The organism is Streptomyces sp. NPDC048211 (assembly GCF_043202315.1).
In the GTDB taxonomy this organism is placed as follows: Bacteria; Actinomycetota; Actinomycetes; order Streptomycetales; family Streptomycetaceae; genus Streptomyces.
In genome coordinates this window covers 1-42,528 of record NZ_JBIDAD010000027.1, presented here as the reverse complement: position 1 = coordinate 42,528, position 42,528 = coordinate 1, and the positions used below count along the sequence as shown (strand labels likewise).

At 72.2% G+C, this 42,528-nt stretch carries 31 protein-coding genes and 1 riboswitch; of the genes, 16 read left to right on the top strand and 15 right to left on the bottom strand.

Going from position 1 to position 42,528, the window contains the following annotated elements; translation table 11 throughout:
* Positions 1-211 precede the first annotated feature (211 nt).
* Complete coding sequence (locus ACGFZA_RS40965; protein WP_393686082.1) at positions 212-1,027, bottom strand: alpha/beta fold hydrolase; 816 nt, start codon at positions 1,025-1,027, stop codon at positions 212-214.
* A 142-nt stretch (positions 1,028-1,169) separates the two neighbouring features.
* Here ACGFZA_RS40965 and ACGFZA_RS40960 point away from each other — a divergent pair, with 142 nt between their 5' ends.
* The 4 genes from ACGFZA_RS40960 (at position 1,170) to ACGFZA_RS40945 (ending at position 3,779) form a co-directional block, all read left to right on the top strand.
* A complete protein-coding gene (locus tag ACGFZA_RS40960) occupies positions 1,170-1,628 on the top strand; it encodes a MarR family winged helix-turn-helix transcriptional regulator (RefSeq protein ID WP_393686086.1) in 459 nt (152 codons plus the stop codon).
* Positions 1,629-1,781: 153 nt separating this feature from the next.
* On the top strand, positions 1,782-2,186 hold the full coding sequence (locus ACGFZA_RS40955) for a VOC family protein (protein ID WP_393686080.1): 405 nt from the start codon (positions 1,782-1,784) through the stop codon (positions 2,184-2,186).
* 254 nt (positions 2,187-2,440) lie between these two features.
* Positions 2,441-3,010 carry a PadR family transcriptional regulator gene (locus ACGFZA_RS40950; RefSeq protein WP_385287074.1) on the top strand — a complete coding sequence of 190 codons (570 nt, stop codon included), beginning with the start codon at positions 2,441-2,443 and terminating at the stop codon, positions 3,008-3,010.
* The gene (locus tag ACGFZA_RS40945) at positions 2,997-3,779 is read left to right on the top strand and encodes an SGNH/GDSL hydrolase family protein (RefSeq protein WP_393686077.1); all 783 of its coding nucleotides are present in this window, start codon (positions 2,997-2,999) and stop codon (positions 3,777-3,779) included. Before ACGFZA_RS40950 ends, ACGFZA_RS40945 begins: the two co-directional genes overlap by 14 nt.
* Before the next feature lie 285 nt (positions 3,780-4,064).
* On the opposite strand, the gene ACGFZA_RS40940 is transcribed toward ACGFZA_RS40945, so the two are convergent.
* Positions 4,065-5,006 carry an NmrA family NAD(P)-binding protein gene (locus tag ACGFZA_RS40940; protein WP_393686075.1) on the bottom strand — a complete coding sequence of 314 codons (942 nt, stop codon included), beginning with the start codon at positions 5,004-5,006 and terminating at the stop codon, positions 4,065-4,067.
* A 122-nt stretch (positions 5,007-5,128) separates the two neighbouring features.
* Between ACGFZA_RS40940 and ACGFZA_RS40935 the strand changes: the two genes are divergently transcribed.
* A complete protein-coding gene (locus tag ACGFZA_RS40935; protein WP_393686073.1) occupies positions 5,129-5,860 on the top strand; it encodes a TetR/AcrR family transcriptional regulator in 732 nt (243 codons plus the stop codon).
* A 180-nt stretch (positions 5,861-6,040) separates the two neighbouring features.
* Here the strand turns inward: ACGFZA_RS40935 and ACGFZA_RS40930 are convergent, their stop codons facing one another.
* Together ACGFZA_RS40930 and ACGFZA_RS40925 are read right to left on the bottom strand one after the other, a co-directional pair.
* A complete protein-coding gene (locus ACGFZA_RS40930; RefSeq protein WP_393686071.1) occupies positions 6,041-7,102 on the bottom strand; it encodes a YncE family protein in 1,062 nt (353 codons plus the stop codon).
* A 137-nt stretch (positions 7,103-7,239) separates the two neighbouring features.
* Entirely contained in the window at positions 7,240-9,015 is a 1,776-nt protein-coding gene (locus tag ACGFZA_RS40925) for a hypothetical protein (protein WP_393686069.1), read from the bottom strand.
* Positions 9,016-9,259: 244 nt separating this feature from the next.
* Here ACGFZA_RS40925 and fes point away from each other — a divergent pair, with 244 nt between their 5' ends.
* A complete protein-coding gene (gene fes / locus ACGFZA_RS40920; RefSeq protein WP_393686067.1) occupies positions 9,260-10,558 on the top strand; it encodes an enterochelin esterase in 1,299 nt (432 codons plus the stop codon).
* Positions 10,559-10,660: 102 nt separating this feature from the next.
* Here fes and ACGFZA_RS40915 read toward each other — a convergent pair whose 3' ends face one another.
* From ACGFZA_RS40915 to ACGFZA_RS40885, 7 genes are all read right to left on the bottom strand, one after another.
* Complete coding sequence (locus ACGFZA_RS40915; protein ID WP_393686065.1) at positions 10,661-14,584, bottom strand: amino acid adenylation domain-containing protein; 3,924 nt, start codon at positions 14,582-14,584, stop codon at positions 10,661-10,663.
* A complete protein-coding gene (locus tag ACGFZA_RS40910) occupies positions 14,581-14,808 on the bottom strand; it encodes a phosphopantetheine-binding protein (protein ID WP_385287059.1) in 228 nt (75 codons plus the stop codon). Before ACGFZA_RS40910 ends, ACGFZA_RS40915 begins: the two co-directional genes overlap by 4 nt.
* A gap of 5 nt (positions 14,809-14,813) precedes the next feature.
* Positions 14,814-15,446, bottom strand: coding sequence for an isochorismatase family protein (locus ACGFZA_RS40905; protein ID WP_393686062.1), 633 nt, complete (start codon positions 15,444-15,446; stop codon positions 14,814-14,816).
* 11 nt (positions 15,447-15,457) lie between these two features.
* Entirely contained in the window at positions 15,458-17,161 is a 1,704-nt protein-coding gene (locus ACGFZA_RS40900) for a (2,3-dihydroxybenzoyl)adenylate synthase (RefSeq protein WP_393686060.1), read from the bottom strand.
* Positions 17,158-18,363, bottom strand: a complete 1,206-nt coding sequence (gene dhbC, locus ACGFZA_RS40895; protein ID WP_385287054.1) for an isochorismate synthase DhbC — start codon at positions 18,361-18,363, stop codon at positions 17,158-17,160. Before dhbC ends, ACGFZA_RS40900 begins: the two co-directional genes overlap by 4 nt.
* 317 nt (positions 18,364-18,680) lie before the next feature.
* Entirely contained in the window at positions 18,681-19,478 is a 798-nt protein-coding gene (locus ACGFZA_RS40890; protein WP_393686058.1) for a 2,3-dihydro-2,3-dihydroxybenzoate dehydrogenase, read from the bottom strand.
* A complete protein-coding gene (locus ACGFZA_RS40885; protein WP_393686056.1) occupies positions 19,475-20,470 on the bottom strand; it encodes an ABC transporter substrate-binding protein in 996 nt (331 codons plus the stop codon). The genes ACGFZA_RS40890 and ACGFZA_RS40885 overlap by 4 nt, the downstream gene beginning before the upstream one ends.
* A 161-nt stretch (positions 20,471-20,631) precedes the next feature.
* Here ACGFZA_RS40885 and ACGFZA_RS40880 point away from each other — a divergent pair, with 161 nt between their 5' ends.
* From ACGFZA_RS40880 to ACGFZA_RS40850, 7 genes are all read left to right on the top strand, one after another.
* Complete coding sequence (locus ACGFZA_RS40880) at positions 20,632-21,714, top strand: FecCD family ABC transporter permease (RefSeq protein ID WP_393686054.1); 1,083 nt, start codon at positions 20,632-20,634, stop codon at positions 21,712-21,714.
* Positions 21,711-22,760, top strand: a complete 1,050-nt coding sequence (locus ACGFZA_RS40875; RefSeq protein WP_393686052.1) for a FecCD family ABC transporter permease — start codon at positions 21,711-21,713, stop codon at positions 22,758-22,760. Before ACGFZA_RS40880 ends, ACGFZA_RS40875 begins: the two co-directional genes overlap by 4 nt.
* Positions 22,761-22,767: 7 nt before the next feature.
* Complete coding sequence (locus tag ACGFZA_RS40870) at positions 22,768-23,601, top strand: ABC transporter ATP-binding protein (RefSeq protein WP_393686050.1); 834 nt, start codon at positions 22,768-22,770, stop codon at positions 23,599-23,601.
* 296 nt (positions 23,602-23,897) lie between these two features.
* A riboswitch (cyclic di-AMP (ydaO/yuaA leader) is annotated at positions 23,898-24,081 on the top strand.
* Positions 24,082-24,086: 5 nt separating this feature from the next.
* Positions 24,087-24,965: a transglycosylase SLT domain-containing protein gene (locus tag ACGFZA_RS40865; protein WP_385287043.1), complete on the top strand. Its 879-nt coding sequence runs from the start codon at positions 24,087-24,089 to the stop codon at positions 24,963-24,965.
* A gap of 203 nt (positions 24,966-25,168) precedes the next feature.
* Positions 25,169-26,662, top strand: a complete 1,494-nt coding sequence (locus tag ACGFZA_RS40860; protein ID WP_393686047.1) for an FG-GAP repeat protein — start codon at positions 25,169-25,171, stop codon at positions 26,660-26,662.
* 99 nt (positions 26,663-26,761) lie between these two features.
* On the top strand, positions 26,762-27,841 hold the full coding sequence (locus tag ACGFZA_RS40855) for a dihydrodipicolinate reductase (protein ID WP_393686045.1): 1,080 nt from the start codon (positions 26,762-26,764) through the stop codon (positions 27,839-27,841).
* On the top strand, positions 27,838-28,317 hold the full coding sequence (locus tag ACGFZA_RS40850; RefSeq protein WP_385287038.1) for a carboxymuconolactone decarboxylase family protein: 480 nt from the start codon (positions 27,838-27,840) through the stop codon (positions 28,315-28,317). The genes ACGFZA_RS40855 and ACGFZA_RS40850 overlap by 4 nt, the downstream gene beginning before the upstream one ends.
* 278 nt (positions 28,318-28,595) lie before the next feature.
* Here ACGFZA_RS40850 and ACGFZA_RS40845 read toward each other — a convergent pair whose 3' ends face one another.
* Complete coding sequence (locus tag ACGFZA_RS40845; protein WP_385287036.1) at positions 28,596-30,239, bottom strand: GMC oxidoreductase; 1,644 nt, start codon at positions 30,237-30,239, stop codon at positions 28,596-28,598.
* Between the two features lie 192 nt (positions 30,240-30,431).
* Between ACGFZA_RS40845 and ACGFZA_RS40840 the strand changes: the two genes are divergently transcribed.
* The gene (locus ACGFZA_RS40840; RefSeq protein WP_393686042.1) at positions 30,432-30,620 is read left to right on the top strand and encodes an antitoxin; all 189 of its coding nucleotides are present in this window, start codon (positions 30,432-30,434) and stop codon (positions 30,618-30,620) included.
* 381 nt (positions 30,621-31,001) lie between these two features.
* On the opposite strand, the gene ACGFZA_RS40835 is transcribed toward ACGFZA_RS40840, so the two are convergent.
* The gene (locus tag ACGFZA_RS40835) at positions 31,002-31,172 is read right to left on the bottom strand and encodes a hypothetical protein (RefSeq protein WP_393686040.1); all 171 of its coding nucleotides are present in this window, start codon (positions 31,170-31,172) and stop codon (positions 31,002-31,004) included.
* A gap of 134 nt (positions 31,173-31,306) precedes the next feature.
* Here ACGFZA_RS40835 and ACGFZA_RS40830 point away from each other — a divergent pair, with 134 nt between their 5' ends.
* Both ACGFZA_RS40830 and ACGFZA_RS40825 read left to right on the top strand, forming a co-directional pair.
* A complete protein-coding gene (locus ACGFZA_RS40830) occupies positions 31,307-33,847 on the top strand; it encodes a SpoIIE family protein phosphatase (RefSeq protein WP_393686038.1) in 2,541 nt (846 codons plus the stop codon).
* Between the two features lie 77 nt (positions 33,848-33,924).
* Positions 33,925-35,139, top strand: coding sequence for a cytochrome P450 (locus ACGFZA_RS40825; protein WP_385287028.1), 1,215 nt, complete (start codon positions 33,925-33,927; stop codon positions 35,137-35,139).
* Between the two features lie 70 nt (positions 35,140-35,209).
* Here ACGFZA_RS40825 and ACGFZA_RS40820 read toward each other — a convergent pair whose 3' ends face one another.
* Entirely contained in the window at positions 35,210-38,317 is a 3,108-nt protein-coding gene (locus ACGFZA_RS40820) for a type I polyketide synthase (protein WP_393686084.1), read from the bottom strand.
* A 33-nt stretch (positions 38,318-38,350) separates the two neighbouring features.
* Positions 38,351-42,528: SDR family NAD(P)-dependent oxidoreductase (locus tag ACGFZA_RS40815; RefSeq protein ID WP_393686035.1), on the bottom strand; the 4,178-nt coding region annotated here is incomplete at its 5' end.

The following is a 42,528-nucleotide window of genomic DNA, read 5'->3' as shown; positions in this document are numbered from 1 at the left end:
GGGCCCATCGACGGAGTGATGGGCCCCAACTCCTGGCGAGGCTTCAGCCGCTTCATCAACCAGGACGCATGGGACTGAGACCCCACCCACACCACACCCGGCAAACCCGACAGACGCGCGTGCCGGGCGGTCGCCCGTGTTCCGCACGCTCCTGTCCCGCCGGCCGTGAACGAGGTGTCGGTTCAGGAGCCCGGTCCCCGCGAAGCCGCGGTCAGTCCCGGGTGAGTACGTCCTGAAGCCGTGCCGCGTACGCACGGGGGTGCGTGGTGTTGCCGTTGTGCCCGCCGGGAAAGGCCACGGCTTCCCGCCCCACCAGCCGGGCGAGTCGCTGTGCGCACTGTCCGACGAAGGCCGAGGGCGCGGTGGTGCTGCCGCAGGCGGCGATGATGCGTACGGGCGCTGCCCGCAGCGACTCCGGGGCGAGTTCGGCCTCGGCGACGGCGGTGAAGTCGCGGTCGATGAAGAAGTCGAAGTTGGCGAGTCGGCGCGGGGTGAGCGGCATGGGGGTGAGGCCGGGTTCGGTCTCCTGGTGTGCGGGGTCGATGCCGAGCACTCGGGCGATCTCGGGGAAGGCCGCCTTCAGTCCGCCGTCGCGGTAGGCCTTCTGCAGGTGTGCGAGCTCGGCCAGGTGGCGCTCGCGCTGCCCGGTGGGCAGCAGGGAGGGTGTGACGGGATCGTGCGCGACGAGCCGCTCCAGTTGCCCGGGGTGGGCGATCGCGAGGTGCAGCCCGATGGCGGCACCCATGCTGCATCCGAGCATCAGGGCGGGCTCGGCCGTCAGTTCGGCCAGGATCCGGTGCACGTCGTCGGCGTGCTGCGTCATGCTCACTCGTTGTCCGGCCTCGGCGAGTGTGCTGCGGGACAGGCCCCGACGGTCGTATGTGACCACCGTGTAGCGGTCGACGAGCAGACCGACCAGATCGGTACTGCGGTCGGCGTCGCCCTCACCGCTCTGGGAGACGAGCAGTAACGGGCCGGAGCCGCGGACTTCGTAGTGGAGTGTGGCGCCGTCGGTGGTGAGGAACATCGGACCCCCTGTGTCGGTGTGACAGGCGCGACGGTGCATGCGGCACCGCGCCTGCCACACCGTAGTTCATCTATTTCGATGCATCAATAGAGATGCATCGTTAGTGATGGAGTCGGGTACCATGCGGGGCATGAGTCCCTCGATGTCCCCGGTCCGGCTCTTCCTCCTCGGCCGGACGCTCATGAAGATCGGGGAGGAGGCCCTCCCGGAGCTGCCTGCCTCGGCCGACCAGCACCGCGTCGGCACCCGCGCAGCCCTCGTCGTGCTGAGTGATGTCCTCGGCCACCCGGACACCTCGGTGAGTGCGATCGCGCTGCGCACGGGGCTGCCTCAGAGCCAGGTCTCGGGTGCGGTGGCCCGCCTGAAGGATGCGGGTTCCGTCGTGACGGACCCCGATCCGGCGGACGGCAGGCGGCAGTTGATCCGCACGGCGCTCGACGTGTCCGAGCGGGTTGCCGAGGTGCGGGCGTCCCGGATCGACGACGCGCTGGCCGCCGCCCTCGGTACGGACGAGCCCGAGCGGCTGCGCGAGGTCGTCGAGGCTCTCGACGTGCTGGCCCGTCACCTCACCCCTGAGGCGGTGGGCCGCCTGCGGGGGTGAGGCGGGAGGGCGCGGGGCTCCGGGGGAGTGTCCACTGTCCGCTCGACAGGCCGATGGCGGCGCTCATAGGATCCGCGGGACGACATCGCGTGCCGGTCATCGGCTGGGTGAGGCATGGAGGTGTCCGTGAGATGCCTTCGGAGGCATTCCACCTTGTCTGTCGAGTTGAATCACACGATCGTCCACGCCCGGTCCAACCGGGAATCCGCCGAGTTCCTGGCCCGTCTCCTGGATCTCGACGTAGGCACGGAGTGGGGCCCGTTCATTCCGGTCCCGCTCGGCAACGGCGTCACGCTGGACTTCGCCACCATTGCGGCGGAGTCGATCACCCCGCAGCACTACGCCTTCCTCATCGGCGACGCCGAGTTCGACGCCGCGCTCGGGCGCCTCGAGGCGGCGGGGGTGGCGTACTACGCCGATCCGCACCTTGAGCAGCCGGGCCGGATCAACTTCCACCACGGCGGGCGCGGACTCTATTTCATGGATCCCGCGGGCCACGGTATGGAGATCATCACGCGCCCGTACGGAAGTCACGAAGTGACGCCCGCGGCGCCGTAGGCCGCCCCGCCCCCTTCGCCGCGTCCGCACCGGTCGTGCTGTACGCACCGGGGCTGCTGCGACTCCGCCGGAGCCGCGGCAGCACCGGTCGTTCTCAAGCGGCGGCCGTTCGTGAGAGGTGGCCGTTCCCGAAGGGCGGGACGCGCGAGCACGTACACAAGGAGTTGACTAGTCATATTCTTGAGTACGATGTGTGCTGCGGCCGGTGCCACCCGGCTGACGGGTGAGGGGCGACAGAGGGAGGAGCTGCTTCGATGGCCTTGCGACATGCCGTGCTGGCGGCGCTGATGGACGGCGAGTACAGCGGCTACCAGCTGGCGAAGGCGTTCGACGTCGGTGTGGCGAACTTCTGGCACGCCCTGCCTCAGCAGCTCTACACCGAGCTGGCCAGGCTGGAGAAGGAAGGGCTGGTCGCGGGGCGGCAGGTCGTTCAGGAGACCCGGCCCAACAAGCGGCTCTTCCACGTCACCGACGCCGGACGTGACGAGCTGGAGCGGTTCGCCGCCACTCCCTCGAAGCCGTCCTTCATCCGCGACGACCTTCTCGTCAAGGTCCAGTCCGCCGACCGTATCGGTACCGCGCAGGTGATCGAGCAGCTGGAGGAGCGCGTGTCCGCCGCCGAGGCGAAGATCGAGCTTCTCGACAAGCTGCTGAGGAAGATGCGCGGGGACGCGGACGAGGCGGAGTTCCTCCGGCACGGCGACCGGATCGGGCCGTATCTGACGTGTCTGCGCGGCGTGGCCTTCGAGCAGGGGCACCGCGACTGGTGCCTGCGGACCACCGCCGTGCTGCGCGAGAGGCAGGCGACCCATGCCGAACGGTGAGTACCTGAGGTACGTCGCGCTGGGTGACAGCCAGACCGAAGGGCTCGGTGACGGGGACGACACCGTGGGTCTGCGGGGCTGGGCGGATCGCCTCGCCGAGCATGCCGCGGCCGCCAACCCCGGCCTTCAGTACGCGAATCTGGCCGTTCGAGGACGTGTCGCCGGTCAGGTGCACAGGGAGCAGCTGGGGCCGGCCCTGGCTCTGCGTCCCGACCTGGCCACCGTCGTCGCCGGGGTCAACGACGTGCTCCGGCCGCGGTTCGACGCCGCGGAGGTGGTCGGTCACCTGGAGGAGATGTTCGCCGAGCTGACGGCCGCCGGGGCCCGTGTGGCGACTCTGACCTTCCCCGACGTGGGGAAGGTGGCGCCGGCCGCCCGGCCCCTCAGCTCCCGGGTGGTGGACCTCAACACCCATATCCGTGCTGCGGCGGCCCGTCACGGGGTCGCGGTCGCCGAGATCGACCTGCACCCGGTGGCCACCGATATGCGCCTGTGGAGCGTGGACCGGCTCCACACCAGTTCCCTCGGCCACGCACGGATCGCGGCTGCCGTCGCCCAGGCCCTCGGCCTGCCGGGAAGCGACGACGCCTGGACGCATCCCCTGCCGCCCCAGGCGCTCCCCGGAGGCCTGCGGTCAGCGGCGGCCGAACTGCGGTGGGCGGCCGCCTTCCTCGGCCCCTGGCTCGGGCGCCGGCTGCGGGGTCGTTCGTCCGGCGACGGGCGCACCGCCAAACGCCCGCAGCTTCTGCCCCTGGGCGTCGTTTCCTGAGTGTCGGGGTCGGGGAACATCCGTGTGAGATCGTGCGCTGAGCCTTCGCGGCCCTGATGGCGGCGGCCGAGTCCCTGCCGGATCGACAGGCGGCCCAGTACGGGGACCAGCCGCGGGCGGACGGTTTCGACGTCCGGAATGAGGCCGTCGCCCGGCTCTCCCCGTTCGTCCGGCGCCCCATCGACATGCACGGCCGGTCCTCGGTTCAACCGGGCGGCGGGCAACCAGGTCGTCGAAGCGATCAGATCGCTGACGGATCACCGGGCGGCCAGGCGCGGCCTGCTGCTACGGGGTGCCGAGCACTCCCTGGCGCAGCGCGGTGGCGCCGCCCTCCGAGAGCCAGTCCGCCAGGGTGCGCAGTCCGGGGTGGATGACCCGCAGAGCCTCGATGTCGGCGCGCCAGCGCTGCCCGGAGATCCATCGTTGCCGGGTCTCGGCGATCCCCGGGTTCAGCGCGGCGGCCTCGTCGTGGGTGAGCTGCTCGTAGCGCACAGCGATTCCGGTCGCAGCGCCGATAGCGGCGACCGCCTCGGCCGGGGTCGGGTTGTCACCGGCCAGCTCCAGCGTCCGTCCGGCGAACCGGTCCGGTTGCTCGAAGGCCAGAGCGGCGAACTCGGCGATGTCTTCGAGGGCGATGATCTGGGCAGGCTCGTCCGGCGGAAAGAAATGCCGGTGGACGCCGTCGACGAACCCGTCGAGCCCGATGCCTGGTGTCCCGAGGTAGTTCGTCATGAACCGAACGGGGCGCAGCACGGTCACGAGAGGGATCTGTGCGCGCAGGTACTGCTCGATCCGCCGTTTTCCCGGGGCCGCGAATGCGTCTCCGGAGGTCGAGGCGACACCGGTGAACACCACGTGGCGGACACCTGCGGCCGCTGCCGCGTCGGCCAGGGCCCGGCCGCGGGTGAACTCCAGTTCCGGGTTGCTGCCGGCCGGCCCGTAGGCAACCGGCGGCACGGCGAACAGAGCGGTGGTGCCCTCCAGTGCCGGCGCCAGGCCTGACGGCTCGTCGAAGTCGGCGAGGGCCAACTCGGCACCTGCGTCCGCGAGCGCTGCGGCGGCGGGCGTGCTCGTGTCCCGTACCAGCGCCCGCACCGGTCGGCCGCCGGCCAGCAGCCGTCGTGCTGTCGCGCCGCCCTGCCGGCCGGTCGCGCCGGTCACAGCGACGAGGCCGTCGGCGGAACGCCGGGCCGGGCCGGTGACTGAACGGACGGGTTCGGCAGTCATGTTGTCCCCACTCCTTTCCCCGGGGGCCCGCTTGCTGTGGGCGGGGTGGTGGACCCGGGGATATCTGGAATACTCCAACCCGGTTGAGCCGGGTACACAAGGGGTTTCGTGACATGACTGCAGTGATCAGCGGCGGCGACCGGGCAGACGCCCGCCGCAACCGGGCCAAGGTGCTGTCCGCCGCTGGTGAGGCGTTCGCCGAACAGGGACTCGACGTCCCGCTCGGCGAGATCGCGCGCCGGGCCGGTGTCGGCGCCGGCACCGTGTACCGGCACTTTCCGAACAAACAGGTTCTCCTTGAGGCGGTGTTCACCCGGCACCTGGACGAACTGGTCGCCTCGGGCGAGCGGAGAATGGCCCGATTCGCGCCCACCGAGGCGTTCTTCGGGTTCCTGCTCGACATCGTCGAGAAGTCCCACGGGCGGGGGTACGTATGCGATGTCGTGGCCGCCGACGCGAGCTGGCCGCGTCCGATGCTCGCGGCGTGCGTGCTGCGATTCCGCCGGGTCCTGACCGCGCTGCTCCACGCGGCGCAGCGCGCCGGTGGTGTCCGCGCCGACATCGGCCCCGACGATGTCGTCTCACTCACCGTCGGATGCGCCTCGACGCTCGCTGCCCGCCGCGATCGGCCGGCCGGCCTCAGGCTCGTCCAGCTGACCCTGGACGGTCTGCGCCCTTCCGCTACTGTCACGAAACGACAAGACTTTCGTGATGGCCTCGATATCCGCCAGGAAGCTGTCGCGTGCTGTGAGGAATGCGGAGCTGCGCTCACGGTCCGGCCCACCGGTCGGCCGGTACGTTACTGCGGGGCCACGTGTCGGCAGCGGGCCCGCCGTCGACGCCTCGCGGGCTGAACGGGCCGGAGTCGTGGTCCTCTTGTCGGCCCGCGCGGTGCGATCCGCTCCATGGCGCTGAGCGCCGGGCACCTGGCCGGCTCCGGCGGCGGAGGGCCGGGACGCTGTGCGATGGCGCCGAAGGGGTCCGGCCGGCCGTGCCGGGCGGCGGGCCGGACCCCTTCGGCGAGTGATGAGGGATCAGCGTGCCAGGCGGATGCGGTGCAGCTGGTCCTTGCCGTCGGCGCCCGCGCCGGACTTGTCGACGACGTAGGCGGAGCCTCCGGCGACCTCGACGTGGTTGGGGTTGGCGCCGGTGGCCACGGTCTCCACGACAGCGCCCTTGCGGGGGCTGACGACGGAAAGGGTGGCGTCCGTGCGGTTGACCACCAGCACGTTGCCCGTGCGGGTGTCCGTGGCGACGGACAGCGGACCCGCACCGGTGGCGACGGACTTGGTGACGAGCCCCTTGCGGAGGTCCACGACCGAGACGTCCCCGCCGGTCTGATTGGCGGTGTAGGCGGTGCGGCCGTCCTTGGACAGGGAGACGGAGATCGGTCCGTCACCGGTGGGGATCAGCCGCGGGGCGGCGGAGCGGGTGGTGACCTGGATGATCCGGTCGTTGGTGAGGTCGGCGGCGTAGACGGTGCCGGACTTCTCGTCCAGCGCCAGTCCGGCCGGGCCCGAACCCTCGACCGTGACGCGCTTCTTCTCCTTGAGGGTGCGGCTGTCGAAGGCGACGAGCGTGCCGTCCCCGTAGGAGCTGGCCCACACGGTGTCGTGGCGTTCGTCGACGATGATCTCCCGGGCGTGGGCCACGTTCGGGAGCGTGGCGAGGTGCGCGCCGGTGCGCTGGCTGTAGACGGCGACCGAGTTGTTGCGGGTGTTGGCGGTCCAGACGGTGTTGTGCTCGTCGTCGACCGCCACTCCGTAGACCGCCTCGACCGCGCCGGTGGCCGCGTCGGTGACCGGCGGCGTGTAGGTCGCCTTCACCTTGAGCGTCACCGGGTCCACCTTCGTCAGGGCGGAGTTCGTCACCGGCGGCCGTCCCACCGAAGAGGTGGTCCACAGGACGTGGTTCCGCTCCGAGTAGGAGGACTGGTAGAGGCCGGTGGCGACCGGTGCGGTGGTGACGGCCGAAGCGGCCGGCAGGTTCTGTGCGGTAGCGGTGCCCGTCAGTGCCGCGGTGCTGCCTGCGGCGAGCACGACGGCGATGGCCGCACTGGTTCCGGTGCGACGCAGGCCGCGGGTGGGTGAGGTCATGCTGGGGTCAACTCCCTGAGGGTGTTTCATGGTGATCTGTACTCCTGAAAGTTAACTTAGCCTTACCTAAGTAAGATATTTTCAGGCGTGTGATCTGGACAACAACTCGGCCGAGATGGGGGGTGGTTCGGGAAACGTCAGCCCTGGTCGGGGGCGGGACGCCGGCGACGGACGACGAACAGCGTCGTTCCCGCGGCGCCTGCGGCTCCGCCCACCGCCGCGGCCGCGGCCGACCAGGCGATGGTCGCGTACGAGACGGGGCTCTCCAGCGACGCGGCCGTGGTGGTGAGCGGGGCGGTGTCCGGCGCGGCTTCTGCCGACACCGGGGTGCCGTCCGCTCCGGTCACCTGGAAGTCGACCCTGAGGGTGGTGGCCGGCTCCGGTGCGAGGAAGCGGAGCCAGTGCGCCCCGGTGGGGGTGCCGGCGGGGACGGTCACGTCACCCTCGTACGAACCCTTCGCATCGGCATTCCACTGGCCCAGGATCGCATCGTCGTCGAGCTTGACGGTGACCGTGTGGCCGGCCGGGAACTTCGTCACCGCGAAATGCAGCGTTCCGCCCGCCTGTACCTGATCTGCGGTGATCTCGGCCTTGGCGCCGCGGGAGTCGGAGGCGGCCGCCGGTGCGCCCGACGCCGCCGGTACCGGGGTGGAGGTGCTGCCGGATGTGCCGGCGCCGGTGGCGTAGGCGTCCGCGGAAGTGCCGGTGGTGACGGTGAAGTCCGCCCGGAGGCTCGTCGACGGATTCGGGGCGAGGAAGCGCAGCCAGTGGCCGCCCTTCGTCGCCGAGGCGGGGATCGTCACGGTGCCGGAGAGGGCGCCGGAGGCGTCGATGCCGTCCGGCCACTGCCCGATGATCTCCGAGTCGTCGAGCTTGACGGTGAGTTGCCGGCCGGCCGGGAAGCCGGTCACCCGGAAGGAGACCTTGCCGCCCGCGGCGACCTGCGAGCCCGCCGTGATCGAGGCGGACGCCGCGCCGATGCCCCCGGATCCGCCCGTGGCACCGGAGTCGCCGGCGGCTCCTGTGCCGCCCGTCGTGCCACCGCCGCCCGCCATTCCGCCGGATGCGCCGCCGCTGCCCGCACCGCCGGTGCCGCCCGCGGTTCTCACCGAGAGGTCGGCGCGCAGGCTCGTGGACGGGTTCGGGGCGAGGAAGCGCAGCCAATGCGCCCCCGCCGACGTCGACTTCGGCAGGGTGACGGTGCCGGAGAACGTGCCTGCGGCACTCACTGCGCCCGTCCACTGCCCGATGATCTCGTCGTCGTCCAGCTTGACCGTGACGTTCTGGCCCTTGGCGAAACCGGAGAGGGTGAACGAGACCTTGGCGCCCGCCGTGGCTTCCGGACTGCCCAGCCGGACCGTGGGCTGCGCGGCCGGCGGAGTCACGGTCGCCGTGGGCTTCGGTGTGGGCTTCGTCGTCGCCGTGGCGGTCGGCGTCGGTGTGGGGGATGACGTATCGCCCGTCACCGACAGGTTCTCGCTTCTGACGCTCGTCTGCGGCGCCAGGAACCGTAGCCAGTGCTCGCCGCCCACCGCGGCGTCGGCCGGCACGGTCACGGCGCCCGTGACGCTGCCGTCGTCGCCGACGGGGAACTGCTTGAGGAGCGACGTGTCGTCGAACTTGACGCTGAGGGTGGCGCCGGCGGGGAATCCGGAGGCGGTGAACGGTACTTCGCCACCCGGCTTCACGGTCGCCGTGCCCAGGACGACCGTGGGCGCGGTCGTATCGGCCACGAGGGCGAGTGTGCTCCCGCTCTGCGTGCCACCGCTGCTCGCGGTGGCGAGGGGGACGGCCATGGCGCCGAGGCCGAGCGTCGCACCGGCGGCCAGTGCGGCCATGCGGCTGATTCTGGCGCGGGAAGCGCGCGGGGCCGCTGCGGGGGCGGGGGTGGGGGTGGGTCTGTCGGGGTTCATGGCGGGCTGCTCCAGGCAGGCGGAAGGTGAGGTGGGGACGGGGTGGCTGAGAGCTGCGGAGGCAACGACGGCAGGGCGAAACCTCGTTGAGCAAGAAGTTAGGTGAGCCTAACCTAATGAAATGAGAAAACGATCGAGGGGTGCGCATGAGGTCGCGCAGCGAGGTCTCCCTGCCGCGCTTCCATGGCGTCGGAAAGGTAAGGTGACCCTAAGTTGAACGCCTCGTCATTCGGAGCCTCCTTTCATGATCACGTCTGTGCCGCCCCGGGACGCCCCGGAGCGACCGCCCAGGACGGTGCGACCGGACTCGCTGACCCGGCTCGTGGACCCCGTGTGCGCGCTGCCGGGCCCGGACGGTGCCGAGGAGTTCTGGGCCCGGGTGGAGGAGGCCGGTACACCGCTCGTCGGGCCGGACCCCAGGGGCGGCGACGAGCACGTCGCCGTGACGTTCCTCTGGCGCGGCACCCCCGGAACCCGCGCCGTGCAGGTGCTGCCCAACAAGCTGGGCGACCCGCGGGCCCCCGAGGGCAACCTGATGGAGCACGTACCCGGCACGGATGTCTGGCACTGGACGCTGCGCCTGCGGCGCGACTGGCGGGGCACCTACGACTTCTACGTCGACGAGGGCGAGGGCCCCGGACCCGAGGCGGCCGACTACTGGCAGCGGCTGCGCACCCGGCGGCGGCACGATCCGCTGAACCACCGTTCGCTTCCCCGCCGTTGGGGTGGTGACCCGGTCTCCTACGCCGAGCTCCCCGCCGCCCCGAGCGCCCGGGACTGGCGGCCGCGACCGGGTGTCGCGCAGGGCGAGGTGTCTGTGCACGAGGTCCCCTCCGAGCGTCTCGGCGGCAGTCGGCGCGTATGGACGTACAGGCCCGCCGACACGCACGGGGCGACGGAACTGCCGGTGCTGGTCCTCCTGGACGGGGAGCACTGGCAGCCGCAACTCGGCCTCGCCCACCTCCTGGACAATCTCATCGCCGACGGACGTATCCCCCCGCTCGTGGCTCTCCTTCCGGAGTCCGTCGACGCGGCCACCCGCTGGTCGGACCTTGCCTGCAGCCCCGACTTCGTCGCCTTCCTCGACGAGGAACTGCTGCCCTGGACGGCTGCGCGCCTGCCGGTCACGGACGACCCCGCGCGCACCGTGGTCGCCGGACAGAGCCTGGGCGGACTCACGGCCGCCTACGCTGCGCTCGCCGCGCCCGGCCGGTTCGGCAACGTGCTCGCGCAGTCGGGTTCGTTCTGGTGGCCGGACGGCCCGGAAGCCGAGTGGCTCACCGCGCGCATCGCTGAATCCCCGCGCCTGCCCGTCCGGTTCTGGCTCTCCTTCGGCGAGCAGGAGTGGGTGGCCCTTCCCGCTGCGCGCCGGCTGCGTGACACGCTCGCGTGCGCCGGCTACGAGGACGTGTCCTACCGGGAGTTCAACGGCGGCCACGACTACCTCTGCTGGCGTACGGAACTCGCGGACGGCCTGGTGGACCTGCTGACCCGGGGCGCCACGGCCCCGCTGGCCGGGGCACCGCGCCACCCTGACCGCTGACCCGGGGCACCGCGCCACCCTGACCGCTGACCCGTGCGCCGCGGCATCCTGACCCCGGGCGCTGCGGCCCCCTGATCCAGGGGGCCGCAGCGCCCGCAGCGGTCATGCGTCCAGCGCCTCCAGCCGCGCGGCCAGCACTTCACCGATCGAGTCCAGGAACCGGTCCCGCATCAACTGCGGGTGCGTGCAGTCCAGATCGTGGTTGACGATGTCACCCGTCACATGGGCGCGCCACGCCTCACGGGTGAGCCAGTCCTCCGCCCGCGGAGCTGCAGCGGTGAAGAACAGCAGGTCCCCCTCGTAACCCCGGTGCACGTGCTCACGCATCATGCGGGCATGGTTGGGCACGATGTCGACGATGCTCGACAGCGTCCTGTCCCCGAGCCCGGCGAGCGGACTGCCCGCCCGGCGCAGTGTGGCCAGCACGTCGTCACGGGTACGTTCCCCGGTGCGCTCGAATCCCGCCATGCGCAGCACCGCGGTGAGGGCGTCGCCCTCCTCCGGTGCCGGCCGCTCCCGCCACTGCTCGGCGGGGAACGCGTCGAGCAGTGCGAGCAGTTCGACCTCCTGACCGCTCTCCTGGAGCAGCACCGCCACGGTGTGCGCGAGGACCCCGCCCACCGACCAGCCCAGCAGCCGGTAGGGGCCGTGCGCCTGCACCTCGCGGATACGCATGACGTAGTCGGCGGCCTCGTCCTCCAGCGTTCGCGGCAGCGGTTCGTCGCGGACCAGGCCGCGTGCCTGGAGGCCGTACAACGGCTGATCCGAACCCAGCCTGGCGGCCAGCCCGGCGTAGCACCAGGCGATGCCTCCCGCCGGGTGGATGGCGAACAGCGGCGTCCGCGCGTTCCCGCCGCGCAGCCGAAGGACGACGTCCAGGGCGTCCCCGGACGTCGTTTCCGCACCGTCGATCCGGGCGGCGAGCGCGGCCGGGGTGGACGCCTCGAACAGCGAACCGATCGTCAGCACGGTGCCGAACTCCTCCCGCACCCGCCCCACGAGCCGCACCGCGAGCAGCGAGGTCCCGCCCAGATCGAAGAACGCGTCGTCGGGTCCCACCGCGGCAGCCCCGAGCACCTCCGCGAACAGCAGCGCCAGCGCCTCCTCACGGGCGCTCATCGCCCGGTCACTGCCTCCTCCGGTGAAGACGGGGGCCGGCAGTCCGCGGCGGTCCAGCTTTCCGTTGGGGCTCAGCGGGAAGGCGTCGAGCGCCACCACCGCCGACGGCACCATGTGCTCCGGAAGCGTACGGGCCAGTGCGGCGCGCAGGGCCGCGGGGTCGGCGGCTCCCGTCACGTAGCCGACGAGCCGCTGTTCGCCGGGCCGGTCCTCACGCACCAGGGCGCAGGCCCCGTCCACCTGCGGGAGGGCGGCCAGAGCGGCCTCGATCTCCCCGAGCTCTATGCGCTGCCCCCGCAACTTGACCTGGTGGTCCGTGCGTCCGAGGTACTCGACCTCGCCCTGCTCCGTCCAGCGCGCCAGATCCCCGGTGCGGTACATGCGCTGCCCCGGGGCTCCGAAGGGATCGGCCACGAACCGGGCGGCGGTCAGTTCCGGCCGTTCCAGATAGCCGTCGGCGAGCTGCCGGCCCGCCAGGTACAGCTCGCCGGGAACCCCCGGCGGACAGGGCCGCAGCGCCGCGTCGAGCACGTACAGGCGGGTGTTCCACACGGGCTGCCCGATCGGTACGGGCCCGCTGCCGTGTGCCGCGCACGCGTGGAAGGTGACGTCGACGGCCGCTTCGGTCGGCCCGTACAGATTGTGCAGCCCGACCTGCGGCAGCGCGCGCCCGAAGGCGTGCGCGGTCTCGCGGGGGAGCGCCTCCCCGCTGCAGAACACGTGCCGCAGCCCGGCGCACGCGGCGGGGTCCGCCTCCGCGAGGAAGACCTGCAGCATCGACGGAACGAAGTGGCAGGCGGTGACGGACCGTTCGTGGATCAGCCGGGACAGATAGGCGGGGTCCTTGTGGCCGCCGGGCTCCGCGACGACCAGTGCCGCACCCTCGCGCAGCGGCCAGAAGAACTCCCATACGGACACGTCGAACGACGAGGGCGTCTTCTGCAGCACCCGGTCGTCCGCCGTCAGCCCGTAGCTGTCCTGCATCCAGCGCAGCCGGTTGTCGATCGCGCCGTGCGACACGACGACGCCCTTCGGACGGCCGGTGGACCCCGAGGTGTAGATGACGTACGCAGGATGGGCGGGTGTCAGCGGACGCGACGGATCGCACCACGGGTAACCGGAGACGTCGAGTCCGTTCAGGACGACCTGCGCGGTCGTCACGCCGTCGGGAAGGCGGCCGGCGCGGTCGGTGACCACGCAGACGGGCGCCGCGTCCCGCAGCATGTACGTGATCCGCTCCGCCGGGTACTCCGGGTCGAGCGGCAGATACGCGGCTCCCGCCTTCAGCACGGCGAGCAGCGAGACGATCAGCTCCACGGAGCGCGGCACCGCCACGGCCACCACGGTGCCGGGCCGGGCACCCAGGGTCCGCAGGTGCCGGGCCAGCCGGTTGGCGCGGGTGTTCAGCTCCGCGTAGGTGAGGGTGGCGTCCCCGTACACCAACGCGGTCGCGTCCGGGGTGCGGGCGGCCTGCGCCTCGATCGGTCCGATCAGCGTCGTCGGCGGCAGCCCGCGGTCGGTCCGGTTGAACTGATCGACGACCAGCGCGTGTTCGGCGGTGGTCGCGATGCCGTGCGTGGCGAGCGCGGCGTGCGGGTCCGCCGCGGTCAGCCGGTCCACGAGGTGCAGGAAGCGCTCCTGATGGGCGGCGAGGGCGTCCTCGTCGTACAGGGCCGGATTGCCGTCGAGGTCGATGCGCAGCCCGCGGCCGTCCGCGCGGTCGTAGATGTTGACGGTCAGGTCGTCCACCGGCCCGGCGGACAGATTGCGGGCCCGGACCGGCGCACCCGCGAAGTCCACGTCGTAGTCGAAGGGCATCACGTTGACGAGCGGACCCACCAGCCCCCGGTTCTCGCCGAGCAGCCGCAGATCGCGGCGGATGTCCTCGTAGCGGTAGCGCTGATGGCGGCGCACCTCACGGATGCCCACGACGACCTGGCGCACCAGCTCGGCGAAGCTCCCGCCAGGGGTGACGGTCAGCCGCAGCGGCAGGACGTTCATCACCATGCCGGGCACGCGCAGCGCGACCGACCCGACCCGGCCCATCATGGGCAGCCCGAGCACCACCTCGGAGCGGGCGGTCGCCCGGGAGGTGTAGAGCGCCTGCGCGGCGATCAGCACCTCCGGCCAGGTCGAGCGGAGCCGCGCCGCGAGTTCCCGCACCCGGTCGGTGGAGTGCGGACCGAGGTGGGCGGTGCGGCGCAGGAACGTGCGCGACGGCAGCGCGCCACGGCCCGCGAGCCTCGGCACCTCGGGCCGGTCGGCGAAGGCCTCGGACCAGTGGGCGCGGTCGGCCGCGAACGCTTCCGACGCCCGGTAGCCGGCGTCCTGCTCGACGAGGCCGGCGAGCGTTCCGAAGGCCCGGGGAACCGGCTCATGGCCCCGGACGAGTGCCGTGTAGATCTCGGCCGTGCGCCGGACGAGCAGGGAGTAGCCGAAGCCGTCCATGACGAGGTGATGGATCCGCTGGTACCAGAGCCAGCGTTCCTCCCCGGTACGGAAGAGCGCGTGCCGGAACAACGGCCCGGCCGTCAGGTCGCACGGCTCGGCGAGGTCGGCGCGCATCCACGCCTGCGCCTGCCGGCCGGCGTCGGGCACGCCGTGCAGGTCGTGCACGGTGAACGGGAGGTCGACCGAGGCGGCGACGATCTGACGCGGCCCCTGCGGGCCGTCCTCGATCCGGACGCGCAGCGTGTCCGCCTCGGCGGTGACCCGGCGCAGTGCCGTCGCGAAAACCGCCGGGTCGAGCGGTCCGTCGATTTCCAGGCACTCCGCGGTGTTCTGCGCCGGACTGAGGGGATCGAGCGACTGCGCGTACCACATGCCCGACTGGGCGGCGGTCAACGGCAGTACGGTGTCCGGCCCTTCCGCCGCCGTACCGGTGCCGTCGGTGAGCAGGACCGTCATGAGACCCCCAGCAGCGGGGCCCAGGCCTCGATGGCGGGCTGTTCGGCGAGATCGGCGAAGTCGGCCCGCACGTCGTGATCGCGACGCCACCGTCCGAGCAGCGCCATGATGCGGACCGAGTCGAGGCCGTAGTCGAGGAGGTTCTCGTCGAGGGGGATGTCCGCGGGATCCTCGCCCAGGGACTCGGCGACATCGTTGCGGATCGATTCCAGGGTGAGGGCCACGGTGCTCAGATCTCCTTCAGAAGGGCGTCGGTGGTGGTCACGACCGCGCAGCGGCCCGCTGCCCAGCGCAACGCCATGTCGTGGTCCGCGCGCGAGAAGTCGGCGACCGCATCGGCCACCACGAAAGCCTGGATGTCGCGCATCCACGCGTCGGCGGCGCTCATGAGCACGCCGATGTGTGCGTACACCCCGGTGATCACCAACTGGTCGCGGCCCGACTCCCTGATGAGGGATTCGAGTTCGGTACGGACGAACGCGCTGTACTTCCACTTGGTGAGCACCGTGTCACCGGCCGCCGGTGCGACGGACTCCGGCATGGCCAGGGCCTCGGCGTCGTCGGCCGCGCCGGGGCCCCAGAAGTCGAGCTGGAGCCCGCGTTCCTCAGGGGTCTGGCCGCCGCGCTGCGCCGAGTAGACCACCGGGACTCCGGCGTCGCGGCACTGCTGGATGATGCGGGCCGTGTTGGCGAGCATGCCGGTCAGCGGCTGTTCGCCGGCGCGGTAGGCGCCGAGGAAGTGGTTCTGGAGGTCGTGGACGAGCAGCACGGCGCGCGCCGGGTCGACGGTCCACGCGACCCGGTTCGCGGGGAGGTCGCCCGCGCCGGGCAGGGGATAGGGGGCGATGGCGGGAAGTGCCATGGGAGGGCCTTTCAGTGCCGGGCGTGTTCAGTGGGGGCGGGGGCGGGGGCGGGGGCGGAGGCGGAGGCGGGGATCGGGCCGGGGCCGGAGCGCGGTGTGGAGCCGGAGCGCAGCCCCTTCTTGCTGACCTTGCCGATCCCGGTCTGCGGGAACGCGTCGACGAACTCGACGAGGTCGGGAACCTTGTACGCGGCGACTCCGCGCTCACGCACGTGCCGCTTCACCTCGACCGGCCTGAGCGGTTCGGCGCCGTCGCGCAGGATCACGTACGCGAGCGTGCGTTCGCCGAGGAACGCGTCCGCGACACCGACCACCGAAACGTCGTGCACGGACGGGTGGGTGAGGACGATGTTCTCGATCTCCTCCGGAGCGACCTTCTCACCGCCCCGGTTGATCTGGTCCTTCGCCCGGCCCTCGACCACGAGACTGCCGTTCGCGGTGCGGCGCACGATGTCGCCCGTACGGTAGAAGCCGTCGTCGGTGAACGCCGTCCTGTTGTGCTCGGGGGCGCGCCAGTAGCCGCGGATCGTGTACGGGCCACGGGTGAGCAGATGCCCGAAGTCCCCCTCGGCGACCTCCTGTCCGGCGTCGTCCACGATCCGGATCTCGTCGTCCTCGGAGATCGGGCGGCCCTGCGTGGTGACCACGGTCTCCTGGTCGTCGTCCAGCCGGGTGTAGTTGACGAGGCCCTCGGCCATGCCGAAGACCTGCATGAGCCGGCAGTCCAGGGCCGGCTCCAGCCGGCGGGCGGCCGCCTCGCTGTACTTGGCGCCTCCGACGAGGGCCAGTTCGAGACTGGACAGGTCCTGCTCCGCGTCCGCAGCGGCCTCGGTCCACACCAGGGCGAGCGGCGGCACCATCCCCGTCATGGTGACCCGCTCCCGCTCGATGACCGGGAACGCCGTCGCCGGATCGGGGCGCGGACACAGGACGACCGTGCCGCCCGCGTACAGCGCGCCGAGCCAGCCCGGCGAACTCATCGGGAAGTTGTGCGCGGCCGGCAGCACCACCAGGAAGCGGGTGTCCTCGTCGACGCCGCAGATCTCGTTGGAGCCGCGCAGTGAGTAGATGTAGTCGTCGTGCGTACGCGGGATGAGTTTGGGCACTCCCGTCGTGCCGCCCGACAACTGGAGGAAGGCCAGGTCGTGCGGCTCGGGCCCGTCGAGCGGACCGGACTCCTCGCACGGCACCTCGGAGAGCGCGGTGTGCTCGCCCGGATCACCGACGACGAACACGTGCTTCAGGCCGGGGGCCCGTTCCTTCACCGCGGTCGCCAGGTCGCGGTGGTCGAAGCCGGCGTGCCGGTCCGGAATCACATAGGCGACGGCTTCGGTGAACGAGCAGAAGTAGCCGATCTCCGTCTCCCGGTGGGCGGGCAGGGCGAAGACGGGCAGTGCGCCGATCCGGAAGAGGGCGAAGACGACCTCGATGAACTCGGCGTTGTTGGGCAGCTGGACGACGACCCGGTCACCCTTGGTGATGCCCCGGGCCGCGAACCCCGCCGCCAGCCGGCCCGCGCGCTCGTCGAGTTCGCGGTACGTCCGGGCGCGGCGCCCGCCCGCGGGGTCGACGACCGCCTCGCGGTCGGGGTGGGCGGCGGCACGGGCCCGGAGCACACCGGTGAACGTCTCGCCGCGCCAGTGGCCGGCGGCGCGGTACCGCTCGGCGAAGCCTGCGGGCCAGGTGGGGGCGTCGTCCTGCGGGCCGGTGCTCACAGCGCGGCCCCCACGGCGCTGAGGAAGGTGCGGAACTTGGCCGCGGTCTCGGCGGTCTCCGCCTCGGGCGAGGAGGCGGCCACCACGCCCGCGCCGGCGAACAGCCGCAGTGAGCGGCCCTCGGCCTCGGCACAGCGGATCGTCACGACCCACTCGCCGTCGCCGTCCGCGTCCTGCCAGCCGACCATGCCGGTGTAGGCGCCGCGGTCGAAGGGCTCCGACTCCGCGATGACGGCGCGGGCCTTCTCGGTGGGGGTGCCGCACACCGCCGGTGTGGGGTGCAGTGCCGAAGCGAGGTCGAGGGAGGCGGTGGCGGGGTCCGCGAGTGTTCCGGTGACGGTCGTCGACAGATGCCACATAGCGGCCGTCCGTACGAGCGTCGGGCGTCGGGGGACGTCGAGACCCACGCAGAACGGGGCGAGAGCTTCCCGTACGGCATCGACGACGACGGCGTGTTCGTGCAGGTCCTTGGCGGATTCCAGCAGTGCGGCCGCCCGCCGCACGTCCTCGGCCAGATCATTGCTGCGCGGCGCGGAACCGGCCAGCGGGTTGGCCGTGAGCACGTTCCCCGACCGGGCGACCAGCAGTTCGGGGCTGGCGCCGATCAGGGTGCGGTCCGGCCCGCTGGGGACGGCGAAGGTGTAGCCCTTCGGATCGTGCTGCGCGAGCCGGCGCAGCATGGCGGGCAGATCGAGGCCGTGCGAGGAGGTCAGCTCCAGGGTGCGGGCGAGGACGACCTTGTCGAACTCCCCGGCCCGCATCCGCCGGACCGCCGTGGCGACCGCCGCGGTGTACGCGCCGGCCTCGGGGACCTCCCGGGTCTGCCAGGTGCCGGGCTCCGCCGAAGGGCCGGGGAGCGCGATGAGCGGGTCCTCGCACAGCGCCGATGACCGGCGGACGGACTGGGGGACCGCCAGTGAATGCGGGGCGCCCGGTGTGAAGGGCAGCGCGCCCACGACGATCGGCGCAGGGTCCCCGGCGCGCCGCCGGGCATCCAGCACCTCCCGGACCCGGGCGGTCAACGGCCGGGAGTCATCGGGGACACGGGCTGCGACCCCGGACGCGAGCAGGGTCCGGCGCGACGAGGCGAGGAAGCGGTCCGTGCCGGGCCGGTAGGCGTCCAGCAGCGCGGTGGCCGCACCGGGGGAGGCGGGGGGAGCGGAAGGGGCCGGGACGGTGGGTACGCGCAGTGAGGCAGACATGTCTTCTTGTCTCCAGTGGGGGAGGGCTGCGAGCGGCTGTCGAAGGTGCCGGGCGGGCGGGGCAGGGTCTTTCGGCGGATCAGGGTCTTCTGGCGGATCAGGCCGGATCGGGCTGGACAGGGAAGCGGCTCCGGGTGGTATGCGTCGCGCGGCGGATGCGGCGGATGCGGCGGATGCGGCGGGCAGGGCGGCCAGGGAGGGCAGGGCCTCCCTGGCCGCGCGCTGCCGGGCGCCTCGGGAACACGGCGACCGGCGACGGCGCGGCGGGGCGCGCTGCCGGGGCCCCCGCGAGTCCGGCCTGATCCGAACGGGGAGCATCAGCCCCGCAGCGTGGCGCCGCCGTCGACGTAGAGGTCGTGCAGGGTGATGTGGCGGGCGCGGTCGGACACGAGGAAGGCGACGGCGTCGGCGATGTCGGACGGTTCGGCGATCCGGCCGAGCGGAATGCCGGTGCGGTAGCTCGCCGGGTCCCCGTCGATGACACGGCGGGCGGCGGCCTCCTCGACCCGGGCGTCTCCGGACGGCCACATGCCGCGTTGCATGTCGGTGAGGGTCGAGCCCGGTGACACGGTGTTGCAGCGGACACCCAGGGGCGCCAGTTCGAGGCCGAGGCACTTGGTGAACATGACGGCCGCGGCCTTCGACGCGGCGTACGCGGCCATGTCCGTGCGGGGGATGCCCGCGGCGTTGGACGCGACGGTGACGATGCTGCCCGTTCCGCGTCCGGCCATCCGGCGGGACACGGAACGCGACACGTGGAACACCCCGTTGGTGTTGACGGCGAAGGTGGCCGCCCAGTCCTCGTCCGTCAGCTCGGCGACCGCCGAACACCGCAGTACTCCGGCGACGTTGACCGCGATGTCCAGGGGGCCCAGCGTGTCCTCGGCTTCCGTGACGAGCGCCTCGACGGCCGCGGAGTCCGTCACGTCGAGCGTGCGGGCCGCGACCTGCGCGCCGTACTTCCGGGCGAGCGCGGTGACGCCTTCGGGGGCGATATCGGTGGCCAGGACGCGGGCGCCGCGCTCGACGAGGGCGTGCACCACCGCCTCGCCGATCCCGCGGCCCGCCCCTGTCACGAGAGCGAGCCGGCCGGTGAGTTCCGGTGCGGGGCTCACTTGATCATGGCCTTGCGGATGTCGTCGAGCACCGAGACGGCCGCCCGCGCGCCGCCCAGGCTCGTCCACTTCGTGCCGTCGATCACGGTCGCACGGCCGCTGCTCACGGCCTTGAGCTGCTTGTACGCGGGCTTCTCGGACAGCTCGGCCACGAGGTCCTGGTCCGATCCGGTGGAGGTGAGGGTGCCGATGAAGAGCCAGTCCCCGTCGATCTCCTTGAGGTTCTCGTCACTGATCGGGGTGGAGTGGCCCTCGCCCTTCTCGTTCTGGATACCGGGGCGGGTGAAGCCCAGGTCCTTGAGGACGTCGCTGATGAACACGCCCTGCTGCATGACGGCCGAACCCTTGGCCGAGTAGCGGGCGACGGACACGCTCCTGCCGGCCTCCGCGCCGAGGTCCTTCTTCAGGGCGGCGGCCCGGGTGGCGTAGTCGGCGAGGAACTCGTCGGCCCGGTTGGCCTTGCCGAGCGTCTTCCCGGTGAGCGAGAGCGCCTTCTTCCAGTCCTTCGTGCCGTCGATCGTGACGACCGTGGGCGCGACCTTGCGCAGCTGCTGGAGGACCTGTTCGTCGGCGAGCTGGCCGGCGAGGATCACGTCCGGCTCGGCCTGGACGACCTTCTCGATGTCCGGTCCGGTGACCGCGCCCACCACGGGGATGTCCTTCGCCGCGTCCGCGAGATAGCCGGGGGCGCCCTTCTGGCCGCGGCCGGCGGTCAGGCCCACCGGCTTCACCCCCAGGGCGAGAGCCGCGTCCAGGTCCATCTCGCTGAGGACGACCACGCGCTCGGGCGCCGAGGGGACTGCCACCGGCGTCCCGGTCGCGTCCGTCACCCGAGTCGTCGTCGCGGACGTGGACCCGCCCGATGTGCCGGATCCCTCCGAGGCGTCCGAGGACCCGCAGCCGGTCAGTCCCAGGGCGCAGATACCGATCAGCGTGGCCGCCACCGAGGGGCGGACGAGGCCGCGTGAAGAGAAGGTCGAATGCGGGGCCATGGCCTGGAATCTCCGTTGCGTTCGAATGATGAGGTCGGTCCGGGTGGCTGCTCCGTCGCACCGAAAGGGGACAGGACAGGGCGATTGACGCCGTTTCAGGGCATGGGGGAGCCCTGGGGCCCGCCGCCGGCCGCCCGGCTTAGTTAGGTTAGGCTAACCATATGTTGATCGTGCAAGGGGGACGGTCCCGAACCGGGTCCCGCCCCACCGGAATCCCGCCACGGGAAGGGCGCGCGGCCGTGTGGGCGGCCGCCGGCCTGCTGCTCCTGCTGCCCGTCCTCGTGCTGCTGTCCCTGCTCATCGGCACCGGGTCGAGCACGGCGGGCGGCGCCTGGGACTACCTCGTCGGTGACCCGGCCGCCCGCGCGGACGCGCAACTGCGCCTGGCCGTCGTGGACGTACGCCTGCCCCGCACGCTCGCCGCGGTCCTGGTGGGGGTGTGTCTGGGAACGGCGGGATGCCTTCTGCAGGCCGCCACCCGCAACCCCCTGGCCGAGACGGGGCTGCTCGGCGTCAACTCGGGTGCCGCCTTCGCCGTGGTGCTGGGGCTCACCTTCTTCGGCGCCGACTCGCCCGCCTCGTTGCTGGTGTGGGCCCTGGCGGGAGGGATCGTGGCGAGCGCGGCCGTCCTCCTGTTCGCGGCTTCCGGGCGCGGCGGCGGATCCCCGCTGCGCCTCGTCCTGGCCGGATCGGCGCTCGGCGCCACCTTCCACGGCCTCACCTCGTACGTCCTGCTGGGTACTCGGTCCACCTTCGACACCTACCGCTACTGGACGATCGGCTCGCTCGCCGGCATCGAGCTCTCCGACCTGCTGCCCCTGCTGCCCCTGATCGCGCTGAGCCTGCTCACCGCACTCGGCTGCGCCCGCCCGCTGGCGGCGCTCGGGCTCGGGGACGACGGCGCCCGCTCCCTGGGCCACCATCCCGGCCGGATCCGCCTCGTCGTCGCCGGGGCCGTCTCCCTGCTCGCCGGCTGCGCCGTCGCCGTGGCCGGCCCCATCGCCTTCCTCGGACTGTTCGCGCCCTACGCCGCGCGGGCGCTGGCCGGCGCGCGGATGACGGCCCAACTCGTCCTCTCCGCCCTGGTCGCCGCCGACGTCATGATCGTGGCGGACATACTCGCGCGGATCGTCATCCGGCCCTGGGAGACCCCGGTCAGCGTGCTGCTCGCCTTCGTCGGCGGCCCCCTTCTCGTGTGGATCGCCCGCTCCGCCCGGCTGTCCACCGAGGGGGTCCCGGCATGACCGACGTGACCCCGCCCGACAGCGTCGTGGTCCGCACCGGAACGCTGTCCTGGCTCCTCCCGAGACGCAGCGCGCTCACGGCCGCCCTGCTCCTTCCGCTGCTGGCCCTGCTCATCACCCTGGCGGTGATGGCGAGTTCGACCGGCATGAGCCTGTCGGAGACCCTTTCGGGACTGCTGGGAACGGGCGATGCCGGCACCGTCATGATCGTGCGGGACTTCCGGCTGCCCCGCGTCTTCACCGGCCTGCTGGTCGGCGCGGCCCTCGGTGTCGCGGGCTGTCTCACCCAGACCCTGGCCGGCAACCGGCTCGCCACGCCGGACCTGGTCGGGGTCAACGAAGGCGCCACCGCCGCCGTGGTCGCGGCCGCCGCGGGGTCCGCCACCGGCATGGTCGGCAACTGGTGGCTCGGTCCGGTCGGCGCCATCGCCGCCGCGGTCCTGGTCGTCGTCTGTGCCGGGGGAGCGGGCAGTGCCGGCTACCGCCTGCTGGTGGCCGGAATCGGCGTCTCCACCTTCATCGGCGCGATCGGCGACCTGATCATGTCGCGCGAGAACGACAACACCGCGGGCGGCGTGTTCCTGTGGGCCGTCGGCAGCCTCAACGGGCGCGACTGGGACGCCGGAGTGCCGCTGGCCGTGGCCCTGCTGTTCCTCGTCCCCCTCTCGCTGGCGGCCGGGCACCGCCTTCAACTCCTGCGTTTCGGCGACGAGGTGGCGAGCTCCCTCGGCGTCGACCTGCGCCGGGTGCGCACCGTCGCACTCGTCCTCGCCGTGCTGCTGGCCGGTACGGCCGTGGGGGTCGGCGGCCCCATCGCCTTCGTGGCACTGGCGGCGCCGATCCTCGCCCAGCGGCTGAGCGGTCCCACCCGGGTCCCGGTCACCGGCTCGGCGCTGACCGGGGCCGCGCTGATCGCAGCGGCCGATGCGATCGGCCGCGTCGCCGCTCCGGTCGAACTCCCCGTCGGGGTCGTCACCAGCGTCCTGGGCGGCCCCTTCCTCCTGTGGGTACTGCTGCGGCCCGACCCGGCCGCCGGAAAGGCGTGAGCCGCACATGACCGAGAATCCGACCGGCACCGACGCGGGCCTCGAAGTCCGTGGCCTGCACGCCGGATACCCGGGCCGCCCCGTGGTGGAGAACGTCGAGCTCTCCGTTCCCGCCGGACAGGTCGTCGCGATCGTGGGTCCCAACGGCTGCGGGAAGTCGACCCTGCTGCGGACCGTCGCCCGGCTCCACCGGCCCGAGTCCGGCAGGGTCCTGATCGGTGGGACGGACATCTGGGAGGCCGGCCGGCGCCGGGCCGCCCGCCATGTCGCCCTGCTGCCGCAGTCGCCGCGCGCCCCCGAAGCGGTCACCGTGGCCGGTCTGGTGCGCTACGGCCGCAGCCCGCACCAGGGGCTGCTGCGGCAGTGGTCGCGCGAGGACGAGCAGGCGGTGCGCGACGCACTCGACGCCACCGGCACCACCTCGCTCGCCGGCGAGCGCATCGACCGGCTGTCCGGCGGCCAGCGTCAGCGCTGCTGGCTCGCCATGGTCCTCGCCCAGCAGACCCCGGTCGTCCTGCTCGACGAACCCACCAGTGCCCTCGACCTCGGCCACGCCGTCGAGGTCCTGGAACTCGTGCGCGAGGTCGCGGCCACCGGCCGGACCGTCGTCATGGTCCAGCACGACCTCGCCGCCGCGGCCCGCTACGCCGATCTGCTCGTCGCGATGAAGGACGGCCGCGTCATCGCCCGGGGCGCTCCCCCGGAGACGGTCGACGAAGCCCTGGTGAAGGAGCTGTACGCGCTGGAAGCGGACATCCTCCGCGCCCCGGGCGACGAGTCGCCGGTGGTGGTGGCGCGCCGCCGTGCCGGCGTGGCCGCGCAGCCGACACCCGCACCATGATGTCCCAATTGTCTGGATACTCGACTTTGTCGATAAAGCCCAAAAGAGTCCCTTTTTTATGGTCCATAGCCTCTGAATATCCAGCAAATCACCCTTTTCGGGCACAGTGGCCAGCGTCACGTTTCCCGCTCCGGATGCGCAACCGGAGGCTTCGGTTCCCTGTTGCGCCAAGAAAGTTGACCCGCGGGTATGTGACCGGCGTCCCACATTTCCTTTGATTGATCTTGCGCTGCAATTGCGATCAAGAATTCCGGGCTTGTTTCGCCTGCCCTTTCTCGCTTACGGTCACCGTCAATCCGGATGGAACGCCGAATCCTGCCGCCGTCCGGTAACCCGACCACTCACGTACGGCAGGAGCGGGGGACCCAGGTTTGCCGCCGTTCCGGGAATCCGGAGCGGCTAGGGGTGAAGTCGCCATGTGCGGCCGGACATCTCCAGTCCGAACCCGACAGCTCACCTCGCAGGCGGCGGAGAGGAAAAGCGCCATGCCCTTCAAGGGTCAGCACCGTCGTTCCAAGTCCACCTCCCTGACCCGCGGTTTCATCGCCGTGAGCGCGGGCGGAGTCGTTCTCGCGCTCCCCCTGATCGCTGCCGGGTCGGCCTCTGCCGCACCCGCCCAGGCGGTCGTCGCGGAAAAGGCCGCGGCCCCGACTTCCGTGTCCGGCAAGGAAATTGCCGCACAGAAGGCCGAGTCCACCACCTATTCCGTGGTGCACGGTGATTCGCTTTCCAAGATCGCCCGGGGGCATTCCCTCAGCGGCGGCTGGGAGCGGCTGTACCAGGACAACCGCAGTGTGGTGGGCGGCAACCCCGACCTCATTCACCCGGGCCTCAAGCTGACCATCGGCGCCACGTCCTCGGCCGCCGCCCCCAAGGCCGCGACCAAGAGCGAATTCAAGGCGGAGAACTCGTCCGCCAGCGCCGCGAAGCCGTCGGCCGACCGGGCCGAGAGCACCGACCGCGCCGACCGCTCGCAGCGGACGGCCGCGCCCGTCGCCGTGGAGACCGCCGCGACCACCTCCACGCAGTCCGCGACGACGTACACCGACGACCTCGACGGCTGGATCAAGGAGTCCCTCGCCGTCATGGCCGAGAACGGCATCCCCGGCAGCTACGACGGCATCTACCGCAACGTCATCCGCGAGTCCTCGGGCAACCCGCAGATCGTCAACAACTGGGACTCGAACGCCGCCGCCGGCACCCCGTCCAAGGGCCTCCTCCAGGTCATCCAGCCCACGTTCGACGCCTACCACGTGCCCGGCACCTCGCTGGACATCCTGGACCCGGTCGCGAACATCACCGCCGCGTGCAACTACGCCGCCGCCACGTACGGCTCGATCGACAACGTCTTCGGGGCCTACTGATCCACCGCGGCCCCGCGCCCGCGCGGAGCCTTGAAAGGGGTGGAAGGGAGCTGAACAGCTCCCTTCCACCCCTTTCGCGATGCCGTACAACCCTTGTGCCGCAGAGCCGGTCCAACAGGGCGCCAGGAGGGTAACGGGCTCTTCCCGGCGTCCCCCCGGACCCCCGGACCCCGCCCGGTCATCCTTGAACCGAGGAGCCGCTCGTGCGCACCCACCGACCGGCCGCCGTTGTCGCGGCCTCATTCCTCCTGATGGCAGGGGCCGCCGTCGCCGCGCCCCCCGCCTACGCCGGTACCCCCGGCGGAACACACGCGGGCGACCGCAACACCGACTTCAACGGTGACGGCTACGAGGACGTGCTCATCGCCGCGCCCGGCGGCACGATCGCCGGCCAGAAGGGCGCGGGCTACGTGACCGTGCAGTACGGCGGGCCGGGCGGCATCGGCACCACCCGGGGCGCCGTGTTCAGCCAGAACACCACCGGGGTGCCGGGCGCCGCCGAGGCGGGGGACGGCTTCGGCCGCGCCCTGGCCACCGGCGACCTCGACGGGGACGGGTACGACGACGCGGTCGTGGGCCTGCCCGGCGAGAACATCGAACCGGTGACCGACGCGGGCGGCGCCGTCGTCCTGTGGGGCTCCGCGAAGGGGCTCTCCGGCGCGGCCAGCGACTGGCTGCAGGCCGAGGAGCCCGTCGCCGGAGCCGGGTTCGGCGGTGCGCTCGCGGCGGCGCGCTTCAGCCCCGACATCCCCGGCGACCAGCTGGCCGTGACCGACCGCACCGACCTGAGCATCTACCAGTACGAGGCGGCGGCCCGGCGGAAGTCCGGGTCACCGGCGCCCGCCTCCCGCAGCAGCCGCATCCCCGGCACTCCGGGGCGTGAGATCGCGCCCCGGGCCATGACGACCGGCGACTACGACGGCAACGGTCTCGCCGACCTCGTCATCTCCGGTGTCACCGTCGGCAGTGAGCCGGGCCACGGCTGGTCCGCGCTCTTCCTCGGCGAGGTGCAGGGGCTCCGCTACGACCACGACCTGCGCGGCGGCCCGGCCGTCGCCTCCGGTGACATCGACAACGACGGCTTCGACGACCTCGTCACGGGGGAGCCGAACAGTCCCGACGACGGCGGCGAGTCGACGACCGGCGGTGTGGTCGGCGTGTACTACGGCAGCCTGGGCGACGGACCGGTCGGTGCCGAGGGCCCGGGCACCCCGCCCGTGTGGTGGACGCAGGGCACCTCGGGCGTCCCCGGCAGCCCGGAGGCCGGTGACGGCTGGGGCGCCGACCTCTCCGTCGCGGACACCGACGGCGACGGGTACGCGGACGTGGCCGTCGGCGCCCCCGGAGAGGACATCGGCACCGTCGCCGACGCGGGAGCCGTATGGGTGCTGCGCGGTGCGGCCGGCGGACTCACCGCCACCGGCGCCGCTTCGTGGGACCAGAACTCGGTGAACGTGCCGGGCGCCCCCGAGAAGGGGGACCGCTGGGGCGGCCAGGTGCGGCTGACCGATCCCAACAGGGACGGCCGCTTCGGTCTCCTGACCGCGGCACCGGGGGAGAACGCCGGCGACGGCGTCGTCTGGGTGTTCTCGGCCGCTGCCGGCGGCGTGACGGCCGCCGGCTCGTGGACGTTCGACGCCCGGCCGTTCGGCGGTCCGAGGACGGGCGCCGGATACGGCGCCACGATCGACGAGTAGGGGCCCCGGCGGAGCAGGCCGCGAGACGTCCCGGCCCGCTCCGAACCCGGTGCGCGATGGCACTATGAACCTTTCATCCCGCGCGCTACCCTCCGCCGCATGATTTCCACGGTGGTCTGGGGTACCGGCAATGTCGGCCGCGCGGCCATCCGCGCCGTCGAGGCCCACCCGGCTCTGAAACTCGCGCACGTACTCGTCCACGACCCCGGCAAGGTGGGCCGCGACGCGGGTCCCCTCGCCGGCCTGGACCACGATCTGGGTGTCGCCGCGACCGACGACATCGACGCGGTACTGGCCACCGCCCCCCGGGCTGTGGTCTACGCGGCCTCCGGCGACATCCGCCCCGACGAGGCACTGGCCGACATCACCAGGGCGGTGGCCGGGGGCGCCGTCGTCGTCACCCCGGCGCTCTACGCCCTCTACGACCAGCGCGGAGCCCCGCCGGAGCTGCGCGAACCGGTGCTGGCCGCCGTCGCCGGCGGGGGCGGCTCGCTCTTCGTCTCCGGCGTCGATCCCGGCTGGGGCAACGACGTACTGCCCCTGCTCATCAGCGGGCTCGGCACCACGGTCGACGCGATCCGCTGCCAGGAGATCTTCGACTACTCCACCTACGACCAGCCCGACTCGGTCCGCCACCTCATCGGCATGGGCCACCCCATGGAGTACGAGCCCCTCATGCTCGCGGCCTCGATCCCGACCATGGTGTGGGGCGGGCAGATACGCCTGATGGCCAGGGCCCTGGGCGTGGAGCTCGACGACATCCGCGAGACCATGGCCCGTCGGCCGCTCGACACCACCGTCACCACCAGGACGATGGGCGAGTTCGAGGCCGGGACCCAGGGTGCCGTCCGCTTCGAGGTCCAGGGCATCGTCGACGGCGAGCCCCGCATCGTCATCGAACACATCACCCGCATCCATCCGTCCTGTGCCCCGGACTGGCCCTCGCCGCCCGACGGGGCCGGTGCCCACCGCGTGATCATCGAAGGACGCCCGCGCATCGAGGTCACCGTCGAGGCGACCGACGAGGACGAGAACCGGTCGGCGGGCGGCAACGCCACCGCGGTGGGCCGGCTGGTGAACGCCATCGACTGGCTGGTGGAAGCGGAACCCGGACTCTACGACGCGCTCGACGTCCCCCTGCGTCCCGCAGTCGGCCGACTCGGAAGGAAGCAGCCATGATCATCGACATCCCCGAGGGCCAGGAGCCGATCGGCTACGTGTGGGGCGACATGGTGCCCGGCATCGGCATGGCCGCCGCGAACTTCTCGCTGTCGGTCTACGAGCACACGACACTCGGGCTGCGTGAGTTCGAGGCGGCCCGGCTGCGCATCGCGCAGATCAACGGCTGTCTGTTCTGCCTGGACTGGCGCACCGAACGTGATGGTCAGAAGGTCGAGGAGGAGTTCGCCGGTGCGGTGAGCGACTGGCGCACCACCGATGTCTTCGACGACCGGACCCGGCTGGCCGCCGAGTACGCCGAGCGGTACGCCCTGGACCACCACGGCCTCGACGACGCCTTCTGGACCCGGATGACCGCTCACTACAGCCAGCACGAGATCGTCGAACTCAGCATGAGTATCGGGTCCTGGCTCGCCTTCGGCCGGCTCAACCACGTGCTGGGGCTCGATGCCGTGTGCGTGCTGCCGGGGCACTGACCGGGGGCTGTCCCGTCATCCCTGACGGGCGCACGACGACAGCCACGGCACCTCGGCGCGTGGTCGGAACGCCCCCGTGCACCAGGTTGCGGACGTCCCTCCGCCGTGCGACGCACCGTGTCCGACGCCGTGCGCCGAGCCACCGGGGATGACGGGACGGCCCTGGGGACTGCCGGCCGGACCGGCGGCGGCGCGTATCCGGTAGGAGGCCTGCCCGCTGCCTCCTACCGGACGGCTCGCCCAGGGGCCCGCTGTCACAGCCCGGTCGGTGCCCGCTGTCACAGGTCGGTGGCGATGATCTTCTCGATGTTCCGTTCGGCGAGCGCCGTGATGGTGACGAACGGATTGACGCTGGTGTTGCCGGGGATCAGCGAGCCGTCGATCACGTACAGGCCCGCATAGCCGTGCAGGCGGCCGTAGTTGTCGGTGGCCCTGTCCAGGACCGCGCCGCCGAGCGGGTGGTAGGTGAGGTGGTCGCCCCAGATCTTGTAGACGCCGAAGAGGTCGGTCCGGTAGATCGTCCCCTCCCTGGCGTTGATCTTGTCGAAGATCGTCTTCGCCATGTCGATGGAGGGCTGCTTCCAGGCGGTCTGCCAGTTCAGATCGACCTTGCCCGTGGCGGCGTTCCAGGAGAACTGGGCGCGGTTCGGGTTCTTCGTGATCGACAGATAGAACGAGGCGAACGTCTCGATCCCGGTCGGCAGCGGTGCGACCTCGGCGAACGCGCCTCCGGCGGCCCAGTTGTCGATGCCGCCGCAGGGGATGCTCGACTGGACCGCTCCGGTCGCGTCCCACACGTGATTGGCGCGGCCGCACATGACGTTGCCGTTGTCGCCCCAGCCCTTGCCGATCTCGTCGTTCAGGCCGGACAGCGCGCCCGTGGCCTTCAGCCGGGTCAGCAGCTTGCTCGTGCCGACACTTCCCGCGGCGAAGAACACCTTGCCGGCGGTGACCGTCTTGGTGGTCGCGACGCTCCCGTCGGTGCGGAGCTCGTCGATGACGACCGTGTAGCCGCCGCCCGCCGCCGGAGCGACCGAAGTCACCTGGTGCAGCGGTGAGATGGTGACGTTCCCGGTCGCCCTGGCCTGCGCGAGGTAGGTCTTCTGCAGCGATTTCTTGCCGTAGTTGTTGCCGTAGAGGATCTCACCGTCCAGCGCCGACTTGGGTACGGTGCCTGCCGCCTCCTGCTCCATGTAGTCCCAGTCGTACACATCGGGCACGAAGACGAACGGGAAACCCGAGCGCTGGGCGTGCTTGCGGCCGACCCGCGCGTACTTGTAGCAGTCCACGGTGTCGAACCAGGCGGGATCGACGGTGGCGACCCCGAGCCCGGCGTTGGCGCGCGGGTAGTAGGTGGAGTACATCTCGTCGGCGTTGACCGACGGGAGCACCGCACCGAAGTTCTCACGCTTGGGCGTCACCGCCATGCCGCCGTTGACCAGCGACCCGCCACCGACTCCGCGCCCCTGGTACACGGTGATGCCGCTGAAGTCCTCGGCGTCCAGGATGCCGGTGTAGCGGGGGATGGCCCGGTCGATGGGGAAGCCGAGGAAGTTGCTCAGCGGCTGCTTGGACTTGGTGCGGAGCCAGTACGAACGGCCGTCGGGGTTCGTCGTGTTGGCGAAGATCTTGCCGTCCGCCCCGGGGGTGTCCCAGGCCATGCCCATCTCGACCATGTGGACGGGGACACCTGCCCGGGCGAGCCGCAGGGCGGCGACGGAACCCCCGTATCCGGTGCCGATCACCAGAACCGGGATGCGGTCCCCGCTGCCTATGACAGCGGCTGTCGCGGTCGTACGCGCCTGGGCGGAGGTGGCGTGCCCCGAGAGCGCTGCGGCTCCCAGGATGAAACCTGTTCTAGCCACGAATCTGCGTCGTGAGACACCGCTCGATCCCTTGTGGGGTAAGCTCGAATCCGTCATGTGACGTTCCTCACTCTCGATCGAATGGGAACGAGTTCTACTGGCGCTCGCATGAGAAGTCACTACATACCTATGGGTAATTTCCCGGACGTCGGCCGTCTGCCGCCCGCGGCGGGCCGCCGTGTCCCGGCGTGCGGCGTCGGGGTGACGCATGGATGCTGGGAGGGTCAGCGTTCCATGAGGAGGAAAGTCATGAGCATGCTCGACAAGATCAAGGACCTGATCAAGGGGCACCCCGACCAGGCCCGCCAGGGAGTCGAGAAGGGTGGCGACCTCGTCGACAAGAAGACAGGCAACAAGTACGGCGGTCAGGTCGATTCCGCCCAGCAGAAGCTCAATGACCAGGTCGGCGAACGCCGTCCGCCCGACGGCGAACGGTAGAACCCCCGCACCCTCCATCAGGCCCCCGCCCGTACAGGCGGGGGCCTGGGGTCTGTCTTGCGAAGGCCCGTCGCGTGGCGAAGACGGCGACGGGGTGGCGGGTCGCCACGGGGCGCGGCAGGGCAGAGGGTGGCGCGGAAGCGACGGGTGCCGGACGGCACATGGTCCCGGGTGCCGCGACGGCGGATCGGCGGTGATCGCGGGCCCGCGCGGTCAACGGCCCGAGGCGCGGGCGCGGTATGCGGCGAAGCGGCAGCTGCCAGGTTCAGGTCGCTGCCGCTCCGCCGTCGTCGGTCTGTGGTTCGCGCCGGGCCGCCGCGGTCGTTGCTCGGTTCGCGCCGGAGTCGTCGCCGTCGTTCTTCGCGCCGGGCCGACCGAAGATCAGTTGTGGCCGAACTTCCGTTCGCGCTTGTGGGAGACCTCTTCGGAGATCGCCTTCACGGCGTCGGGTTCGGGCGTCGTGCCGGTCTGCGCCTTGGGTTCGGTGGCCGTGGAGTGCTCATGACCCCCGCTGCGGGCGCCGCGGTTGTGCCGGCTCTGCTTCTTGCCCATGATCGTGCCTCCTCGCGGATGTCGGAGGATGGGTCGTCTTCAGGCTTTCACACAAGGGTGAAGAGTGCATTTCGGTCAGTCCTGCCGGGTTCCCTGAAGTGCGCGGTACGGCTGCTGAGGAGCATGCTGGCTGTGTGACCTGGTACGGCGCTGCCCGGCGTGCACCGCTCAGTGCGAGCGGCAGTCTGTCCGGGAGACTGGACAACGGCCGGGCGCCGGACGAACTGTCCCTGGTGCTCGCGCAGGCTGTCGTGAACGCGATCGAGTCCGCCGGCGGACAGGCGGGTGGCATCTTCCTGCGCTCCCCCACCCCGGGGCTCCTGCGGCTGGCCGTGCTCGCCGGGCTGCCGGGGCCGCTGTTCCGTCCCTGGTGGCGGATGCATGTGAACCGCCCGTTCCCGGTCGCCGAGGCCTTCCGGTCGGGCCGCCCCGTGCACCTTGCCGACGCGGAGGAAGCGATGCGCCGCTTCCCGCAGCTGATGGCAGGCCTGCCGTTCCCCTTCGGCTCCCTCTACATACCGGTCTTCAGCGGCGGAGAACCGGTCGGGGTCCTGGCGGTCATGCGTGCGGCGACTCCCGGGAAGCCGGTGGGAACCGCCGACCGGCGCAGGCTGCGGAGCGTGGCCGAAGGACTCGGCTCCGCACTGGCCGGGCTGGAGTCCGCGGGGACGAAGGCGGAGTGGGACGAGGAGCCGCTTCCCGTTCAGCTTCCGGCAGGCAGTTCGCCACCGGTACGGATCGGCCGCTTCGACTGGGACCTCGAAAGCGGCGCCGTCGGTGCGGACGACGAACTGTGCGCCATTCTGGGCACCGGACCGGATGAGTTCCCGGGCACCATCGACGCACTGGCGGCACGGCTGGCCCCGGAGGACGTCTACGGGCTGTGGGCGCTGGGCCGCCAGGCGGTGGGCTCGGGCGGGCCGGTCGTCCGCAGGATGCGGCTGCGCGGCCCCGACGGACGCTCGCATCTGCTGGAGGTGTCCGGCCGCCGTGAGAACGCCGCGGACCCCGGCACCACGACCCATCTGACGGGGTTCCTGGTGGACCTCGGGATCGGCCCGGTCGTCGCGGAGGCGGCCGACCGGCTGCCACGCGGCATCTTCTCCCTCGACCGCTTCGCACGCATCACCTACATCAACCACCTGGCCGAGGAGATCCTCGGCCGTCCCCGGTCGGAGCTGGTCGGACGGGTCCTCTGGGAGGCCCTGCCGTGGTTCGCGAACCCCGCCTACGAGGACCACTACCGCGCCGCGATGCTCTCCGACGCACCGGTCCACTTCCTCGCCCGCCGCGCCGTCCCCCCGCCCTGGCTCTCCGTCTCCATGTACCCGGGACACGACGGCCTGACGGTCGTGCTCTCCCCGACCGAGCAGCCTGACTACACACCGGGATCCGTCGTCTCGCCCGGGCTGGGTCTCGGCTCGCCGGCCGACCGCTCCGCCGCGCTCTACCGGCCGGTCGCCCTGGCCATCGCGCTCACCGAGGCCGTCACCGCCCGCCAGGTGTCCGCCGTCGTCACCGAGGAGCTGCTCCCCGCCTTCGGCGGCCGGCAGCTCGCGATCTACCTGCTCAAGGAACACCACCTGTTCCTGGAGTGGGAGACCGGCTTCCCCCATGGCTTCCTGGACCGGTTCGACGGCGTCGCCCTGGACGCCCGTATCCCCGGCGTCGAGACCCTGACCACCGGACGGCCCATCTTCTTCGAATCCATGCAGCGGCTGGCCGCCGCGTACCCCGGCATCCCCATGGACGCCGACGTCGGCGCGCGTGCCTTCCTGCCCCTGATCGCCTCAGGACGGCACGTCGGCTCGTGCATCCTCGGCTTCGACCAGCCGCGCGGCTTCAGCCCGGAGGAGCGCACGGTCCTGACCGCGCTGGCCGGACTCATCGCGCAGGCGCTCCAACGAGCCCGGCGGTACGACACCGAGGCGGCCCTGGCCCGCGGACTGCAGAACGTCCTGCTCCCGCACCGGCTGCCCGTCGTGAACGGCGTGGACACCGCGGGCCGGTACCTCGCCGGCACCCAGGGGATGGACGTCGGCGGTGACTGGTACGACGTCATCGAGACCGGCCGGAAGGTGGCGCTGGTCATCGGGGACGTCCAGGGCCACGGTGTCGCGGCGGCCGCGACCATGGGCCAGCTGCGCAGCGCGGTGCGGGCCTTCGCGCTCAGCGGGCACGATCCGCTGGAGGTGATGACCGGTACCAACCGGCTGCTCATCGACCTCGACCCCGGCCAGTTCGCCAGCTGCTGCTACATCCTGATGGATCCGGCCACCGGCAGTACGCAGGCGGTGCGGGCGGGCCATCCGCAACCCGTGGTGCGCCGGCCCGACGGCGCGGCCGAGGTCATGGACCTGCCGGGCGGCATCGTCCTCGGGATCGACGCCGAAGCGTCCTACCCCGTCACCGAAATCCACCTCGCCCCCGGTGAGATGGTCGCCCTGTACACCGACGGCATGGTCGAGGAGTCGGGAACGGACATCGACGTGGGCGTCGAACGGCTGCGCAGCACGATCGCCGATTTCGGCCCGGCACCCCTGGCCGAAACGGCGGATCACGTGATCGGCCGCGCCAGGCAGGCGGCGGACCGTCCCGACGACATCGCCTTGCTGCTTGCCGCCCGGCGGACCGACGGTGCCGGCGCCGCGGCACCATCCGGCAGGCGGCTTTAGAACTCCTTAATGTGCCCTCCCGACACTGCCGGTTCACAACCGGGAACCCGGCTGTGAACCGAGTGCCTGGGGGCCGCATGAGCATCGACACCGTGACGACCGAGAACGTAGCGCTGCCGGAATTCCCCATGACGCGGGGCTGCCCCTACCACCCTCCGGCCGGGTACCAGGAGCTGCGGCAGGAGGGGCCGCTCGCGCGCGTGCGGCTGTACGACGGCCGCGTGGCCTGGGTGGTCACGGGCTACGAGGAGACCCGAAAGCTGCTCGTCGACCCTCGGCTCTCCTCCGACCGGACCCGCCCCGACTTTCCGGTGCTCGTCCCGCGCATGGCGGCCGCCAAACTGACCGCGCTGGTGGGGATGGATCCGCCGGAGCACGACATCCAGCGCCGCATGCTGATCCCCAGCTTCACGGTGAAGCGCGTCAACTCGCTGCGGCCCGCCATCCGGCGCATCGTCGGGGAGAAGATCGACGCCCTCCTCGCCGGCGGGAGGACCACCGCGGACCTCGTCCCGGAATTCGCGCTGCCGGTCCCCTCCACCGTCATCTGCGAGCTCCTCGGCGTGCCCTACTCCGACCACGACTTCTTCGAGCAGCAGACGAGCCGGATGGTGCAGGCGACCAGCACCGCGCAGGAGGCGTCCGACGCCAGCGCGGCCCTGGTCGGCTACTTCGGCGAACTCATCGCGGCCAAGGAGGCGAAGCCGGGGGAGGGACTGCTCGACGAACTGATCGTCGAGCGGCTGGCCACCGGTCAGCTGGAGCGGCTGGAGCTGGCCTCCATCGCGATGTTCCTGCTGGTCGCCGGGCACGAAACGACCGCGAACATGATCGGGCTGAGCGTGCTCACCCTGCTCGAACACCCCGACCAGCTGGCCGAGTTGCGCAACGATCCGGGCGTCGCGTCCGGGGCGGTCGAGGAACTGCTGCGCTTCCTGTCCGTCGCCGACGAGCTCCAGCGGGTGGCGGCCGCCGACATCGAGATCGGTGGGGTCGTCGTCAGGGAGGGCGACGGCGTCTATCTGCCGAACGCGGCCGCCAACCGCTCGCCGCAGGTCTTCACCGACCCCGACACCCTCGATGTCCGGCGCGGCACCCGCCACCACCTCGCCTTCGGCTACGGCGTCCACCAGTGCATCGGGCAGAACCTCGCCCGGGCCGAGTTGGAGATCGCCCTCCACGAACTCGCCACCCGCGTCCCGACGTTGCGGCTGACCGAGCCCCTCGATGCCCTGGGCGTCAAGCCGGGCGGATCCGTCCAGGGGGTGTTCCGGCTGCCGGTCACCTGGTGACCTCCGCCGTACGACGACGAGAGCCGGGGCCCTCCGCACAGGGCCCCGGCTCTCGTCGTCGTACGCAGCCCTAAGCGGCGGTCAGCTCGTCCCGGATGAAACCGGCGACGGCCGACGGCGTCGGGTGGTCGAAGAGCAGCACCGGCGGCAGCAGCAGCCCGGTCGCCTCGCAGAGCCGGTTGCGGACCTCCAGCGCGGTGAACGACGAGAAGCCGATGTCCAGGAAGTTGTCCTCGGCCGCGATCGACTCCGGTGAATCGTGACCCAGCACCTGCGCCGCATGGACGCGTACGAGATCCAGCAGCGAGCCTTCGCCGTTCAGGGCCCCCGGGGACTCCGGAGCCGCCGCCGCGGGCTCCGGTTCACGCCGCTCCTGCCGTGCCTCGCCCGCCGGCGCCGGCCACCAGTGGTGGGTGTGCTCGAACGGATAGGTCGGCAACTCGGCCGGAGGCGCCGCCTGTTCCGCGTACCAGTTCTCCCACCGCACCTCACCGCCCGCCGCGTGCAGGGCGGCGAGCGCCGCCGCGAAGGTCTCCTCGCCCCGGCGGTCGCGCACCTGAGAGGGCACGACCAGCGGTGCGGCCCCGGGCAGGGAGGCCGCCACCAGCGGGGTGAGTACCGCGTCGGGACCCACCTCCACGAACGCGGTCGCCCCGGCCCCGGCCAGGGTGGCCACCGCGTCGCCGAACCGCACGGCCGACCGCAAGTGCCGCGCCCAGTAGTCCGGTTGCCGCAACTCGTCGAGGCCGGTGAGCCGCCCCGTCAGGTCGGAGACGACGGGGATCAGCGGCTCGGAGAAACGCAGCCCCGCCACCACCGCACGCAGCTCGTCCAGCGCTCCGTCCATGTGCGGGGAGTGGAAGGCGTGACTCACGCGGAGGCGGTGTGTCCTGCGGCCCCGCTTCCGGAACGCGTCGGCGACCTCCGCCACCGCATCCGCGTCGCCCGAGACGACCGTCGAGAGCGGACCGTTGACCGCGGCCACGTCCACCCGGCCCGCGTACCCGCCGAGGACGTCGAGCACGTCCTCCTCCGAGGCCTCGCACGCCACCATCGCGCCACCGCCGGGCATGGCCTGCATCAGCCTGCCCCGCGCGGCGACCAGGGTGCAGGCGTCCTCCAGGGAGAGCGCACCCGCCGCGTGCACGGCGGCGAGCCCGCCGATCGAGTGCCCGGCGACCTGGCCCGGCGCCGGGAGCGACTGCTCCAGCAGCCGGAACAGTGCGGTCTCGACGGCGAACAGCGCCGGCTGGGCGTACTCGGTGCGTTCCAGCAGCGCCGCCTCCGGACTGCCCTCCGCGGCGAACAGCAGGCTCTTCAGCGGCCGCGCCAGGACCGGCTCGAACGCCTCGCACACCGCGTCGAGCGCCGTGGCGAAGGCCGGCCGCAGCTCGTACAACTCGGCGCCCATGCGCGGCCGCTGGCTGCCCTGCCCGGTGAAGAGGTAAGCCGTGGACGGGGCCGCCGCCGCACTGCCGTACACCGCCCGGGCCGGCCTGCCGCCCGAAGCCAGAGCGGCCAGCGCCGCCAGCTGCTCCTCGCGGCCGCCCGGCAGGACCACCGCACGATGACGGAACGCCGTGCGCCCCAGGGCCAGGGTCCGCCCCACGTCGTGCGCCCGCAGACCGGGCGCGGCGACCAGACGGGCGTGCAGCCGGCCCGCCTGGGCCCGCAGCGCCGACTCCGTACGGGCCGACAGCGGCCACGGGGCCGGAGGCTCCGGCAGCGGACGGGGCCCGTCCGCCGGGCCGCCGTCCCGCATCACGGAGTCCTCGTGTCCCGGCCCGTCCACGGCGTCGGCCTGTTCCAGGATGACGTGCGCGTTGGTGCCGCTGATCCCGAAGGACGACACCCCGGCGCGGCGCGGACGGCCCCGGTCGGGCCACGCGACGGCCTCGGTGAGCAGCTCCACCGAGCCGGACGCCCAGTCGACGTGCGGGGTCGGCTCCGTCACGTGCAGGGTGCGCGGCAGCACCCCGTGGCGCATCGCCTGCACCATCTTGATGACCCCGGCCACCCCGGCCGCCGCCTGGGTGTGGCCGATGTTCGACTTGAGCGACCCCAGCAGCAGCGGCTCACCCTCCGCGCGTCCCTGACCGTAGACGGCCAGCAGGGCCTGCGCCTCGATCGGGTCACCGAGCCGGGTGCCGGTGCCGTGTGCCTCCACCGCGTCCACCTGCTGCGGGGCGAGGCGCGCGGAGGCCAGCGCCTGCTGGATGACCCGGACCTGCGTCGGGCCGTTAGGCGCGGTGAGGCCGTTGCTCGCCCCGTCCTGGTTGACCGCCGAACCGCGCAGCACCGCCAGGACCCGGCGGCCGTTGCGGCGCGCGTCGGACAGCCGCTCCAGCAGCACGAGACCGACGCCCTCGGAGAACCCCGTGCCGTCGGCCGCCGCGTCGAAGGCCTTGCAGCGGGCATCGGGGGCCAGCCCGCGCTGCCGGCTGAACTCGATCAGCAGCAGCGGGGTGGCCATCACGGTGACGCCGCCCGCCAGCGCGAGATCGCTCTCACCGCGCCGCAGCGACTGCGCCGCCAGGTGCATCGCCACGAGCGAGGACGAGCACGCCGTGTCGAGCGTGACCGCCGGGCCCTCCAGACCGAGGTGGTAGGCGATCCGGCCGGATGCGACGCTCGTCGCGTTCCCCGTCATCAGATGCCCCTCGAACCCCTCGGGCACCTGCTCGGGCGGCGGCACGTACGCCTGCGACACCACCCCGGCGAAGACACCCGTACGGCTGCCCCGCAGGGAATCCGGGGCGATTCCGGCACGCTCCAGGGTCTCCCACGCCACCTCCAGGAGCTGCCGGTGCTGGGGGTCCGTCGCGACGGCCTCCCTCGGCCCCATGCCGAAGAACGGCGCGTCGAACTCTCCCGCACCCTCCAGGAAGCCGCCCTCGCGGGTGTACGCGGTGCCGGTGCGGTCCGGATCGGGGTCGTAGAGCCGCTCCGTGTCCCAGCCCCGGTCCCCGGGGAAGCCGGACACCGCGTCCGTCTCCTCGGCCACCAGCCGCCACAGCGCCTCCGGCGAGTCGGCGCCGCCCGGGAAGCGGCACCCCATCGCCACGATCGCGATCGGCTCGTGCTCCTTGTCCTCCAGCTCCTTGAGCCTGCGCCGGGCCTGCCGGAGATCGGCCGTGGTCCGTTTCAGGTAGTCGCGGAGCTTGTCCTCGTTACTCATCGCCATCGCCCTCTCGTACGCTGAAATGGCCTGTCATGACGCGCCCAGTTCCTCGTCGAGCGCGCGGAACAGCTCCTCGTCCGTCGCCGTCTCCAGATCGCCGTCCGGAGTCTGTGCGTCCCCTGCGGCCGGCTCCGCCGCTTGTTCGTCCCACCGCCACAGCGCCGCCCGCAGCCGCTCCCTGAGCGCGTGGAACCCGTCGCTGTCCACCGTGACGGACTCCAGCAGCCGCTCCAGCTCGGCGGCGTCCGTCCGCTCGTCCGGTGCCAGCAGCACGGACAGCTGCCCGGCGAGCGCGGTGGGCGTCGGGAAGTCGAACACCGTGGTCGTGGGCAGCCGCAGCCCGGTGGCCGCCGAGATCCGGTTGCGCAGCTCGACCGCCGTCAGCGAGTCGAAGCCGATCTCCTTGAACGCCCGGTCGGCGGTGATGTCGTCGGCCGTCAGATGCCCGAGCACGGCCGCCACCTGCTCACGTACCAGGGTGAGCAGTGCCTGCGTACGCTCGGGGCCGCGCAGGGACACCAGCCGGTCAGCCACCGAAGAGGCGGGAGCGCGCACGTCGCCCGCCGCCCGGCGCACGACAGGTGTCCGGACCAGCGAGCGCAGCACGGCGGGCACCCCGCCCGTCCCGGGCCCGGACTCGGCGAGCGCCCGAAGTCCCGCGCCGTCGAGAGGCGCCGGTACGAGCAGCGGCCGGCCGTCGGCCAGGGCGGCATCGAACAACGCCATGCCCTCGGGCACCGACATCGGGACGAGTCCGCCCCTGGCGATCCGGGCCCGGTCGGCCCCGGCCAGATGCCCCGTCATACCGCTGGCCGCCTCCCACATGCCCCATGCCAGGGACACCGCCGGCAGCCCGTGCGCCCGTCGGTGCGCGGCCAGGGCGTCCAGGAACACGTTGGCGGCCGCGTAGTTGCCCTGCCCCGCGCCCCCGAGCAGCCCCGAGGCGGAGGAGAACAGCACGAACAGGGACAGGTCCAGATCCCGGGTCAGCTCGTGCAGGTTCCACGCCGCGTCCGCCTTGGGCCGCAGCACCGCGCGCACCTTCTCCGGAGTCAGTGAGGCGAGCACCCCGTCGTCCAGCACCCCGGCCGCGTGGACCACGCCGGTCAGCGGATGCGCGGACGGCACGGCGGCCAGCACCGCGGCGAGCGCCTCCCGGTCGGCCGTGTCGCAGGCGGCGATCCGTACCGTGGCGCCGAGCTCCGTCAGCTCCGCCCGCAGCTCCTGCGCCCCCGGGGCTTCGGGGCCCCGGCGGCCCGTCAGCAGCAGATGGCGCACCCCGTGCCCGGTCACCAGATGGCGGGCCAGGGCGGACCCCAGGGTGCCGGTGCCGCCGGTGATCAGGACCGTACCCTCCGGTGCGGTGCGCGGCGGCAGCGTCAGCACCACCTTGCCCACCTGACGGGCCTGCCCGAAGTGCCGGAACGCGTCGGGGGCGCGGCTCACGTCCCAGGTGGTGACCGGGACCGGGGACAGCGCGCCCTCCTCGAAGAGCGCCAGAACCCGCGTCAGCACGGCACCGACGCGGTTGGGGTCCATGTCCAGCAGCTCGAACGGCTGGTACGTGACGCCCGGCCGCACCCCCGCGATCTCCTCCGGGTCCCGCAGATCCGCGATGCCCATCTCGACGAAACGCCCGCCGGGCGACAGCAGCCGCAGCGAGGCGTCGATGAACTCCCCGGTCAGCGAGTTCAGGACGACATCGACCCCCGGCGCGGGCGCGGTGCCCGCACGGCCGGTCACGTCAAGAACCTGTTGCTCGAACCCGGTCGTACGGGACGACGCGATGTGCTCCGCGTCGAGCCCGAGCGCCCGCAGCGCGCCCCACTTCGCCGGGCTCGCCGTGGCGAACACCTCGGCCCCGACGTGACGGGCCACCTGGAGCGCCGCCATACCGACACCACCGGCGCCGGAGTGGATGAGCACCCGCTCGCCCCGGCGCAGCCCCGCCAGCTCGACCAGTCCGTAGTAGGCGGTGGTGAACACGGCGGGCACGCCCGCGGCCTCCGCGTACGACCAGCCCCGGGGGATCCGGGCGATCAGCCGCCGGTCGGCGACGGCCAGCGGTCCCACGGCACCCGGCACCAGGCCGAACACCCGGTCGCCGACGTCGAGGTCGTCGACCCCGGGCCCGGTCTCGACGACCGTTCCCGCCGCCTCGGTCCCGAGCGGAGCGCCGGCCGGCACCATGCCCAGCGCGGTCAGCACATCGCGGAAGTTGAGCCCGGCCGCCCGGACCTCGACCCGCACCTGCCCCTCGGACAGGGGCGCCTCGGCGGCGGGGTGGGCGACGGCCCGCAGATCGTCCGGCGACCCGCCGGGTGTCTCCAGCCGCCACCCGGCCACGCCCTCGGGCGGGACGACGGCGCCGGACCCGGCATCCGCCCTGCGCAGCCTGGGCACCAGGATCCGGCCGCCACGCAGGGCGAACTGCGGCTCATCGGTGGCGACAGCGGCGGCCAGGACGTCCTGGGACGCCTGCTCCCCGTCGGAGTCCACCAGGGTGATGCGGCCGGGATGCTCGGTCGCGGCCGACCGCACCAGCCCCCACAGCGGAGCGGCGGCCAACTCGACGGGGTCACCGGCCCGTGCCGCCACGGACCGGCGGGTGAGCACGACCAGACGGGTCTCCGGCCGGTCCTCGTCGGCCAGGTGGTCCCGCAGCCGGTCGAGCAGCCGCTCCACGGCGGTACCGGCCGCGACCGGAGCCGCCCCCTCGAACGGGGCCGTGGCGTCCAGCACGTCGAACGTGGCCGTGGCTCCCGGGGAGGGCTCCGCCCGCTCCGTCCACTCCAGCGCGTACAGCGAGTCGGCGGCGGAGGATCCCGGCGCGGCCGGCAACTGACCGGGGGCGACCGGCCGCAGGGTGAGCGTCTCCACGCTCACCACGGGCGCGCCCGCGGGGTCGGCGACCGCGAGCCGGACCGTGTCCCGGCCCCCGTCACCGGGGGAGACCGTCACCCGCAGAGCGGTGGCGCCGGTGGCGTGCAGCGCGGCCCCCGACCAGGAGAACGGCAGCCGGATGCCCTCCCCGAGGAAATCACCCAGCCCCAGGGTGTGCAGGGCCGAGTCCAGGAGCGCCGGGTGCAGCACGAACCGGGCTGCCTCCGCGTGGAGTTCGGGGGCGAGTGACACCTCGCCGTACACGGTGTCGCCCGAACGCCAGGCGGCGGTCAGATTCCGGAAGGCGGGGCCGTACTCGTATCCGAGTGCGGCGAGTTCCGTGTACAGCCCGTCGGTGTCGAGCGCGGTGGCACCGGCCGGCGGCCAGAGCTCCCCGTCGTCCTCGCCGGACGTGAGGGGCGCGGTCTCCGCCGCGGCGAGGAAGCCCGTGGCGTGACGGGTCCACCCCGGCGCGTCGCCCAGCACATCGTCCGCCGGCACGTCGGGCCGCGCGTGCACGGCGAGCTGCCGCCGCCCCTGTTCGTCCGGTGGCTCGACGGTGACCTGGATCCGTACCCCTCCCCGCTCCGGAACGAACAGCGGTGCCTCCAGAGTCAGTTCGTCCACCGCGTCGGCGCCGGCGTGCCGCCCCGCCTGGAGCGCCAGCTCCAGCTGGGCGGTGGCCGGGAGGAGTGGAGTGCCGCTCACGGCGTGGTCGGCGAGCCAGGGGTGGGTGCGCAGCGAGATCCGGCCCGTGAGGAGCAGCGTGTCGCCCTGGGCGAGCGTGGTCGAGGCGGCCAGGAACGGATGGTCGGCGGAGTCCACCCCGAGGCTGCCCGCGTCGCTGTGCGCGGCGGGCCCCTCCAGCCAGTAGCGCCGCCGCTGGAAGGGATAGGTCGGCAGATCGGTGGCCCGCCCCGCTGTGGCGGGCAGGGCGGGTGTCCAGTCGACGGGGGTGCCGTGGGTGTGGAGGTGGGCGAGGGAGAGGTGGAAGCGGTGGAGGGTGCCTTCGTTGCGGCGGAGGGTGCCGGTGATGAGGGCGGTGGTGTCGGTGGTGTCGGCGGTGTCCTGGAGGGCGGTGGTGAGGACGGGGTGCGGGCTGACTTCGATGAAGACGGAGTGCTCGGTTTCGAGGAGGGCGCGGACGGCCGGTTCGAAGAGCACGGGGTTGCTGAGGTTCCGGTACCAGTAGTCGCCGTCCAGTTCCGTGGTGTCGATGAAGGAGTTGGTGAGTGTGGAGTAGAAGGCGGTGGTGGTGGGTTGGGGGGTGATGTTGTGGAGGAGGGTGTGGAGGGTGTTTTGGAGTGGTTGGACGTGGGGGGTGT

Excerpts from the sequence above, each read along its gene's own strand:
- ACGFZA_RS40875 (WP_393686052.1), top strand. The coding sequence starts at position 21,711 with ATGACCGACGTGACCCCGCCCGACAGCGTCGTGGTCCGCACCGGAACG.
- ACGFZA_RS40915 (WP_393686065.1), bottom strand. The coding sequence starts at position 14,584 with ATGACGGTCCTGCTCACCGACGGCACCGGTACGGCGGCGGAAGGGCCG.
- ACGFZA_RS40960 (WP_393686086.1), top strand. The coding sequence starts at position 1,170 with ATGTCCCCGGTCCGGCTCTTCCTCCTCGGCCGGACGCTCATGAAGATC.
- ACGFZA_RS40880 (WP_393686054.1), top strand. The coding sequence starts at position 20,632 with ATGTTGATCGTGCAAGGGGGACGGTCCCGAACCGGGTCCCGCCCCACC.
- ACGFZA_RS40925 (WP_393686069.1), bottom strand. The coding sequence starts at position 9,015 with ATGAACCCCGACAGACCCACCCCCACCCCCGCCCCCGCAGCGGCCCCG.
- dhbC (WP_385287054.1), bottom strand. The coding sequence starts at position 18,363 with ATGTCTGCCTCACTGCGCGTACCCACCGTCCCGGCCCCTTCCGCTCCC.
- ACGFZA_RS40870 (WP_393686050.1), top strand. The coding sequence starts at position 22,768 with ATGACCGAGAATCCGACCGGCACCGACGCGGGCCTCGAAGTCCGTGGC.
- ACGFZA_RS40950 (WP_385287074.1), top strand. The coding sequence starts at position 2,441 with ATGGCCTTGCGACATGCCGTGCTGGCGGCGCTGATGGACGGCGAGTAC.
- ACGFZA_RS40845 (WP_385287036.1), bottom strand. The coding sequence starts at position 30,239 with ATGACGGATTCGAGCTTACCCCACAAGGGATCGAGCGGTGTCTCACGA.
- ACGFZA_RS40945 (WP_393686077.1), top strand. The coding sequence starts at position 2,997 with ATGCCGAACGGTGAGTACCTGAGGTACGTCGCGCTGGGTGACAGCCAG.
- ACGFZA_RS40850 (WP_385287038.1), top strand. The coding sequence starts at position 27,838 with ATGATCATCGACATCCCCGAGGGCCAGGAGCCGATCGGCTACGTGTGG.
- ACGFZA_RS40840 (WP_393686042.1), top strand. The coding sequence starts at position 30,432 with ATGAGCATGCTCGACAAGATCAAGGACCTGATCAAGGGGCACCCCGAC.
- ACGFZA_RS40940 (WP_393686075.1), bottom strand. The coding sequence starts at position 5,006 with ATGACTGCCGAACCCGTCCGTTCAGTCACCGGCCCGGCCCGGCGTTCC.
- ACGFZA_RS40930 (WP_393686071.1), bottom strand. The coding sequence starts at position 7,102 with ATGACCTCACCCACCCGCGGCCTGCGTCGCACCGGAACCAGTGCGGCC.
- ACGFZA_RS40905 (WP_393686062.1), bottom strand. The coding sequence starts at position 15,446 with ATGGCACTTCCCGCCATCGCCCCCTATCCCCTGCCCGGCGCGGGCGAC.
- ACGFZA_RS40855 (WP_393686045.1), top strand. The coding sequence starts at position 26,762 with ATGATTTCCACGGTGGTCTGGGGTACCGGCAATGTCGGCCGCGCGGCC.
- ACGFZA_RS40820 (WP_393686084.1), bottom strand. The coding sequence starts at position 38,317 with ATGAGTAACGAGGACAAGCTCCGCGACTACCTGAAACGGACCACGGCC.
- ACGFZA_RS40835 (WP_393686040.1), bottom strand. The coding sequence starts at position 31,172 with ATGGGCAAGAAGCAGAGCCGGCACAACCGCGGCGCCCGCAGCGGGGGT.
- ACGFZA_RS40965 (WP_393686082.1), bottom strand. The coding sequence starts at position 1,027 with ATGTTCCTCACCACCGACGGCGCCACACTCCACTACGAAGTCCGCGGC.
- ACGFZA_RS40825 (WP_385287028.1), top strand. The coding sequence starts at position 33,925 with ATGAGCATCGACACCGTGACGACCGAGAACGTAGCGCTGCCGGAATTC.
- fes (WP_393686067.1), top strand. The coding sequence starts at position 9,260 with ATGATCACGTCTGTGCCGCCCCGGGACGCCCCGGAGCGACCGCCCAGG.
- ACGFZA_RS40865 (WP_385287043.1), top strand. The coding sequence starts at position 24,087 with ATGCCCTTCAAGGGTCAGCACCGTCGTTCCAAGTCCACCTCCCTGACC.
- ACGFZA_RS40885 (WP_393686056.1), bottom strand. The coding sequence starts at position 20,470 with ATGGCCCCGCATTCGACCTTCTCTTCACGCGGCCTCGTCCGCCCCTCG.